General features: G+C 64.7%; 54 protein-coding genes (1 of these 54 cut by a window edge). 19 read left to right on the top strand and 35 right to left on the bottom strand.

Annotation, left to right across the window (positions count from 1 at the left end; translation table 11 throughout):
• The first annotated feature begins 1,030 nt into the window (after nt 1–1,030).
• Nucleotides 1,031–1,801, top strand: coding sequence for a LuxR C-terminal-related transcriptional regulator (locus NHF53_RS13395; protein ID WP_374591103.1), 771 nt, complete (start codon nt 1,031–1,033; stop codon nt 1,799–1,801).
• Between the two features lie 18 nt (nt 1,802–1,819).
• Here NHF53_RS13395 and NHF53_RS13400 read toward each other — a convergent pair whose 3' ends face one another.
• Nucleotides 1,820–2,161: a hypothetical protein gene (locus tag NHF53_RS13400; protein ID WP_252834596.1), complete on the bottom strand. Its 342-nt coding sequence runs from the start codon at nt 2,159–2,161 to the stop codon at nt 1,820–1,822.
• A gap of 409 nt (nt 2,162–2,570) precedes the next feature.
• Here NHF53_RS13400 and NHF53_RS13405 point away from each other — a divergent pair, with 409 nt between their 5' ends.
• From NHF53_RS13405 to NHF53_RS13435, 7 genes are all read left to right on the top strand, one after another.
• A complete protein-coding gene (locus tag NHF53_RS13405) occupies nt 2,571–3,563 on the top strand; it encodes a UDP-glucuronic acid decarboxylase family protein (protein ID WP_252834976.1) in 993 nt (330 codons plus the stop codon).
• Between the two features lies 1 nt (nt 3,564).
• Nucleotides 3,565–4,548, top strand: a complete 984-nt coding sequence (gene galE, locus NHF53_RS13410; protein WP_252834597.1) for a UDP-glucose 4-epimerase GalE — start codon at nt 3,565–3,567, stop codon at nt 4,546–4,548.
• Nucleotides 4,545–6,410 carry a glycosyltransferase family 2 protein gene (locus tag NHF53_RS13415; RefSeq protein ID WP_374591106.1) on the top strand — a complete coding sequence of 622 codons (1,866 nt, stop codon included), beginning with the start codon at nt 4,545–4,547 and terminating at the stop codon, nt 6,408–6,410. Before galE ends, NHF53_RS13415 begins: the two co-directional genes overlap by 4 nt.
• A 46-nt stretch (nt 6,411–6,456) precedes the next feature.
• Nucleotides 6,457–6,963, top strand: a complete 507-nt coding sequence (locus NHF53_RS13420) for a DUF995 domain-containing protein (RefSeq protein WP_114364617.1) — start codon at nt 6,457–6,459, stop codon at nt 6,961–6,963.
• Nucleotides 6,964–6,981: 18 nt separating this feature from the next.
• The gene (locus NHF53_RS13425; protein WP_252834598.1) at nt 6,982–7,941 is read left to right on the top strand and encodes a glycoside hydrolase family 26 protein; all 960 of its coding nucleotides are present in this window, start codon (nt 6,982–6,984) and stop codon (nt 7,939–7,941) included.
• Between the two features lie 363 nt (nt 7,942–8,304).
• Nucleotides 8,305–8,589 carry a hypothetical protein gene (locus NHF53_RS13430; protein WP_252834599.1) on the top strand — a complete coding sequence of 95 codons (285 nt, stop codon included), beginning with the start codon at nt 8,305–8,307 and terminating at the stop codon, nt 8,587–8,589.
• A gap of 126 nt (nt 8,590–8,715) precedes the next feature.
• Complete coding sequence (locus NHF53_RS13435; RefSeq protein ID WP_114364614.1) at nt 8,716–9,183, top strand: YbhB/YbcL family Raf kinase inhibitor-like protein; 468 nt, start codon at nt 8,716–8,718, stop codon at nt 9,181–9,183.
• A gap of 19 nt (nt 9,184–9,202) precedes the next feature.
• Here NHF53_RS13435 and NHF53_RS13440 read toward each other — a convergent pair whose 3' ends face one another.
• The 4 genes from NHF53_RS13440 to NHF53_RS13455 form a co-directional block, all read right to left on the bottom strand.
• On the bottom strand, nt 9,203–10,171 hold the full coding sequence (locus NHF53_RS13440) for an FAD:protein FMN transferase (RefSeq protein ID WP_252834600.1): 969 nt from the start codon (nt 10,169–10,171) through the stop codon (nt 9,203–9,205).
• Nucleotides 10,152–12,368, bottom strand: coding sequence for a PepSY domain-containing protein (locus NHF53_RS13445; RefSeq protein WP_252834601.1), 2,217 nt, complete (start codon nt 12,366–12,368; stop codon nt 10,152–10,154). Before NHF53_RS13445 ends, NHF53_RS13440 begins: the two co-directional genes overlap by 20 nt.
• 19 nt (nt 12,369–12,387) lie before the next feature.
• Nucleotides 12,388–12,858 carry a DUF2271 domain-containing protein gene (locus tag NHF53_RS13450; protein ID WP_114364612.1) on the bottom strand — a complete coding sequence of 157 codons (471 nt, stop codon included), beginning with the start codon at nt 12,856–12,858 and terminating at the stop codon, nt 12,388–12,390.
• A gap of 125 nt (nt 12,859–12,983) precedes the next feature.
• Complete coding sequence (locus NHF53_RS13455; protein WP_114364611.1) at nt 12,984–13,430, bottom strand: PepSY domain-containing protein; 447 nt, start codon at nt 13,428–13,430, stop codon at nt 12,984–12,986.
• Nucleotides 13,431–13,580: 150 nt separating this feature from the next.
• Between NHF53_RS13455 and NHF53_RS13460 the strand changes: the two genes are divergently transcribed.
• The 3 genes from NHF53_RS13460 (at nt 13,581) to NHF53_RS13470 (ending at nt 16,126) form a co-directional block, all read left to right on the top strand.
• Nucleotides 13,581–14,240, top strand: coding sequence for a response regulator transcription factor (locus NHF53_RS13460; protein WP_252834602.1), 660 nt, complete (start codon nt 13,581–13,583; stop codon nt 14,238–14,240).
• Nucleotides 14,237–15,568 carry an ATP-binding protein gene (locus NHF53_RS13465; protein ID WP_114364609.1) on the top strand — a complete coding sequence of 444 codons (1,332 nt, stop codon included), beginning with the start codon at nt 14,237–14,239 and terminating at the stop codon, nt 15,566–15,568. The genes NHF53_RS13460 and NHF53_RS13465 overlap by 4 nt, the downstream gene beginning before the upstream one ends.
• A 366-nt stretch (nt 15,569–15,934) precedes the next feature.
• Entirely contained in the window at nt 15,935–16,126 is a 192-nt protein-coding gene (locus tag NHF53_RS13470) for a hypothetical protein (protein WP_114364608.1), read from the top strand.
• Between the two features lie 34 nt (nt 16,127–16,160).
• Here NHF53_RS13470 and NHF53_RS13475 read toward each other — a convergent pair whose 3' ends face one another.
• The 10 genes from NHF53_RS13475 to NHF53_RS13520 form a co-directional block, all read right to left on the bottom strand.
• A complete protein-coding gene (locus tag NHF53_RS13475) occupies nt 16,161–17,741 on the bottom strand; it encodes an FGGY-family carbohydrate kinase (RefSeq protein WP_252834603.1) in 1,581 nt (526 codons plus the stop codon).
• 18 nt (nt 17,742–17,759) lie between these two features.
• Nucleotides 17,760–18,437 (bottom strand): HAD family phosphatase, encoded by a 678-nt coding sequence (locus tag NHF53_RS13480; protein WP_252834604.1) that lies wholly within the window; start codon nt 18,435–18,437, stop codon nt 17,760–17,762.
• Nucleotides 18,438–18,455: 18 nt separating this feature from the next.
• Complete coding sequence (locus NHF53_RS13485; protein WP_252834605.1) at nt 18,456–19,937, bottom strand: mannitol dehydrogenase family protein; 1,482 nt, start codon at nt 19,935–19,937, stop codon at nt 18,456–18,458.
• Between the two features lie 35 nt (nt 19,938–19,972).
• Nucleotides 19,973–20,749: an L-iditol 2-dehydrogenase gene (locus NHF53_RS13490; RefSeq protein WP_252834606.1), complete on the bottom strand. Its 777-nt coding sequence runs from the start codon at nt 20,747–20,749 to the stop codon at nt 19,973–19,975.
• A complete protein-coding gene (locus tag NHF53_RS13495) occupies nt 20,746–21,744 on the bottom strand; it encodes an ABC transporter ATP-binding protein (protein WP_114364603.1) in 999 nt (332 codons plus the stop codon). Before NHF53_RS13495 ends, NHF53_RS13490 begins: the two co-directional genes overlap by 4 nt.
• Nucleotides 21,745–21,756: 12 nt before the next feature.
• Entirely contained in the window at nt 21,757–22,581 is an 825-nt protein-coding gene (locus NHF53_RS13500; RefSeq protein ID WP_252834607.1) for a carbohydrate ABC transporter permease, read from the bottom strand.
• 10 nt (nt 22,582–22,591) lie between these two features.
• The gene (locus NHF53_RS13505; RefSeq protein ID WP_252834608.1) at nt 22,592–23,464 is read right to left on the bottom strand and encodes a carbohydrate ABC transporter permease; all 873 of its coding nucleotides are present in this window, start codon (nt 23,462–23,464) and stop codon (nt 22,592–22,594) included.
• A gap of 158 nt (nt 23,465–23,622) precedes the next feature.
• Nucleotides 23,623–24,936, bottom strand: a complete 1,314-nt coding sequence (locus NHF53_RS13510) for a sugar ABC transporter substrate-binding protein (protein WP_252834609.1) — start codon at nt 24,934–24,936, stop codon at nt 23,623–23,625.
• A 193-nt stretch (nt 24,937–25,129) separates the two neighbouring features.
• Nucleotides 25,130–26,083: an AEC family transporter gene (locus NHF53_RS13515; RefSeq protein ID WP_114364700.1), complete on the bottom strand. Its 954-nt coding sequence runs from the start codon at nt 26,081–26,083 to the stop codon at nt 25,130–25,132.
• A 72-nt stretch (nt 26,084–26,155) separates the two neighbouring features.
• Nucleotides 26,156–27,406, bottom strand: a complete 1,251-nt coding sequence (locus NHF53_RS13520) for a hypothetical protein (RefSeq protein WP_252834610.1) — start codon at nt 27,404–27,406, stop codon at nt 26,156–26,158.
• A gap of 127 nt (nt 27,407–27,533) precedes the next feature.
• Between NHF53_RS13520 and NHF53_RS13525 the strand changes: the two genes are divergently transcribed.
• Nucleotides 27,534–28,502, top strand: a complete 969-nt coding sequence (locus NHF53_RS13525) for a LysR family transcriptional regulator (protein WP_252834611.1) — start codon at nt 27,534–27,536, stop codon at nt 28,500–28,502.
• Between the two features lie 116 nt (nt 28,503–28,618).
• Here NHF53_RS13525 and NHF53_RS13530 read toward each other — a convergent pair whose 3' ends face one another.
• The 6 genes from NHF53_RS13530 to NHF53_RS13555 form a co-directional block, all read right to left on the bottom strand.
• Nucleotides 28,619–29,671, bottom strand: a complete 1,053-nt coding sequence (locus tag NHF53_RS13530; protein ID WP_252834612.1) for a Gfo/Idh/MocA family protein — start codon at nt 29,669–29,671, stop codon at nt 28,619–28,621.
• Complete coding sequence (locus tag NHF53_RS13535) at nt 29,671–30,456, bottom strand: ThuA domain-containing protein (RefSeq protein WP_252834613.1); 786 nt, start codon at nt 30,454–30,456, stop codon at nt 29,671–29,673. The genes NHF53_RS13530 and NHF53_RS13535 overlap by 1 nt, the downstream gene beginning before the upstream one ends.
• A gap of 59 nt (nt 30,457–30,515) precedes the next feature.
• On the bottom strand, nt 30,516–31,541 hold the full coding sequence (locus NHF53_RS13540) for an ABC transporter ATP-binding protein (RefSeq protein ID WP_252834614.1): 1,026 nt from the start codon (nt 31,539–31,541) through the stop codon (nt 30,516–30,518).
• Nucleotides 31,542–31,552: 11 nt separating this feature from the next.
• Nucleotides 31,553–32,380 carry a carbohydrate ABC transporter permease gene (locus NHF53_RS13545; RefSeq protein WP_252834615.1) on the bottom strand — a complete coding sequence of 276 codons (828 nt, stop codon included), beginning with the start codon at nt 32,378–32,380 and terminating at the stop codon, nt 31,553–31,555.
• Nucleotides 32,380–33,366 (bottom strand): carbohydrate ABC transporter permease, encoded by a 987-nt coding sequence (locus NHF53_RS13550; protein WP_114364594.1) that lies wholly within the window; start codon nt 33,364–33,366, stop codon nt 32,380–32,382. Before NHF53_RS13550 ends, NHF53_RS13545 begins: the two co-directional genes overlap by 1 nt.
• 63 nt (nt 33,367–33,429) lie before the next feature.
• Nucleotides 33,430–34,689: an ABC transporter substrate-binding protein gene (locus NHF53_RS13555; RefSeq protein WP_252834616.1), complete on the bottom strand. Its 1,260-nt coding sequence runs from the start codon at nt 34,687–34,689 to the stop codon at nt 33,430–33,432.
• Between the two features lie 361 nt (nt 34,690–35,050).
• Here NHF53_RS13555 and NHF53_RS13560 point away from each other — a divergent pair, with 361 nt between their 5' ends.
• From NHF53_RS13560 to NHF53_RS13580, 5 genes are all read left to right on the top strand, one after another.
• Nucleotides 35,051–36,067, top strand: a complete 1,017-nt coding sequence (locus NHF53_RS13560) for a substrate-binding domain-containing protein (protein ID WP_252834617.1) — start codon at nt 35,051–35,053, stop codon at nt 36,065–36,067.
• Nucleotides 36,067–36,909: a PfkB family carbohydrate kinase gene (locus NHF53_RS13565; protein WP_252834618.1), complete on the top strand. Its 843-nt coding sequence runs from the start codon at nt 36,067–36,069 to the stop codon at nt 36,907–36,909. Before NHF53_RS13560 ends, NHF53_RS13565 begins: the two co-directional genes overlap by 1 nt.
• Nucleotides 36,910–37,011: 102 nt before the next feature.
• The gene (locus NHF53_RS13570; RefSeq protein ID WP_252834619.1) at nt 37,012–37,308 is read left to right on the top strand and encodes a DUF982 domain-containing protein; all 297 of its coding nucleotides are present in this window, start codon (nt 37,012–37,014) and stop codon (nt 37,306–37,308) included.
• A gap of 351 nt (nt 37,309–37,659) precedes the next feature.
• Nucleotides 37,660–38,295: a DUF1326 domain-containing protein gene (locus NHF53_RS13575; RefSeq protein WP_252834620.1), complete on the top strand. Its 636-nt coding sequence runs from the start codon at nt 37,660–37,662 to the stop codon at nt 38,293–38,295.
• The gene (locus tag NHF53_RS13580; protein ID WP_252834621.1) at nt 38,292–39,116 is read left to right on the top strand and encodes a DUF2182 domain-containing protein; all 825 of its coding nucleotides are present in this window, start codon (nt 38,292–38,294) and stop codon (nt 39,114–39,116) included. The genes NHF53_RS13575 and NHF53_RS13580 overlap by 4 nt, the downstream gene beginning before the upstream one ends.
• Before the next feature lie 31 nt (nt 39,117–39,147).
• Here the strand turns inward: NHF53_RS13580 and NHF53_RS13585 are convergent, their stop codons facing one another.
• The 5 genes from NHF53_RS13585 to NHF53_RS13605 all read right to left on the bottom strand — a co-directional run bounded on the left by NHF53_RS13585 (nt 39,148) and on the right by NHF53_RS13605 (nt 41,967).
• Complete coding sequence (locus NHF53_RS13585) at nt 39,148–39,645, bottom strand: DoxX family protein (protein WP_252834622.1); 498 nt, start codon at nt 39,643–39,645, stop codon at nt 39,148–39,150.
• On the bottom strand, nt 39,642–40,406 hold the full coding sequence (locus NHF53_RS13590) for a DNA-binding domain-containing protein (protein ID WP_252834623.1): 765 nt from the start codon (nt 40,404–40,406) through the stop codon (nt 39,642–39,644). Before NHF53_RS13590 ends, NHF53_RS13585 begins: the two co-directional genes overlap by 4 nt.
• Before the next feature lie 7 nt (nt 40,407–40,413).
• Nucleotides 40,414–41,268, bottom strand: a complete 855-nt coding sequence (locus NHF53_RS13595; protein WP_252834624.1) for a DUF692 domain-containing protein — start codon at nt 41,266–41,268, stop codon at nt 40,414–40,416.
• Nucleotides 41,269–41,372: 104 nt separating this feature from the next.
• On the bottom strand, nt 41,373–41,654 hold the full coding sequence (locus NHF53_RS13600; RefSeq protein ID WP_252834625.1) for a DUF2282 domain-containing protein: 282 nt from the start codon (nt 41,652–41,654) through the stop codon (nt 41,373–41,375).
• Between the two features lie 46 nt (nt 41,655–41,700).
• On the bottom strand, nt 41,701–41,967 hold the full coding sequence (locus NHF53_RS13605) for a DUF2282 domain-containing protein (protein WP_252834626.1): 267 nt from the start codon (nt 41,965–41,967) through the stop codon (nt 41,701–41,703).
• A 218-nt stretch (nt 41,968–42,185) separates the two neighbouring features.
• Between NHF53_RS13605 and NHF53_RS13610 the strand changes: the two genes are divergently transcribed.
• Together NHF53_RS13610 and NHF53_RS13615 are read left to right on the top strand one after the other, a co-directional pair.
• Nucleotides 42,186–42,752 (top strand): sigma-70 family RNA polymerase sigma factor, encoded by a 567-nt coding sequence (locus NHF53_RS13610; protein ID WP_114364583.1) that lies wholly within the window; start codon nt 42,186–42,188, stop codon nt 42,750–42,752.
• Nucleotides 42,739–43,374 (top strand): NrsF family protein, encoded by a 636-nt coding sequence (locus NHF53_RS13615; RefSeq protein WP_252834627.1) that lies wholly within the window; start codon nt 42,739–42,741, stop codon nt 43,372–43,374. Before NHF53_RS13610 ends, NHF53_RS13615 begins: the two co-directional genes overlap by 14 nt.
• 17 nt (nt 43,375–43,391) lie before the next feature.
• Here NHF53_RS13615 and NHF53_RS13620 read toward each other — a convergent pair whose 3' ends face one another.
• The 9 genes from NHF53_RS13620 to NHF53_RS13660 form a co-directional block, all read right to left on the bottom strand.
• Nucleotides 43,392–46,007, bottom strand: coding sequence for an EAL domain-containing protein (locus NHF53_RS13620; RefSeq protein ID WP_252834628.1), 2,616 nt, complete (start codon nt 46,005–46,007; stop codon nt 43,392–43,394).
• A 134-nt stretch (nt 46,008–46,141) separates the two neighbouring features.
• Nucleotides 46,142–47,905, bottom strand: a complete 1,764-nt coding sequence (locus NHF53_RS13625) for a methyl-accepting chemotaxis protein (RefSeq protein ID WP_252834629.1) — start codon at nt 47,903–47,905, stop codon at nt 46,142–46,144.
• Entirely contained in the window at nt 47,902–49,026 is a 1,125-nt protein-coding gene (locus tag NHF53_RS13630; protein WP_114364579.1) for a chemotaxis response regulator protein-glutamate methylesterase, read from the bottom strand. The genes NHF53_RS13625 and NHF53_RS13630 overlap by 4 nt, the downstream gene beginning before the upstream one ends.
• 6 nt (nt 49,027–49,032) lie before the next feature.
• Nucleotides 49,033–49,929 (bottom strand): protein-glutamate O-methyltransferase CheR, encoded by an 897-nt coding sequence (locus tag NHF53_RS13635; protein ID WP_252834630.1) that lies wholly within the window; start codon nt 49,927–49,929, stop codon nt 49,033–49,035.
• Nucleotides 49,930–50,011: 82 nt separating this feature from the next.
• Complete coding sequence (locus NHF53_RS13640) at nt 50,012–50,488, bottom strand: chemotaxis protein CheW (protein WP_252834631.1); 477 nt, start codon at nt 50,486–50,488, stop codon at nt 50,012–50,014.
• A gap of 123 nt (nt 50,489–50,611) precedes the next feature.
• Nucleotides 50,612–52,702, bottom strand: a complete 2,091-nt coding sequence (locus tag NHF53_RS13645; RefSeq protein ID WP_252834632.1) for a methyl-accepting chemotaxis protein — start codon at nt 52,700–52,702, stop codon at nt 50,612–50,614.
• Nucleotides 52,699–53,229 (bottom strand): chemotaxis protein CheW, encoded by a 531-nt coding sequence (locus NHF53_RS13650; RefSeq protein ID WP_252834633.1) that lies wholly within the window; start codon nt 53,227–53,229, stop codon nt 52,699–52,701. Before NHF53_RS13650 ends, NHF53_RS13645 begins: the two co-directional genes overlap by 4 nt.
• Entirely contained in the window at nt 53,226–55,253 is a 2,028-nt protein-coding gene (locus NHF53_RS13655; protein ID WP_252834634.1) for a chemotaxis protein CheA, read from the bottom strand. The genes NHF53_RS13650 and NHF53_RS13655 overlap by 4 nt, the downstream gene beginning before the upstream one ends.
• On the bottom strand, nt 55,253–55,265 hold the 3' portion of the coding sequence (locus NHF53_RS13660) for a response regulator (RefSeq protein ID WP_252834635.1). 353 nt of this gene lie beyond the right edge of the window; the window shows 13 of its 366 coding nt (coding positions 354–366); the start codon falls outside the window, past its right edge; its stop codon occupies nt 55,253–55,255. Before NHF53_RS13660 ends, NHF53_RS13655 begins: the two co-directional genes overlap by 1 nt.

Genomic DNA, 55,265 nt, shown 5'->3' on the forward strand with positions numbered 1-55,265 from the left:
CCGGTCCGGACCGTTTCGCCTTCCGCCTCCCGCGGAGGGAGACCGTTGCAGCGGCCGGAGCTTTCGACCTGCGACAGTCGTCCACCCCGGCGCCGGTCCCGCCTCGCCGGACTTCGCATGGCCCGGTGTATCCGATGGCGGAACGGCAGTGATTCTACGACAGGTCGGAAGGGGGTGAATGAAAATGGGGTGCGGGGATTGATTTTGTTGGGGAATTTTCGTCGAAGCGGGCAACGATGGCAAAAGTGAGGGAGGCATCTTTGCGCCAATACCGGCGCAGAGCCGCTCGACCGTATCAATCGATATGCTCTTCGCGTCTCTGCTTGATCTTGCCGCAAATTCGCGCCGTCAGAACGACTCCAAATTAGCCGGAAATGCTCTGACCGCTCCGGCCGCAGATTGTTCCCTCATGCCGCGTTGCGCGGCGTTTGCGGTCCCGTGCGGGTGTCAGGAGAGCACATCGCAGGTGTCGTTCCGGCGAATGTTACTTGCAAGCATAACTTGCAATATTTCGTTCTTTCATGACGGCCGTCGAGCCGCAGGAAGCACAATCGCGTCCTTACGGATTTTTGTCTCGATCTGAGGCAGTAAACATCTCAGTTCCAGCGCGCCGGAAACCATGTGCATGTTTACTCCGGCTGCGTCTTCGGTTAAAAATCCCCTAAGAATGTGGGGAACACTACTGAGTGAGCCCGGACTTATGCCGAGATTTTGCTTTCATGTGGCCGAGGGAAAATAGCCCGTTTTAGGTTGTTCCGCACGGTCGACCCGCCAAAGTAGGTATAAGTTGCCCCTGCGCATTTGGGGGGTTTTTGCGATATGCTGTTCCCGTCACAATGCTCGGGCCTTCCAGACGCAGTATTCGTCTCACCCATGAGGGTTAGCTCCATCGAATATATAACCCAATATAGTCGTTTTCTTTACGGACAATTCATATTATTGTCTGTTGCTAATATAAGAGAGCTGAGGGGGCGACGTGCGTGCCCAAAGGCCGAGAGTACCGAGTAATTGTGTGAAAAGGGAGCAGACCATGCAGATGATGGAGACGAGAGCGGCACACTCCGCGCATATCCCAAAGAGTGAACTTCGTCCGCAAACGATACTCATGATCGCCAAGAAGGACCTCCTCTCTGAATGCCTGGCGGAAGTTCTTTCAAAGAAATTTCCGGGCTATGACGTGGTCATTCACGGGCGTGACGACGCCGTCACGAAGGATGTCGAGGGTTTTGCGACGCTCGTCCTTCTCTATCGTCTTCCGTTCGAAGACATAATGGCGGTCTTGCAGCGGCTGAAGATCAAGAATTCCGACACCTCCGTCGGCATCGTGGTGGAATCGATCAGCAAACTCGAATGCCAGCTCGCGACACTGGCGGAGTCCCGCGAGATCGCGGGGGTTCTTCCGGCCAATCTGCGACTGGACGTGTTCGTTGCCGCGGTCGAACTGCTGGTCAAGGGGGGAGAGCATTTCCCTTCGGCCCTGCTGCACCTCCTGAGCAGCGAGCCACAATCTGCCGTCGACCCAGACTTCGACGGCCGGCTCGTCGCCACCACCAGACCCGTCCATGAGGCGTCTGCCACGGGTAGTACGTCTGCGCTCACCACCCGCGAGGTGCAGATCCTCGACCTCATCTGCGACGGCACGCAGAACAAGATCATCGCCGGCCGTCTCGGGCTCTCCGAAAACACCGTCAAGGTGCACGTCCGGAACATCTACAAGAAGATGAAGGTTCGGAACCGCACCGAGGCAGCCTCTTATTTCTTCGGCGCCGGCCGTATCGGCGGTGCCGTACGACAGAACTAGCCGGGAAATCCAGCGTCGCTAGCGCAAGAAACAGCGCGACTTCCGTCCGAAACCGCTCGCCGAACAGATATAGGGAGCGGATCCGAGATAGCTCGTCATCTGGGCCTTGGCCGGAGCCGGCTTTCTCGGCGCTTCGGCCGTGCGTCCCAGCGGAACGGTCTCACTATAGCCATAGCTGGCCTTTGCCACCGGCGTCGTGCCGGGGATTACTCCCCCGCGTTGTGCCAACGGCGCGCGTGGGGCGTCCTCACCCGCCACGAAGGCGCAGGATGTCGGTACGGTCACGCTCACACATACCGTAGCGATGAGCCCTGTGCCGCGGGCGCGGCTCTTCAGGATGGTCCAAAAGTTCGTCGTCACCTCATTCCTCCGACGCTGATGATGTCCCTTTCGGATTAACTATCCCACTCAAAGGTTACCGAATATCGCTATATTAGGAAATTCTGTGGATAACCCTCTGCGTCGACGGAGGGGCATGGGGGTTAGGCGGGTTAGCAACCAAGTGTAATCCTTAAGTAATACCTGTAATCAATTCGTACTTTATGCTTAAAAAAGATTGACGATTTATTAAAATTGACGCGTAATTGCTATGAAACGAGAGGCGGCCAAAGAGTTTTGCGTGGACGGTACAAGCTGATCGCGCAAGAATTCCGCCAGTTCCTTTCCTTTCCAAAGATGTTGTTTTCACGCTGCGCTCTCATCGATAGCGCAGGCGGAGGGAGTGTGTGCAATGCGCAAGTTGTTTCCGAGTATTTCCCCGTCGCTCGATATGGCCTCCCAGGCCGTTCCGCGCGTGGTCCTGGTCAATGGTGGGGCCGGTTTCCTGGGCTCTCACCTCTGCGAACGGCTGCTCGCCGCCGGCGACACCGTGATCTGTGCCGACAACTTCCTCACCGGCCGTCGCGAGAATGTCGCGCATCTGATGGCAGACAGCCGTTTTCGCGTCGTCGAACAGGACGTGCGTAATCCCTATGACTTCGATGTCTCGCTGATCTTCAATTTCGCGTCACCGGCTTCCCCGCCCGACTACCAGCGCGATCCGGTCGGGACGCTGCTCACCAGCGTCATCGGCGCGGTCAACGCCCTTGATCTCGCACGCCGCACCGGCGCGACCGTCGTGCAGTCGTCGACCTCCGAGGTCTATGGCGATCCGCTCCAGCATCCGCAGCGGGAGAGCTATCTCGGCAACGTCAATCCGATCGGCCCGCGCGCTTGCTACGACGAAGGCAAACGCTGCGCCGAGACGCTGTTCTTCGACTACAATCGCAAATACGGCGTCGACATCCGTGTCGCCCGCATCTTCAACACCTACGGCCCGCGCATGCGTCTCGACGACGGCCGCGTGGTGTCGAACTTCATCGTCCAGGCGCTGCAGAACAAGGACATGACCGTCTACGGCGACGGGCGGCAGACGCGCTCGCTCTGCTATGTCGACGATCTCGTCGAAGCCTTCATGCGGTTCGCCCGCGCCGACGGCCGCTCAACCGGCCCGATCAATCTCGGCAATCCGACGGAAATCCCGGTCATTCACCTGGCCGAGATGGTGCGCGAGCTCACCGGATCGCGGTCGCGGATCGTGCATCTGCCGGCCGTCGTCGACGATCCGAAGCAGCGGCGCCCCGACATCAGCCTCGCGGCGGAAGAACTCGGCTGGGCGCCACGCGTGCCGCTGACAGCCGGGCTCGCGAAGACGATCCGCTACTTCGACGCACTGCTCTCACGCACCGAAGCGGACGCCCGAAAGGCGATGGAGGCCGTCTGACATGTCACGCACCGTTCTCGTCACCGGAGGGGCTGGCTTCATCGGCAGCCACATCAGCAAGGCGCTCTTCAGGGCCGCCTACCAGCCCGTGGTCTACGACAATCTCTCCACCGGTCACGCCGATGCGGTCAGATGGGGGCCCCTGGTGGTCGGCGATGTCGCCGACGCCAGAACCCTTCGCCGGGCGATCGAGGAATTCGCCCCGGCCTGCATCGTCCATTGCGCGGCCGATGCCTATGTCGGCGAGTCCGTCGAGAACCCGCGCAAATACTACGCCAATAATGTCGGCGGCGGTCTCACCCTGCTCGAGACCGCCCTCGACATGGGGCTGACGAACATCGTCTTCTCGAGCAGCTGCGCGACCTACGGTGTGCCCGAGCGCCTGCCGATCGACGAGGAAAGCCCGCAGGTGCCGATCAACCCCTATGGCCGCACCAAGCTGGTCTTCGAGATGATGCTCGAGGATTTCGCCGCCGCGCACGGCGTCCGCTTCGTCGCGCTTCGCTACTTCAATGCCGCCGGCGCCGATCCGGACGGCGAGCTTCGCGAGCGTCACGATCCGGAGACCCACATCATTCCGCGGGCATTGCTCGCCGCCGTCGGGCACCTGCCGCACTTCGAGGTCTTCGGCCGGGACTATCCGACGTCGGACGGCACCTGTGTGCGCGACTTCATCCATGTGAGCGATCTCGCCGAGGCGCATGTCGCGGCGGTGGATCACCTTCTCTTCGGAGGAGAGACGCTGCGTCTCAATCTCGGCTCCGGTCGAGGGACGTCCGTCGGCGAGATCATCGAGGCGATCGGCCGCATCACCGGCCGCAACGTGCCCGTCGAATACGGGCCGCGCCGTCCGGGCGACCCGCCGATCCTCTTTGCCGAAACCGGCCGGGCGAGCGAACGCCTGGGCTTCCGGCCGCAGCTCTCCGACATCGACACGATCATACGGACCGCCTGCCCGACCTTCGGCCTGGAGGCACGGATATGAGCGAGGGCCTGACGAGAACCAAGAGGGAGGCGCCGGCGGCGCCCGCAATCATGGAGCCGATCTTCACCGGCCGACGCCGGTTCGGCTACTGGATGGGCATTCTCGCCTGGCTCGTCGCGCTCGGTTTCTTCTGGACGTGGTGGCTCGATCCCGCCCATGTGATCGGATGGGGCGCCTGGCTCATCGTCACGCTGGTCGTCGCCTGGGTGACGCTGCTGCCGGCCTATTTCATCTTCATCTTTCTCGGCGCCCGACGGGTGAGCAAGACGGCACCGCTACCGCAGGGGCGGGTGGCGATGGTCGCCACCAAGGCGCCCTCCGAACCCTTCGAGGTCGTCCAGAAGACCCTGCTCGCCATGCTGGCACAGGAGGGACTCTCCTTCGATGTGTGGCTGGCGGACGAAGATCCCGACGAGGAGACCCGGCGCTGGTGCGCGGAGCACGGCATCCGGATTTCGAGCCGCAAGGGCGTCGAGGCCTATCACCGCAGCGAATGGCCGCGCCGCACGCGCTGCAAGGAAGGCAATCTCGCCTATTTCTACGATCAGTACGGCTATGACGCCTACGAATTCGTCGCCCAGTTCGATGCCGATCACGTGCCCGATCCCACTTACCTGCGGGAGGTGATCCGACCTTTTTCCGACCCGCGGGTCGGCTATGTCTCGGCGCCGAGCATCTGCGACGCCAATGCTGCGCAAAGCTGGGCGGCGCGCGGGCGCCTCTATGCCGAAGCGAGCCTGCACGGCTCGCTGCAGGCCGGCTACAACAACGGCTGGGCGCCGCTCTGCATCGGCTCGCATTACGCGGTGCGCACGGAAGCGCTGAAGGAGATCGGCGGCCTCGGCCCGGAACTCGCCGAAGACCATTCGACCACGCTGATGATGAATGCCGCCGGCTGGCGTGGCGTGCACGCGCTCGACGCGATCGCCCACGGCGACGGGCCGGCAACCTTCGCCGACCTCGCCGTCCAGGAATTCCAGTGGTCGCGAAGCCTCGTCACCATCCTGTTGCAGTATTCCCGTCCGCTCGTCCGGCGCCTGCCGCTGCGGCTCAAGTTCCAGTTCCTGTTCTCGCAGCTCTGGTATCCGCTCTTTTCGGGCATGATGGCGCTGATGTTCCTGCTGCCGCTCGTCGCGCTCGTCGATGGACGCGTCTTCGTCAACGTCACCTATCCGGCCTTCCTCCTGCATTTCGCGCCGCTGTCGCTGGTGCTGATCGTGCTGGCCTTCTTCTGGAGACGGACCGAGACCTACCGCCCGCACGACGCCAAACTGTTCGGCTGGGAGGGGATTGCCTTCATCCTTCTGCGCTGGCCGTGGTCGCTGGCGGGCGTCATCGCCGCCGTCCGCGATGCGATCGCCAGGAGTTTCGTCGACTTCCGCATCACGCCGAAAGGAAGGCAGGAGCGCGCCCTGCTGCCGGTCCGTGTCATTACGCCGTATGCCGTGCTGACGGTGGCATCCGCAGCGGCGATCGCACTCGCGCCACAGCAGAATTCTGCCGCGGGCTTCTATCTCTTCGTCGGGATCAACGTCGCGCTCTACGCGCTGCTCGGACTGATGGTCGTGGTGCGCCACGCAATCGAGAACGGGCTTGCAGCCATTCCGGTTTCCCGCGGGCTTGCCGCGACACTCGCGAGCACCGTGTTCGCCGTCGTCGTCGGCGGTGCGGAACTCGGTCGGCACGGCGTCGGCTCGATCGAGGCGCTTGCCTCCGGGCAGGACGTCGTCAGCTTCACGGAAACCCGTTTCACCGTCGCCGGAGCCGGTTTCGCCGGCAAGACAACCGTAACGCGCTTGCGCATCCGCTGGCACGGCTTCGAAGCCGTGCGCGCTGCGGGAGCAGAGAAATCCGATGTGTAGCACCGGGCAATGCCGCTCCGTGTGTCGTGTTCAAAGGAGGGTGCAAATGAAAGGATTCTTCAAAACCGCAACGGCCGCGTGCCTGTTGCTCGGCCTCGTCTCGCCTTTCGCCGTGTCGGCGGGAGAGCGGGCGCCGAAGATGAAGGTCGAGCCGTTGACCGCGCGCGAGCTCACACAGATCTATGGTGACAAGACCTGGACCTGGAACACCGGCGGTGGCCGCTTCAACGGCAGGCAGCATGGTTTCGTCGCCTGGACGAACGAGAAGAACAAGCCGTCCTTCGGCGAGGGTCGCTGGGCCGTCGACGACAACGGCAAGCTCTGCATCTTCGCCAAGTGGACTGCCGCCGATGGCGCTGGCCGCGCCGCCACCTGCTTCGGCCACGCCAAGGTCGGCGCCACCATCTACCAGCGACGTCACCCGTTCGGCAACTGGTACGTCTTCCGTCATGCCAAGCCGCGCGCGAGCGACGAGTTCCGCAAGCTCGTCGATGCAGACACGGTCGGCCCAAAGGCCGCCCGCCTGAAGAAGACACTCGCCGCGACGAGATGAACGAGAAAGGACAACACGATGAAAACGCTGAAACAGAAAGCACTCGCAGCAACCGCCATGGTGCTGCTGCTGGCCGGCGCATCCGTTCCGATGAGCCAGGCGCAGAATGCCGGCGGGATGGCGGGCAGCGCCGTACAGTCCATCATGGACAAGCGGCCGGTCGTTCACCCCGGCGGGCTGACCTTCGGTGCCTATGATCCCCACGGCGACTTCGCCGAACAGAAGGACCTCGGCATCGAGGGTCTCTTCCTGCCCTGGGAAGACGTCGACCTGGAATCGTTGAGGGCGGCGGACGGATACGCACTGGCGAGAAACCGTACGCTGCTGATCACCATCGAACCGTGGTCGTGGGACGTCAATTGGCGGCTCACCGCAAATCAACTGCGGATGAAGGTGCTGAACGGCGATTATGACGTCAACATGCGCACGATCGCCGCGATCATCGGCCAGATGAAGAGCCCGGTGATCGTCCGCTGGGGGCAGGAGATGGAGGATACCTCCGGTCGCTTCTCCTGGGCCGGATGGGACCCGCAGTCCTATCTCACCGCCTATCACCGGATGATGGACATCGTCCGCAAGGAGGCTCCGCAGGCGAAGATCATGTGGTCGCCCAAGGGCTTGCCCAATCTCAAGAACTACTACCCCGGTGACGACTACGCCGACTATATCGGTCTTTCGGTCTTCGGGCTGGAGGGGTACGACGAGCGTGCCTACGGAGCGCCACGCACCGTCCCGGAAAGCGTGAAGCAGGGCTACGATCTCGTTCAGGGCTACGGCAAGCCGGTATGGATCGCCGAGTTCGGCTACGAGGGCGGAGACAACTATCTGCGCTCGTGGATGCAGGATGCGACCGTCAAGCGTCCGGAATTCCCGAGGCTCGAGGCTGTCGTCTACTTCAATGACAAGGAGGTCCACCCCTGGCCGTATGACCTCGGCCGTCCGAACTGGCGCGTCGTCCGGGAGCCGGCTGTCAACTAACCCGTTGCGTCGCTTTGCGGGCGCAACGCAAGGCGGCGTGTGCTGGAAGCTTGCGGTCCTTCCCCCACCTTTGGCCCTCGCTTCCTCCCGGCGGCTGGAGGCCGCAGTGTTTCGAGAGAACGCCCCGTCCTCGGAACACAGGTTGCCTCCAGTCGCTGCCTTTCGGCGCCTCCACGCCTGTAACGTCGTTCCCGGACAAAGACCCCGGCAGCAAGGGAGAGTGCGAGGATCAACTCGCGCGTTTTCATGGTATACGTATCATTCCGGCGACCGAAACGGGCCAACCCCGGCGTTGTCGTGATGCGGGCGGCGACATGCCGCCCGGGCCCGCTGCCCGGCCCGGAGACGAAAAGGGGAAACAGGATGAACACCGCCAATCCGCAGCTCGAAGGCCTCTACCTCGCCTTGTCGGCTCTTTGCGACCTACTGGTCGACAAGGGCGTGGTCGACCGCGAGGAATTGCACGACGCCTTGCAGAAGGCGGAACGAACCGCAGTCGCCGAGAGCCATGTCGACGGAGATACCGAATCCCGCCGCAAGGCAATCGCCTTTCCGATCCATTTTCTGCTTCTCGCAAGCAAGTGCACGGCGCGCGGTGAGGTTCCGAGCTTCCACGAGCTCACGCGGCAGATCGGCCGGGGCGGCTGACGAAGCCTGGCCTCGGATACGCGAACATGGCCGGGCGGCACGTTGTTCTGCCCGGTGAGCACCGGCGGCTCGGTGGTGTCTGGCGGACCGGCGGAACCCTGCAAACGGATGAAAAGGAGTGTTCACATGCCTCTCACCCTGATCAGCCCTGCCTTCGCCGACGGCGAGAAAATCCCCGACAAGCATGCGCGCCGCGGCGAAAACATCATGCCGCCGCTGAAGTGGAGCGGGGTGCCGCAAGGAACCCGCAGCTTCGTGCTGGTCATCGAAGACCCCGATGCGCCGAACGGCACGTTCCATCATCTCGGCATGTTCAACATTCCGGCCGACTGGGTCTCCCTGCAGGAGAGCGCCGATACCGCGCCCGGCGGGCGGCCGCGTTTTGTCGCCAACGACTTCGGCCACGCCCGCTATGACGGGCCGCAGCCGCCGGCGGGCCACGGCGTCCACCGCTATTTCTTCCGGCTTGCGGCGCTCGACGTGCCGACGCTGTCGCCGATGAGTTCGGCGAAGGTGGGCGAGCTCTGGCGGGAGGCGAAGAAGCACGCGCTCGCCGAGGCGAGCGTGATGGGCACCTACGAGACGCGGGGGTGAGGGCGGAGGTCTCCGCTCCTCAGGCACCGCCGAAGCGGCCGAGGCCGATCTCGGAGAGCTTGCCGTCCTTCCGCAGGACGAAGAGCGCGTCGAGCTGACGGGAAAGCGCGAATGCGACGCCCTTCTTCTCGCCGAGCACCATCAGCGCGGTTGCGAGTGCGTCGGCCTCCATGCAGGTGCGGGCAAGCACGGTGACGGAGGCGACCGGGTTCTTCACCGGCCGGCCTTCCGACGGATCGATGGTGTGCGAGACCATCTCGCCGTTCACCTCGGCGAAGTGCCGGTAATCCCCGGAGGTTGCAATCGCGCCGTCCTCCAGTGTCATGACGCCGAGGACGTCGCGGTGCTCCCGGTCGGGTCGTTCGACGGCGACCGCCCAGGGCTCGCGCCCCGGCTTTTCGCCACGCGCCCGCATCTCGCCGTCGATGCCGACGAGGTAGGAGGTGATGCCGAAGCGGTCGAGGCAGCGCGCCATCTCGTCGACGCCGAAGCCCTTGGCGATGCCGCACAGATCGAGCGTGAGCGGTGCGTGCTTGCGCACACGCGAGGCGGCGACATCGAGTTCCAGCACTTCGCCGGAACCCGGCCGTTCGCCGGAGGCCGGTGCCAGGCCCGCATCGGTCGCCTGCCGTCCGCCGGGGCCGAAACCCCAGGCGTTGACGGCATCGCCGACGCCGATGTCGAAGGCGCCACCGGAGAGCTTGCCGATGTGCAGCGCCGTCTTCAGGACCTCGAACATTTCCTGCGGCACCTCGACCCATTCGTCGACGGGTGCGCGGTTGAGGCGGGAGAGGTCGGACTCCGACTTCCAGTTCGACATCTGCCGGTCCACGGTGTCGACGGCGGCAAACAGCGCCGCGGGCAGGGCGGGATCGACGCGATCCGGGCCGTAGAAGATCGCCGAATAGCGCGTGCCCATCGTCGTGCCGTTCAGTACGTGGCGGCGGGGGGCGTCCGCCGCGGTCGCGTCAGTAGACGTCTTCGACATAGAGGCCTTGCTCCTTGAGGGTTCCGACATCGAGGCCGAGGGGGTGGAGAACCTTTTCCAGTGCCGCGACGACGCCCTGGGCCATGTCGCGACCGCCGCAGACCATGACCTGCGCACCGCGGGAGATCATGTGGCGCAGCACGTCGGCATCGGCCGCGAGCTTGTGCTGGACATAGGCGCGTTCCTCGCTGCGGGAGAAGGCTGTCCGAACACCGGAGAGGCGGCGGTCGGTGAGCCACATCCTGAGATCCTCGCGGTAGAGGAAGTCGGAATTCGGGCTGCGTCCGCCGAAGTAGAGGTGGATCGGACGCCGGCCGCTGTTGTTGCGGATGAAGCCGGTGAGCGGGCCGATGCCGGTGCCGGCACCGATCAGGATCAGCGGCTCCTTGCCGCGGCGCGGACGGAAGGCGGGATTCGGCTTGACGAAGGCCTCGATCGCATCGCCGGGCCGCAGGCCGTGAAGGTAGCCGGAGCAGAGGCCGCCGGGCTGCTTGCGCACGCAGATTTCCAGAACGCCGTCGCGCGAGGAACTGGCGAGCGAATAAAAGCGCGGCAGGTCGCTTCCGGGCGGCAGGATGCCGACCAGGTCGCCGGCATGAAAGCGCGGCAGGGACCGGCGGAAGAGGCGGGCGAGAAGGCCCTTTCTCTCTCCTTGGGCCGCGGCAAAGCGGAGCACCGAGGTCGGAGCCTGCACTTTAGTGCCGTAGTCGATGCGCTCGACGAGGACCATGCGGGCCGTCTTCGGGCGGGCGGCGACGTGGACGAGCGAAAGCGGCGTACCGATGCGCTGGCCGATTTCATCGCCCCAGCGGGCGAACTCCTGCGCCGACTGGCGGTCGATCGTGGCGATCGGGGCGAACTGACGCCAGCCTTTGGCGACGAGGGCTTCCTCGACGTCGCGGGCGAAGCCGCAGAAACGGGGGAACTGGCGGTCGCCGAAGCCGAGCACGGCGACGGGAAACGCCGGAGCCGTCGTAATCGCCTCGAGCTTGTCGAGGAACTGGCGGGCCGAGGCGGGAGCGGCGCCGTCGCCATAGGTGGCGGCCAGCACGAACATCCGTTCGGCATGCTTGTAGGACTTGGCAAGGTCGTTCATGGCGCCGGTGTGGACCTTGTGACCGGCGGCGGTGAGCGCCTCGTGCAGGGTCTTGGCGAAGCCCCAGGTCGTGTTGCCCTCGCTGCCGACCAGGATCACCGTGTCGGCGGACTGCGCGCCGTGATTATCGGCGATCTTCGGGGTTGCGGCACGCCGCCGCCACCAGATCAGCACGCCCGTCGCGGCAAAGAAGGGAACTGCGAGCGCCGACGGACCGAGGAGGAGGGCGAACCACCACAGGCCCTGGCCCGTATGCAGCATGAAGATGGTCTCGTAGACCGTCTTCACCATGCCGTTCGGCATGTAGTTCAGAAGTTCGCCGGTCGCCTGGTCGACATAGCCCATGCCGTCGGCCGTCGTCAGCGTGAAGGCGTCGTTGAGGTCGCCCTGATAGGGAAAGCGCAGCTCCCGGAGATTGTCGATGCTCGTCGCCTTGAGCGGAGCGATGTCGCTGATCGCCATGGCTTCCGTGCCGGCGACGGCGTCGGGAAAGTCGGGTTCCGCGTCCGAACCGTCGGAGATCATGCCGAAGGTCGCGAGCGACATGTAGAGGCCGGTCAGGGCGGACACGGTGAGGCCGGGGAGCGCGAGGCGCCCGAGTTCGGCGTGCCAGCGCCTGATGCCGTCGCCGCGGATCGGCGAGAAGAGCTTGCGCCAGCCGCCGAGCCGGCTCGCAAGCAGCATGATGCCGGTGATGCTGAGCAGCAGCATCGCCGCGGCACCGACGCCGGCGGTCACGCGGCCGGCATTGCCCGCGAAGAAGCTGCGGTGCAGCTGCGTCACGGTCCGGGCGAAGCCCGAGGGCTCGTAAGGCTCGATCTTGTCGCCCGTCCGGGGATCGACGACATCGGCACCCGGAACGTCGCCTTCGAAATAGTAGACCACGACGGCGCCGGAGGGCTTGCGCTCGATGCGCTCGACGCCCGGATATTTCTCCGCCACCGCCTCGGCCAGACCGGCGACGCTGATCGCGGACGAGGACCCGGCCGACCGGGCATGTTCCCATGCGGGAAGGACGGCCAGCATTGCGCCCGTCGCTGCGATGACGGTGACGACGAGGGCGACGATCAGGCCCGGAATGGAATGGAGGTGACGGAGCATTGCGAGAGGTCCCGGTCTGTTACATGTTGTAGGTGAAGGCTTTCACGTAGCCGCGGCCCTTGACGGGCTTGCCGGCCCCGGCGGAGGTCAGCGGCACGGTCACGTCGGAGGGGTTCTCGCGCATGTCCTCGACGGCGGTATCGATGTGGATCTCGTAGCCGGCGTCGATCAGCGTGTCGGCGAGGTCGAGCGTGATCCCGAGCGTCTGCCCGCTGCCGACGCTGGCACCGGTGATGCCGTCGATCTCGGAGCGGTTGCCGCCGCTCAGCCGGCGCCAGTCGGTCAGGTGGCGGTAGTACTTGGACTTGCCGCCGGCCATCCACAGCGTGCCGGCATACTTTCCGGAGGCGTCGGTCACGTAGATGACGACATAGGCGCCGTTGCCGCCATAGCTCTTGAGCTGCGTCTTGAAGGTGACCTGGCGGGCCTCCGCCATGGCGGGGGTCGCGACGACGGCGGCGAGGGCAAGCGCGGATGCAATCTTGTTCATGTCTTGTCTCCAGTGATGGATCGTGAAGGGATGATGGCGTGTGATGGCCGCGGGCAGGGGGTGCCCATTCCGCGGACCACCGAGGTGGTCCGCCGGCCGAAGAGGTAGAAAAGGGGAGCGGCTCGTTACTGGATGATCACTTTCGGCGTGGCCCCGGTCTTGAAGAGGCCGTTTGCCGGGGGCGTTGCCTTGATCGGGGTCGGAACCGCCTCGCTGGCGGCAGCGCCGCGGAGGCCGACGTGATCTTCGTCCTCCTCCTCTTCGCGATCGCCGTCATGGCTCTCACGCTTGTGGTCGCGGAGGCTTTCGTTTTCCATTTCCACGATCTCGAGGCTCGAAGGATTGACCTTCACCTCGATCTGCCTGCCGGAGGCGTCGGTTGCGAAGATCTGGTAGCAACCGTCGTCGGTGCGGATCTTGCGGACGGTCCAGCCGCGCTCTTCCGCCATCTTCTGGATGACGTTTCGCGGCTGCCAGTCTGCCATGGGCACGTCGCAGTCTTCTTCGGCAAACGCGATGCCGCCGCCGAGACCGGCACAAAACAGGACGGCTGCAAGGGCGTGATATTTCATTCTCGGTGTCCTCTGACTATTGTCTGGCTGGAACATGCATCGTCATCCTGACAGCGACCTGAAAGGCGGAAACTTTTTCTTTCAGCTTGCTGTCAGCTTTGGCTGATAGCGCGTTCATGTAAATGCCAAGGTGGAAGAGGGCCGGGAATCGTGCGCGTGCTGCTGATAGAGGATGACGGTGGGCTGGGTGCGGCGGTGCGCGACCAGATTGCTGCCGACGGACATGTCGTCGACTGGGCGCGGCGTCTCGATCTTGCGGAGGACTACATGCGCACGACCGGCTACGACCTCGTCCTGCTCGACCTGATGCTGCCGGACGGCCGGGGCATTCCCTTCCTGCGCATGCGGCGGGGTGGCGGCGATACGACGCCGGTCATCATCCTGACTGCGCTCGACCAGATCTCCGATCGTATCGAGGGACTTGACGCCGGCGCTGACGACTATCTCGTGAAACCCTTCGACCTCAGCGAGCTCTCCGCCCGCGTGAAGGCGGTTGCCCGCCGCTATACCGGCAACCCCAATCCGCTCGTCGCCGTCGGCGAGCTGCAGGTCGACCTCGCCGCCCGCAGCGTGACCCGCAAGGGCAAGCCCGTGCCGCTGACGGCCCGCGAATGGGTGCTCTTCGAGGCCTTCCTCCAGCATCCGGGCATGCTGCTGTCCAAGCCGCAGCTCGAGGAGCGGCTCTATTCCTTCGACGACGAGATCGAAAGCAATGCCATCGAGGTTTATGTGAGCCGGCTTCGCCGCAAGCTCGGGCATGACGTGGTCGAGACCGTGCGCGGCATGGGCTACCGGTTGCGCCAGTCATGAGGAAGCGGGCGAGCCTTCAACGACATCTCTCGCTCGGGCTCGCGATCGGCGTGAGCGTGATGTGGATCGCCGCGACAGCCGCCGCGGCGCTCATCGTGCGTGCGGAACTCGACGAGGTCTTCGACAGCGCCATGCAGGAGACCGCCCAGCGGCTCCTGCCGCTCGCGGTGATCGACATCATCGGCCAGGGCGACGAACGCCCGCCGCAGCGGATACTCTCGATCCGCCATCACGACGAGCACCTGAACTATGTCGTGCGCGACGAGAACGGCAATGTCCTGATGCGATCGCACGATGCCGAGCTCAACATCTTCCCGCCCTTCGAAAAGACCGGCTTCTCGACCACCGAAACGCACCGGCTGTACTCGGAAGCGGCCGTGCGCGGCACCGTCACCATCACCATCGCCGAACCGCTCGGCGACCGGCTCAAGGCAACGCTCGATGCGGCGATGGCGCTCGCCCTGCCGCTCGGCGCGCTGATCCCGGCAAGCTTCGTCGGTGTATGGTGGCTGGTCAGGCGCAACATGCGGCCCGTCCATGTCTTCGGCGACCAGATCGAGCGGCGCGGCAGCGGCGATCTGACCCCCGTCGACACGGCCTCGCTGCCGCGCGAGATCACCCCGATCGCGGACGGCGTCAACCGGCTGATGGAACGGCTGAGGCGGGCGCTCGAGGCGGAACGGACCTTCACCGCCAACAGCGCGCACGAGTTGCGCACGCCGATCGCCGCAGCCCTTGCGCAGACCCAGCGGCTGGTCGCCGAGGCGCCGCGGGGCCCGCTGCAGGACCGGGCCAGGGACATCGAGGGGGCACTGCATTCGCTCGCGCGTCTCGGGGAGAAGCTGATGCAGCTCGCCAAGGCGGAGGGCGGCGGGCTCATCGCCGCCAAGCCTCACAATCTGGTGCCCATTCTCTCGCTCGTCGCCAACGATTTCACCCGTGCCGCGGCGACGGCGGACCGGCTCGACCTTCATCTGCCGAAGGAGCCGGTGATGTCGCGCATGGATGCGGATGTCTTCGCGATCCTTGCACGCAACCTCATCGAGAACGGCCTGAAGCACGCCCCCGCAGACACCCGGGTCGAGGTTTCCCTGACGTCCGGACGGGTGTTTTCCGTCAGCAATGCCGGGCCGTCGGTCGCGCCCGAGGTGCTGAAGACCCTGACGCGGCGCTTTGCGCGCGGTGAGACCTCGGCCGACGGAACCGGGCTCGGCCTGGCGATAGCGGAATCCATCGCCGCCGGCGCCGGCGCCCGGCTCGAACTGCTGTCGCCGGCAAGCGGCCGGGAAGACGGGTTCGAGGCGAGGGTCTATCTCGAGGAATCCTGACAGACCAGACTCCGCGTAGCGAGTCCCGAGGGCCAGTCTCCAGAGCATTTCCGACTAATTCGGGGTCGGTTCTGTTTCTCGATTGGTGCGTGCGATCCGGTGGTGAGCCGGTCGCGGCGCGATGCCCGCCATCGGGCAAGACCGGATCGCTGGATATGCTCTTCGCGTCTTCGCTTGGTCCTGCCGCAAAATCGCTCCGTCAGAACGACTCCGAATTGGCCGGAAATGATCCAGCGCCCGGGTTGTCCCGCCGGCCCGGGTGATCGCTTTCGGCGATTGTACCATTCTGAATTTCAGGCTACGCTAAAATACGTTCAGGTTTTCGAGATGGTGAGCGTCGTCTGTCCGGTATTGCGGGAGGAGAAAATGGCCTATCACGTCGACAATCGCCAGGTACGCGTACCCGGCAAGAAGCCAGTCTATGACGTCTCCGAATATTGCCGGCGCAACGGCATCGACAAGGCCGAAGCCCGCAAGCTTGTGAAGGCGCTCGGCCAGTTCGCGACCCACCAGGAGCTGACGATGAACGCCGTGGCTCGCCCGCCGAAATATCGGTGAGCCCGGAGCGTCTCGCGCCCGCGGAGGGTGCTTCTCAGAGCGCGTCGAGTTCGGCGCGGTGCCTTTGCATTGCCAGGAAGCGGGCGAAGTCGCGATCGTAAAGCGATCTCGTCGCCGGATTGGGACGCATGACAGTGACGGGTCGCGCCATGGCCACACCCGCTTCCGCCAGCGCGGAAAAAAGACCGGCGGCGGTCGCGGCATTCATCGCCGTGCCGAGAAGGACGGCGTCCTCGCTGCGGGTAACCGCGATCTCGAGCCGGGTGACATCGGCATAAAGTTCGATGAGAAGCGGATTCCGGACATGCCCGCCGGTCAGGTGCAGCCGTTCCGGCCTGAAGCCGCTCGTTTCCAGCGTCTCCAGGATCTGGCGCAGGCCGAGCGCGATCGACACGCATGCCCGCCAGTAGATCCGGCACAAACCGTCGAACGAGGCATCGAGGGTCAGCCCGGCGATCGTTCCCGTCAGCCTGTCATCTGCAAACGGCGACCGGTTTCCGTGAAAATCTGGAAGAATGTTGATCCGCTCGCCGAAGCTTGCACCTTCTTCCGCGCGCATCTCCATGATGCGCGCGATCACCCGCTGGTGCGCGGCCGTCGTCGCACCGCCGCCCTCGGCATGGGCGAGCAACAGATGGCCGAGGAGCCCGCCCGTCGCCGATTGCCCCGCCTCGACCAGCCACTGGCCCGGAAAGATCGCCTCGAAGAAAGGCCCCCAAATGCTACGCCCGAACCGTGGCTCGGGTGCAAAGGCGACGAGGCAGCTCGACGTGCCGGCAATCAGCGCGGCCTGCCGCGACAGATCGCCGGGGTCAGCTGCCACCGGGCCGAGGACACCCAAGGCGCCGGCATAGGCGTCCACCATGCCGGCGGCGACCGCGATGCCGGGATCGAGACCCATTTCAGCCGCCGCCCAGGGCGACAGCACGCCGACCGGGCGGCCGACGGCAACGCCTTGCTCCGGCAACCCTCCGCGGGCGACGAGATCATCAAGGCCGATCGCCGAGAAAAAGTCCGGCTTCCAACCCTTTCCCTCGTGGGCGAGATAGTTCCATTTGGCCGTCAGCGTACACAGCGAGCGGGCAGGGGAGCCGGTCGCGCGCCAGGTGAGGAAGTCCGCGAGGTCGAAGAAGAGCCCGGCGCTCGCCCAGAGATCCGGCCTCTGCCGTTTCAGCCACATGAGCTTCGGCACCTGCATTTCCGGCGACATGACCTCGCCGCAATGGGCAAGCGCCGGATGGCTGGTCCGGGTGCATTCCTCCGCCTCCGCCGAGGCACGGTGATCGAGCCAGGACATGGTATCAAAAACGATGCCGTCTTCCTCGGCCAGCGCAATCTTCGAACCGTTTTCCGCGCGCAGCACCAGCGAACAGGTGGCGTCGAAGCCGACGGCCGCAACCTGCCCGGCCGTTATGCCGGAGGCTGCGAGCGCCTCGGCCACGGCCTTGCAGCTCGCCCGCCAGATGTCTTCGGAATCGTGTTCCCCGCGCTCGGCACCCGGCCGGCGGAGCAGGATCGGGCATTCGCGCCGCGCCAGCAGGTTTCCAGCCGCATCGAAGACGCCGGCTCGCGCGCTGGCGGTCCCCACATCGACCGCAATCACGTGATCGCGCATTCTGGCCTGTTTCCGTCCCTATTCTTTTGCGACAAGGTGGATCAAATCGGCCATGGCGTCAAACGTGGCGTCGGGTGCCAGTGCTTCGAGCGCCCCCCGATGGGACGCGAAATGCGCGTGCGAGCCGCCGGTGAAGGCGAAGACCGTCATGCCGGCCGCCTTGGCAGCCTCGATGCCCGCTGGGCTGTCCTCGATCACGATGCAGTCGGACGGTCGGCGCCCCATCTGTCCGGCGGCATAGAGGAAGAGGTCGGGCGCGGGCTTGCCACGGGCGACCATCGCCGCGCTGAAGATGTTCGGGGCGAAGCGGTCGAGGAGCCCGGTGACCATGAGCGACAGGCGGATGCGTTCCATGTGGCTCGACGAGGCGACGCACCAGCCGATGCCATGGGCCTCCAGCGCCTCTAACGTTTCTGCGATGCCGGGGATCGGGCGAAGGTCCGCCCTGAAGCGGGCGAAAAGGTCCTGGCGCAGGCGTTCGAGGAAGGCCTCGTCCATGTCGAGGCCGAACTCCTGACGGGCGGCGGCGATCACGGTGGAGAGGCTCCGTCCGAGAAAGCGGCGATAGGCGCCGGCTTCGTCGATCAGTACGCCGGCGCGGGCGAAGGAGGCGACGAGCACCTCGATCGAAATCGGCTCGCTGTCGACGAGAACGCCGTCGCAATCGAAGATGACGAGCCTCGTTGCCTGAGCCATCGGACCTCCCCTTTTGTCTCAGGCAAGCTTACCGTCGATATATTGCTGCAGGGTTGCCGCCGTTCCGTTCTGCCGCAGGCTCGCCAGCGCTTCGGTGAAGCGCGTGACGAAGCGCGGATTTGTGCCGACGCCGCCGAAGATGTCGCCCAGCGCGAGAAAGGCCTTCGGGTCCTGCCGGGAGGCAAGTGCGGCCTTCTGAAGCCGGTCGGCGTTGACGTCGTTGAAGACGATCGCCTTGCCACTGTCCGACACGCCCTCGAAATACCGGCACCAGAGCGCGGAGACGAGGGCGAGACCGACGACGTCGAGCCCCTTGGCCAGGCGGTCGGCGGTCGAGGGAAGGATGAATTTCGGCTGGCGGTTCGATCCGTCCTGGGCGAGCCGCGGGATCGTGTCGCCGATCTTCGGATTGGCGAAGCGGCGTTCGATCAGGGAATAGTAGTCGGCGAGGCTGGTATCGGGAACCGGTGGTACGACGGGGATGATCTCCTCGTTTTCGAGCTTGGCGAGGAAGCCGCGGATCAGCGGGGTCTCCATCGCCTCGTGGACGTAGTGGATATCCATCAGCGCCGCCGGGTAGGCGATGGCCGCGTGCCCCCCGTTCAGGATGCGAAGCTTCATCAGCTCGTAGGGCGCGACGTCGGGCACGAAGGTGACGCCCACCTCTTCGAGCGCCGGGCGGCCGAGCGGGAACCTGTCCTCCAGCACCCACTGCGTGAACTCCTCGCAGAAGACCGGCCAGCCGTCCTCGATGCCGTAGGTGTCGCGGGCGATCGCAATCTCCCGTTCGCCGGTCGCCGGCGTGATCCGGTCGACCATCGCATTCGGGAAGGCGACGTTTTGATGGATCCAGTGGGCAAAGTCGGCGTCGGAGAGCCTGGCGAGTCCGCAGACGGTCGCCTCCGTCACCTCGCCATTGCCGGGGATGTTGTCGCAGCACATGACGGTGAACGGCGGAAGACCCGCGGCGCGGCGGGCTTTCAGCCCCGCGATGATGAGGCCGAACACGGTCTTCGGATGGTCGGGATCGGCCGCATCGGCGGTGATCGCCGGATGGGTGGGGTCGAACTTGCCGGTCGCCGGGTCGATGAAGTAGCCGCCCTCGGTGATCGTCATGGAGACGATGCGGATTGCCGGGTCGGCCAGCGTCGCGACGATCCGGTCGAAATCGGGCGCCGTGATGATGTCCACCATCGGGCCGGTGACGGTCGCGGCGGAGCGGGCGACATCCTGTTCAACGACGGTGGTCAGGAAATCCTGCGCCTTCAACGTATCCCGCATCTTCCGGTCCGACGGCATTACGCCGGCGCCGATGATCGCCCAGTCGAGATCGCGCCCGCGATTGAAGAGCTCGTGAAGGTAGACGGCCATGTGGGCACGGTGGAAGTTGCCCACGCCGAAATGCACGATGCCGGCCTTCAGGCTCGCCCTGTCATAGGCGGGAACGGAGGCCCTCGCTGAAATGGCGGACAGGTTGGCGAGCGAGAGTTTGAAGGTCATGGGGAAGTCCTCGAATTGACGTGCCGGCCAAGCGTTCAGCTCATCCAGTTGCCGCCGTCGACATTGTAGGTCTGGGCGACGATGTAGTCGGCCTCGGGAGTGGCGAGGAAGATCGCCATGCCGGTCAGGTCTTCGGCCCTCCCCATCCGCCCGAAGGGGACGGCCTCTCCGACCAGCTTCTTCTTCTCGCCCCGCGAGCGGTTCTCGTATTTCGCAAAGAGGGCGTCGACGCCGTCCCAGTGCTCGCCGTCGACGACGCCGGGGGCGATCGCGTTGACGTTGATGCCGTGCTTGATGAGGTCGAGCCCGGCCGACTGCGTCAGCGAGATGACCGCGGCCTTGGTGGCACAGTAGACGGCGACGAGCGCCTCGCCACGGCGGCCCGCCTGGCTTGCCATGTTGATGATCTTGCCGCCCTTTCCTCTGGCGATCATCGACTTCGCCGCCGCCTGCAGCATGAAGAGCGTGCCGGCGACGTTGATCGAGAAGAGCCTGTCGAAGCTTTCGCGGCTGATCTCGACGATCGGCGCAAGGTCGAAAAGGGCGGCGTTGTTGACGAGAATGTCGAGTCCGCCGGCGCGATCCTCGACGGCCTTCACCGCGGCATCGATGGAGGCCTGGTCGGTCACATCGAGGCGGACGGCATAGGCGGCAGGGCCGATCTCTTCGGCGGTGCGTGTCGCACGATCGAGGTCGATGTCGGCGATTGCGACCGTTGCCCCTTCGCGGACATAGGCCTCTGCGAAGGCACGGCCGATGCCGCGGGCCGAGCCGGTGATCAGGGCCGACTTGCCTTGAAGTCGTCCCGTCATAGGGCAAGCCCCTTCGCGTCGAACTTGTGGAGATGGCCGGGCTCGGGGGTGACGAAGACCTCGTCGCCATGGCGGACCGGCACGTCGCCGCCGGTGCGCGTCGTGAGTGTGCCGATGCCCGGAACGTCGACGTGCAGGAAGGTGTCGGAGCCGAGATGTTCGGCCACCGTGACCTTGCCCTTCCAGCGGCCCGTCTCGGTCGAAAGGGTGAGGTGCTCCGGGCGGATGCCGACCGTATGTGCGCCTTCGTCGGTCGCCGTCCGGCCGGAGATCAGGTTCATCTTCGGAGAGCCGATGAAGCCGGCGACGAAGATATTGGCAGGCCGGCGATAGAGGTCGAGCGGAGAGCCGACCTGTTCGATGCGGCCCTTGTTGAGCACGACGATCTTGTCGGCCATGGTCATCGCCTCGACCTGGTCGTGGGTGACGTAGATCGAGGTGGCGCCAAGCTTGTGGTGGAGTTCGGTGATTTCGAGGCGCATGGCGACGCGCAGCGCCGCATCGAGGTTGGAGAGCGGCTCGTCGAAGAGGAAGCAGCGGGGCGAGCGGACGATCGCCCGGCCGATCGCGACACGCTGGCGCTGGCCGCCGGAAAGGGCGCGGGGCTTCCGGTCGAGATAGTCCCCGAGGTTGAGGATGCGGGCGGCTTCCTCGACCTTGCGGTCGATTTCGGCCTTGTCGACGTTCGCCATCTTCAGCGGGAAGCCGATATTGGAGCGCACGCTCATATGCGGGTAGAGGGCGTAGGACTGGAAGACCATGGCGAGCCCGCGCCGTGCCGGCGCTGTTGCCGTCTCGTCCTTGCCGTCGATGATGATCCTGCCGCCGCTCGCATCCTCGAGCCCCGCGATCAGCCGCAGCAGCGTGGACTTGCCGCAGCCCGAGGGGCCCACGAAGACGACGAACTCGCCGTCGTTGATTTCGAGATCGATCGAGGGGATGACCGCGTGCTCGCCGAAGGATTTGGAGAGCTGTTCCAGTCTGATGCTTCCCATGATGGTCGTTCCTTACTTGACGGCGCCGAAGGTCAGCCCGCGTACCAGTTGCCTTTGACTGAACCAGCCGAGAATGACGATCGGCGCGATGGCGAGCGTCGACGCGGCCGAGAGCTTGGCCCAGAACAGGCCTTGCGGGCTCGAGAAGGAGGCGATGAAGGCGGTGAGCGGCGCGGCGTTGGTGGTGGTCAGCCGGATGGTCCAGAAGGACTCGTTCCAGGCGAGAATGATGTTGAGGAGCAGCGTCGAGGCGATACCGGGAACCGCCATCGGCGTCAGCACGTAGACGATCTCGCCGAAGAGCGTCGCCCCGTCCATGCGGGCGGCCTCGAGGATCTCGCCGGGGATCTCCCGGAAATAGGTGTAGAGCATCCAGACGACGATCGGCAGGTTGATGAGCATCAGCATGACGGTGAGCCCGATCCGGGTGTCGAGCAGGCCGAAATCCCGGAAGAGGAGATAGATCGGGACGAGGACGGCGACGGCTGGCATCATCTTGGTGGAGAGCATCCACATCAGGATGTCCTTGGTCCGCTTCGTCGGCGAGAAGGCCATCGCCCAGGCGGCGGGAATGCCGACGAGAAGGGCAAGCAGCGTCGAGCCGACCGAGAGCACGACCGAGTTCATGAACGGCTTCAGGTAGTCGCGCTGGGTCTGGACCGTCACGTAGCTTTCGAGCGTGAAGGAGGGCACGAGGTTGAAACCCTGGATCGCCTCGGTCTCGGTCTTCAGGCTGGTGATGATCGTGTAGAGGATCGGAAAGAAGATCAGCAGCGCGACGACCCAGGCGAGGGCAGTGACGGCGATCTTGCGGCGAGTGGTGATACTGCGTGCCATGGTCGTCTCCTCAGCGGTCGAGATTCTTGCCCACGGCGCGCATCAGGAAGAAGGCGACGACGTTGGCGAGCACGACGGCGATGATGCCCCCCGCCGAGGCGCCGCCAACGTCGTAGCCGAGGAGCGCCGTGCGGTAGATCAGGAAGGCGAGATTGGTGGAAGCGTAGCCCGGCCCGCCGTTCGTCGTGACCAGGATTTCCGCGTAGACCCCGAGCAGGAAGATCGTCTGGATCAGGATGACCACGGTGATCGCGCGGGCGAGATGCGGCAGTGTCAGATAGATGAACTGGTTCAGCGCATTCGCGCCGTCCATTTCGGCGGCCTCCTTCTGCTCGACATCCATCGACTGGAGCGCGGTGAGCAGGATGAGGGTGGCGAAGGGCAGCCACTGCCAGGCGACGATGATGACGATCGACACCAGCGGATACTGCGCGAACCAGTCGACCGGCGTGAGCCCGAGCGCTCGGCTCATGTCGGCGAGCACGCCGTAGCCCGGATGCATGATCATGTTCTTCCAGACGAGGGCGGCGACCGGCGGCATCACGAAGAACGGCGAAATGACCATGATCCGCACCAGTCCCTGGCCGAAGATCGGCTGGTCGAGGAGCAGTGCCACCGCGATGCCGCCGACGACGGTGACGAGGAGCACACCGCCGACGATCAGAAGCGTGTTCCATAGTGACTGGAAGAAGGCCGGGTCGGTGTAGAAATAGCGGTAGTTGAAGAGACCCGCGAAGCTGACATTGGCCGGGTTCAGGAGATTGTAGTTCTGGAACGAGAACCAGAGCGTCATCGCCAGCGGCACGATCATCCAGATCAGCAGGAGCCCGACCGACGGCGCCATCATCATGCGCGCCAATCCTCGTGTGTTTTCCGTTGCCATGGCGCAGCCACCCTGAATTCCGAGGGAGAGGGCAGTCCCTGTCCGTCGGTTCGTTGATCCTCGATCGGGCTGTTCTCCCCCGCGAGCGGGGGAGAACAGTGCCGATGTCCGCACCGCCCGGACCGCAATCCGGGCGGCGTTGCTTTCGGGAGGTCGAATTACTTGATGTAACCGGCGCGGGTCATTTCGCGCTCGGTGAGGCTCTGCGCCTGGGCAAGCGCATCATCCACCGACATCTGGCCGGCGAGTGCTGCCGAGAAGAGCTGGCCGACCGAGGTGCCGAGGCTCTGGAACTCGGGGATCGCCACGAACTGGACGCCGACATAGGGCACCGGCTTGACGCTCGGGTTCTTCGGGTCGGCCGCGTTGATGGAGTCGAGCGTCATCTTCGCGAAGGGCGCCGCCTTCTGGTATTCCGGGTTCTCGTAGAGCGAGGTGCGGGTGCCGGGAGGAACGTTCGCCCAGCCTTCCTTGGAAGCGACGAGATCGAGATAGCCTTTGCCGGTCGCCCAGGCGATGAACTTTTCCGCGGCTTCCGCCTTCTGCGAGCCTGCCGGGATCGCGAGGTTCCAGGCCCAAAGCCAGTTGCCGCGCTTGCCGAGACCGGTATCCGGGGCGAGGGCGAAGCCGACCTTGTCGGCGACGGTCGAATCCTTCGGATTGGTGACGAAGGACGCAGCCACCGTGGCGTCGATCCACATGCCGCACTTGCCCTGCTGGAAGAGGGCGAGGTTCTCGTTGAAGCCGTTCGAGGAGGCGCCCTGCGGGCCGGCGTCGTTCATCAGCTTGACGTAGAAGTCGAGCGTGTTCTTCCATTCCGGCTGGTCGAACTGCGGCTTCCAGTTTTCGTCGAACCAGCGGGCGCCGAAGGCGTTGGCGGTCGCCGTCAGGAAAGCCATGTTCTCGCCCCAGCCGGCCTTGCCGCGCAGGCAGATGCCGTTGATGCCGTTCTCACGGTCGGTCATCTTGCGCGCCGCATCGGCCACGAAGTCCCAGGTCGGGGCGTCCGGCATGGTGAGCCCGGCCTTCTCCATCAGGTCCTTGCGGTACATGACCATCGAGCTTTCGCCGTAGAAGGGTGCAGCATAGAGCTTGCCGTCGTCGCCGGTGAGACCCGAGCGGATCGCCGGCAGCAGGTCGTTGACGTCATAGTCGGCGCCGAGATTGTCGAGCGGCAGCAGCCAGCCCTGCTTGGCCCAGATCGGAACCTCGTAGGTGCCGATGGTCATGATGTCGTACTGGCCGCCCTTGGTGGCGATGTCGGTCGTCACGCGCTCGCGTAGCACGTTTTCCTCGAGCGTGACCCACTCGACCTTAATGTCGGGGTTCTTGCTGGTGAAATCGTCCGTCAGCCCCTGCATGCGGATCATGTCGCCGTTGTTCACGGTCGCGATCGTCAGCGTCTCGGCCGAGGCGATCCCGGCGAGAGCAAGGGCCGAGCAGGCGCCCAGCAACAAGGTCTTCAATGTCATGTCTTCCTCCCAAATTGAGCATTTGCGCTGTTGATGGGCAAATACTCACTTTGGTGACGAAAAATGTCAATGCAGATTCCATGCTGCAGTGCCGCACGGATCGGTCAACCCGTTGCCGGGACATGAGGATTTTTCCCGGCAGGCATGGGTGGAGGGTGCCCGGAAAAGAGGCTCCTCACCTGCCCGGCGTGGGTCAGGTGCCGAGTTGAGTCCCGAAGATCTGCAGGATGACGGTCAGCGTCAGCACGGTTACCAGCAGCGAAAGGATGATCGCGACGGAGGTCTCCTCGCCGAAATAGCCGTAGCGGCTGGCGAACACATAGGCGCCCGCGCCGATCGGCTGGGCGGCCATGACGACGGCGGTCGCAAACCAGATATCGACGCCGGTTCCGACCAGTGCAAGCAGGACCGCCAGCGTGACAACCGGCTGCAGGACGATCTTGATCAGGGCGGTCGGGCCGACCCATCCGAATTTGGCGGAAAGCGCCTTCCTGGAGATCGGGATGCGGGCGAGCCCGAGACCGAGGGCGAAAAGCGCGGTCGACCCGGCGGCATTCGCGAGGAACTGGGTGAACGACACGGCGACACCCGGCAGGGGAATGCGCAGGAGCGCGAAGGCCGCGCCCGCGAGCACCGCCAGCGTGAGCGGATTCTTGAGCGTCGTCGTCAGGGCGCGCTTCAGGCTGGAGAGCAGCCCTACATTCGTGCGGCCGGCGATGTCGTGGGTGACGATGACCGTCATGATCGCCGGAATGTTGTGGAGGATGGTGGCGATCGCCGCCGGCACCGCCGCCTGCGGGCCGAAGGCAGCGACGAGGATCGGAATGCCCATGTAGCCGGTCGTTCCGTAGCACGACGCCATGCCGACGAGCGAGGATTGCGGCGAGCGGACACCGCGCGTCCAGGCAAGCACGTTGCCGGCGACATAGGCCGCGGCGATGCCAGCGAGGGTGGCGAGCACGAAGCGCCACTGCGCGAGGTCGTTCGGATCGGCACGCGCGACCGCGAGGAAGAGCAGCGCCGGAAGGGCGATGTAGAGGACGTACTCGTTGATCAGCTTTTCGGCTTCCGCGCTGAACTGGTTCCGGCGGCCGAAGAGATAGCCGACCAGGATGACGAGGAAGACCGGGATGACGATCTCAATCATGCAACTCATGCCTTTTTTGGTTCGTCGGAAACCGGCCGCCGCGATGACGCGACGGCCGGATGAAGCGGGCGGTCAGGCGGCGACCGGCCGGGCGCCGCGGCCGTCGAGGAACTGCCGGGCCATGTCGTAGACCCGGTCGGAGAACAACACGTCGTCGTCATAGAAGGTCTCGACCATCCGGCGCAGCGCGCGGTACTCGAAGGCCTTCCTCACGGTGACCTCGTGCATCAGCCCTTCGAGATGGTCGCGGAAACCGGTGGCCATCTCCGAAATGCTGCCCTGGTCGTTGACGCCGAGGTCATGGAAGAGCCGCTCGAGCGTCGGCATGTGCAGGCCGATCCGGTTCAGGAAGTAGCGCGACGCGCTGCTCGCGCCGAGATAGTCGGGAATATTGGTGACCCCCATGTTTTCGCAGTCGACGATATGGCCGCTCGCCGGACGGAAGAGGCTCGGCACCAGGAGGAAGGTCTCCTCGGCGAGCCGGGCCGTTTCCGAAACGGTCTCGTCGTTCAGGTCGCCGCCGGTGATGTGGATGTTCTTCTCGGCGAAGATCTTGCACAGAAGTTCGATGGCCGGCAGGCCGGAGCGGTTGCCGAACTCGGCGAACCCGCCCTCGATCAGGTTGAAGCCGTGATAGATCGAGGCGAGCGCGTTCTGGAGGCCGAAACCGCGGTCGTTGTGGGCGTGCAGGCAGAAATTGGTTTCCGGGTAGTCGTGGCGCAGGTTCGCCGCGAGCACCGCCATCGCCTCGGGATAGATCGTCCCGAGGGAATCGTTGATCCGGACGGTCTCGATCCCCAGTGCCCGCGACCGGTCGATCTGCCGCGTGATGTTGGCGTATGCCGCTTCGCCGATCTCGCCGCCGAAATTGTTGAGGAGGGAGACGCGGAGGCTGTCGAAGCCGAGGCTGCGGAACCGGTCGACCGTTTTCTCGAACAGGCTATGCTCGCTGTCATGGGTGATCATGCCGAAGCTGATGGTGACGTGCCGGCGGAGCGCCTCGGGAAAACGCTCGAACTGTACCATCAGCGGCTCGAAGCAGTTGAGCAGCAGGATGAAGGAGAACTTCTGCCCGTCGATCGCATGCTCTCCTTCGAGCCTTGCCAACACGGCGGCGAGATCGTCCGGATCGTCGGGACCGCTCCCGAAGACCAGATCCCGCACGCCGGACTTCATGATGCTGCGGATCAACGGCAGCTTGTCGATGGTCGGGATGGAAAACATGCAGCGTTCAGCCCCTTCGCGCAGGGTCTCGTCGAGCACGCCGTCAATGCTGAAGTTCGAAAAACGCGGCTTGTGACCAGCCGGAAATGTCATTCCCATGATGGGCTCCTTGGCTATGTAACGTTCGGTGGTACGATCGAAACCATCCTCCCGCATGAAGGGTATTGCGCATTGCAGCATGACGAAAATGAATTATGCTGTGCCAATATGCGAAGGAGGCATTACGATGATCGATTTGCGCAGGCTGACGCTCGAACAGATAAGGGCTTTCGTCGCGGTGGCCGAACACCAAAGCTTCACGAATGCCGCACGATCGCGGATGCGCACGCAGACGGCGCTCACGCGGCAGATCAGGAGCATGGAGGACGCGCTCGGCGAGCGCCTGCTCAAGCGTTCGCGTGGCCATGTCGAAGGGCTGACCGACGCCGGCCAGCGGCTTCTGCCCTTCGCGCTGAAGATCCTTGCCACCGTGGACGACGCCTGGACGAGCCTGCAGCGACCCTCCGTCTCCGGCAGCATCCGGGTCGGCATCATGGATGATATCGACGTCGGCTGGCTGAACGAGCTCGTCAGCCGGTTCAAGGCGAGCCATCCCGACTGCGACGTCCGCGCGATCTCGGACTTCTCCGCCCGGCTGGAACGGCGTCTCGAAAACGGTGAGGTCGACATCGCGATCGTAAAGCAGCTTGTCCCGCCCGAAGCCGCGCCTTCCGCAGGCGTTCTGCGGCGGGAAGCGCTGGTCTGGGCCGCCGGTCCCGGGTTCCGCCCCGACCCGGAACAGCTCCTGCCGCTCGTCGTCTTCCACGAGGGATGCGCCTACCGGCGCCACCTTTTGGAGAGCCTCGAGGACAAGGGCATCCGTTCGCAGGTGGTCTACGAAGGCCAGAGCTATGCGAATGTGCTCGCCGCCGTCCGGGCCGGCTTCGGCATCACCGCACTCGCGGAGAGCCAGGTCGAGGGGGGAGGGCTTCTGCGACTGCAGAGGCTCGACGAGGTGGAACTGGCCGAACTCGGCATGGTCGAGATCGTGCTTCGCCAGGCCTCCGGCCGGTCGAACGCGGCCTTGAAGGCCTTCGCGCGGGCGATCGAGCATCACATGCCGGAAGGCGCAGCCTCCACCGTCTCCGGTTTCCCGCCTTCGGTTTCACAGTTCATCGGCCGTCCGGCTCCGGGCGGGCAGAGCCTCGCGCCGTAGCCGGCGCCGACCGCCTCCGCGGCACAGACGAAAAGACCCCGCGGCAGGAGAGCGCCGCGGGGTCTCACCCCGGAGGTCTGCGGCAGGGGGTGTGCCGCGCGCTCGGGAGGGAGGTTTCAGACGGTCAGTTCGCGCCGTTCGAGCTCGGTGACCATGGCGAGATCGAGGATCTTCTGCAGGTTGGCGGCGTGGCGGAAATTCGGCTCCTGACCACGCCCCTCCTGGATCGCCGCGATGAACTTCTGGTAGTTGGTGGCGACCGGATCGACCGCGATCTCCTTCCACACCGCGAGTTCGACATCCTCCTGCAGACAGGCCCGCAGAACCGAACGATCCGGCCGGTGGATGACCTCGAGCGCGCCTTTGTCGCCGTGAATGCGCAGCCTCAATTCGTTGAGATGGCCCGTCGCCCAGCGGCTTGCGTGGATCACGCCCATCGCACCATTGGTGAACTCGGCCGTCATCGTGAAGCTGTCATTGGCATCGAGATCGTACTCGCCGATCCTGTTGCCGGGCGCCTTCTCGAAGGTCTTCAGCCGCGCGAAGATGTGGTCGATATCGGTCGCTGCACCGTAACCGGCGAAATCGAGGATGTGGATGCCGACATCGCCGAGCACGCCGTTGGAACCGTGCTTCGTCGAGAGACGCCAGAGCCACTGGCTCTCCGTCGACCAGTCGCCCCAGGCCTTGGAGACGAGCCAGCTCTGGAGATAGGAAGCCTCGATGTGGCGTACCTTGCCGATCTCGCCGGCAAGCACCATCTGGCGTGCCTTCTGGACCTGCGCGACGTTGCGGTAGGTGAGGTTCACCATGTTGACGAGGCCGGCGCGTTCGGCGGCCGTCGCCATCTCGTCGGCCTTGCCGTAGGTCTCGGCGAGCGGCTTTTCGCACATCACGTGCTTGCCGGCGGCAATCAGGGGAAGCGTCGTCGGATAGTGGGCGCAATCCGGCGTGACGTTGGTCACGGCATCGAACTCGCCCCAGGCAAGGGCTTCCTCCAGCGAGGTGAAGGTGTTCGGGATGTCGTGGCGGGCGGCGAAGGCACGCGCCTTCGCGAGATCGACGTCAACCGCGGCGACGAGCTGGACATCCGGGATCGTCGCGAAGTTCATGGCATGGGTATTGGCCATGCCGCCGGTTCCGAGGACGAGAAGACGAACGGGCGCCATCAGCGGTATCCTTCCTCGCCGGCCTTGTGGAGTCTCGGGCCGCGTTCGGTGATCGGTTCGAGCGCCTTGTCGACCGGCACGTTCGGCGCCTCGTGGATACCGGCGAACGCCGGCTGCGGATTGTAGGCCCAGCGGACGGCGTTCCCAATCACCTTCTGCACCGTCGCGTCGTGATAGGTGGGGTAGGTTTCGTGACCGGGACGGAAGTAAAAGATATTGCCGGCGCCGCGCCGCCAGGTGAGACCGGAGCGAAAGACCTCGCCGCCGGCGAACCAGGAGATGAAGACCGTTTCCAGCGGCTCCGGCACGGAGAAGAACTCGCCGTACATCTCCTCGTTCTCCAGCACGAAGTTTTCCGGGACGCCGGCGGCGATCGGATGGCCCGGATTGACCGTCCAGATGCGCTCGCGCTCGCCGGCTTCGCGCCATTTCAGGGCGCAGGGCGTGCCCATCAGCCGCTTGAAGGGTTTCGAGAAATGGGCGGAATGCAGGACGATGAGCCCCATGCCTTCCCATACGCGCCTGGCAACGCGCTCGACCACTTCGTCCGCCACCGCGCCGTGATCCTTGTGCCCCCACCAGACGAGCACGTCCGTCTCCTTGAGCCGCGCCTCGGTCAACCCGTGCTCTGGTTCCTGCAGGGTCGCCGTCGACGCGGTGATCGCGTCGTCCGCGTTCAGTGCGGCGGCGATGGTCGTATGCATTCCGTCCGGGTAGATGGCGCGTACCACCTCGTTGACGCGCTCATGGATATTCTCTCCCCAGACAACTGTCCTGATCGTCACGTGACTTCTCCTTGTTCCCGGAACGCCGCCACGGCGCCCCGCATTGCTCTATCTGCCGTTCAGGCGGCACCCTTCATCAGGTTGCGGTGAAGGGCGCGACCGTTGCTGTCGAACCGGTGCAACTCGCTCTCCTGCGGCGATACCGCGACGGTCTCTCCCGGTTTCGGGGTGACGGTGCCCTCCTGCCGGACAACCAGCGGCTCGGCGGCGCCAATGTCGACATAGACATAGCTGTCGGAACCGAGCATCTCCGAATGGACGACCGATCCCCGCCAGCGACCCTCCTCACCGAGCGACAGGTGCTCCGCGCGGATGCCGATCGTGTGGACGCCGAAGTCCTCCGAAAGGCCCCCCGAAAGGAAGTTCATCTTCGGCGAGCCGATGAAGCCGGCGACGAAGAGCGAGTTCGGCCTCTCGTAGAGTTCGAGCGGCGTGCCGATCTGTTCGACCACGCCGTCGCGCAGCACGCAGATGCGGTCGGCGAGCGTCATCGCTTCCACCTGGTCGTGGGTGACGTAGATCATCGTCGTGCCGTGCATGCTGCGATGGAGCTTGGCGATTTCGAGGCGGGTTGCGACCCGCAACGCCGCATCGAGATTGGAGAGCGGCTCGTCGAACAGAAAGACGCGGGGATCGCGCACGATCGCCCGGCCGATCGCCACGCGCTGGCGCCGACCGCCGGAAAGCTGGCGCGGCAGCCGCTCGAGATAGGGCGTCAGCTGCAGCATCTCGGCGGCGTCGCGCACCCTCCGGTCCCGCTCGGCCTTGTCCTGGCCGGCGAGCTTCATGCCGAATGCCATGTTGTCGAACACGGTCATGTGCGGATAGAGCGCGTAGGACTGGAAGACCATGGCGATGCCGCGTCTGGCCGGCGGCAGGCGGTTCATCTCCTCGCCGTCGAAGGCGAGCGTGCCCGAGCTGATATCCTCGAGCCCGGCGATCAGGCGCAGCAGGGTGGACTTGCCGCAGCCAGAGGGGCCGACGAAGACCATGAATTCGCCGGAGCGGACCTCCAGGTCGACACCTTTGATGACTTCGAGCGCGCCGAAGGACTTGCGGACATCGGCAAGCTGGATGTGGGCCATGGGTTCTCCTCCTATCCCTTGACGCCGCCGGCGGTGAGGCCGGAAATGATCCGCCGCTGGAAGATCAGCACGAGAACGACCAGCGGCAGGGTGACGATGACCGAGGCGGCCATGATGCTGCCCCAGGGAATTTCGAACTGGCTGTCGCCCGACAGCATCGCGATGGCGACCGGGACGGTGCGCTGGCTGTCGGACGAGGTGAAGGTCAAAGCGAACAGGAATTCGTTCCAGGCGGCGATGAAGGCGAGAAGGCCGGTGGTAACAAGGGCCGGCCACATCAGCGGCATGAAGACCTGTGTGACGATCACCCACGACGAGGCGCCGTCGACGATCGCCGCCTCCTCGATCTCGATCGGCAGTTCTCGCATGAAGGTGGTGAGCACCCAGACCGTGAAGGGCAGGGTGAAGATCATGTAGGAGAAGACGAGCGCGATCGGCGTGTTGAACACCCCGAACCAGCGGACGAGCTCGAAGAGACCGGCGAGTACGGCGATCTGCGGGAACATCGAAACGCCGAGGATGGTCAGCAGAAGCAGGCCGCGCCCACGGAACCGCACCCTCGCAAGCGCGTAGGCCGCGGTGATGGCGAGCAGCAGCGAGATCATCACCACCAGTGTCGAGATCAGCAGCGAATTGCCGAGATTGCGCAGGAAGCTGCCGCGCGACAGCACGGCGACATAGTTGGACAACGTGATGGACCGCGGCCAGTAGCTGACGTCGAAGAGGGAACTGCCGGGTTTGAGGCTGGTGATGACGGCATAGTAGAACGGAAAGACCGAGACCACGACGATGACAGTGACGAGAAGGTAGAAGGCGGATTGCCGGACGATGGTGGGCATCAGCGTTCACCTCCCGACAGATTGACGCGACCGAAACGGATGTAGAGCACGGTGATCGTCGCGATGATCAGGAAGAGCATGGTCGAGGCGGCCGCGCCGTAGGCGAACTTGTCGAACTCGAAGAGGTTCTCGCGCGCCATGACCGACATGGTCTTGGTGCGGGCGTTGTTCGGCGTCAGCACGTAGATGAGGTCGAAGATCCGCATCGCGTCGAGCATGCGGAAGATGACGGCGACCATCAGCGCGGGGCGGATGAGCGGCAGCGTGATGCGCCAGAAGACTTTGACCGGATGGACGCCGTCGATCTTCGCGGCCTCGTAGATGTCCTGCGGCACCATCTGCAGGCCGGCGAGGATGAGGAGCGCCATGAACGGTGTCGTCTTCCAGACGTCGACGATCAGCACGGCGACCATGGCCGTCTGCGGATCGGCGGTCCAGGCGATCTTCTGGCTGATCAGGCCGAGGCTCAGGAAGATCTCGTTGAGAATGCCGAACTGGTCGTTGAGCATCCAGGCCCACATCTTCGCCGAGACGATCGTCGGGATGGCCCAGGGAATGAGGATGGCCGCGCGGACGATCCCGCGTCCGGGAAAGCGCGCGTTGAGGACGAGGGCGACGACGAGGCCGAGCATCGTTTCGACGGTGACGGAGATCAGCGTGAAGCGCAACGTGTTCCAGACGGCACCCCACCAAGCGGGATCGACGAGCAGTCCGCGATAGATGGTGCGGCCGCTCTTCAGGGTGGTCCAGCTCAGGTAATTGTCGAAGCCGACGAATTCCGCCGCGCCGAGATTGGTGAGGGTGGCGTTGGTGAAGCTGAAGGAAATGGTCCGGATCAGCGGCCAGCCAGCGACGAGGGCAAGCACCAGAAGCGTCGGCGCCAGAAAGGTCCATGCGGAACGGATGCGCTGGGCGCTGAGATCGGAACCGGCGGCAGCCCTGGCGGGCCGATGCAGCGCGGGGCGGTCGAGCGTGAGATTGGTCATGAGCGATCCTCGGGAACAGCCAAAGTCAGGCCGGGCGGCGGGGACGGCCGCCCGGCCCGCGGATCACCAGGAACTGCCCTTCAGTTCCGTCAGTTCGACCTCGAGCAATTCGAGATTTTCAGCCGCCGAGCCCGATCCCGACAACGTGTTGTGGACCGCGCTCCAGAACCGCGAGGAGACTTCGTTGTACTTCATCTTGGTGGCCGCCGACGGCCGCGGCACGGCATCCTGGAAGATCGGCTTCCAGTTCGGCATGAAGGGCTGGGCCGCGGCGATGTCCGGGTCGTCGTAAAGGGCCTTCAAGGTCGGAAGCAACGAATTCTCGACCGCGCGGCGCTTCTGCACCTCCGCCGAGGTCAGAAACTTGACGAGAGCAATCGCCGCCTCCTGCTCGTGGGAATATTTCGAGACGGCGAGGTTCCAGCCGCCGAGGGTGGAGGAGGGCTTGTCGCCGATGGCTGCCACCGGCAGCGGGGCAACGTCGAACTTGCCCTTCACCGCGCTGTCGTCGCCGTTGCCGAGGGCGTAGGCGTAGGGCCAGTTGCGCATGAAGACCGCATTGCCGGTCTGCCAGACGCCACGGGCCTCCTCCTCCTGGTAGGAGAGGACGCCGGGCGGCGAAATGGTGCCGATCCAAGATTTCGCCTGTTCGAGCGCGGCCGCCGCCTTCTCGTTGTTGACGGAAATTGTACCGTCCGGCTCGACGATCTGGCCGCCGCCGGAGGACTTGATCCATTCGAGCGCATCGCAGGTGAGACCTTCATAGGCATTCGCCTGGAAGACGAAGCCCCACATGTCCTTCCGGCCCGCCGCGCGTTCCTTGTCCTGGACTTCCTGCGCGGTGGCGGCGAGTTCCTCCCAGGTCTTCGGAACGGCCTTGCCGTATTTCTCCAGCAGGTCCTTGCGGTAGTAGAGCGCCGGCGCGTCGGTGAACATCGGCATGGCGACGAGCCGGCCGTCGACGGTCTGCGAGGCGATGATCGAGGGGAAGAACTGGTCGGCAATGTCGCTCGCCGCCGGCTTGAGGTCGATGAACTGGTCAGCGAGCTGTGGCGCCCAGACGACGTCGATCTGGTAGACGTCGACGTCGGAATTGCCGGCGGCGAGCCACAGGCGGAACTGCGCGAACTGTTCCGAACTCGAGGGCGGCATGGTCACCAGCGTGACCTTGTGGCCGGTCTGCTGCTCGAACTCCCCGAAGAGCTTCTGCAGGAAATCGAGATTCTTGCCGGTGGAATGGGCCGCAACCGTGACGTCGGCGGCCTGCGCGGCACCGCATAGTGCCATGGCTGCAACCACGGCGGCACTCAACAGCTTTTTCATGCGTTTCTCCTCCCAGAAAAACCAGATGCCAAGGCTGCATCTCAGCAAAATTGAAAGCGCTTTGGTCTCGCGACTGTGGCAAAAATCATGACTGGAGTCAAATGAGGGGAGCGCCGTCGCTGCATGGGAATGCCAAACAATTGATTTTAGGCGGATTTACTCGCTCAGAGAAGTATGGCGTCGTCCGTGGGCGATGCGATGCAAAAGTCCCTCCCCTTCTATTTGTATGGGTTTTTGTAACCGCTTTCGATTCCTTGCTGCCGCCATCTTGCGTGGGGCCGCGGGAGCGTGGGATAAGCCCTTTGACGGACGCCGATGCGAGCGGCGCCGACGCGATGTCTCCGGAGGAACCTGCCGCGGAATGAAGCTCAAGGAATTTGCCGAACACATAGGGCTTTCGCCGACCACCGTCAGCCGGGCGCTCGGCGGCTATCCGGAGGTGAACGCGGAAACCCGCGCCCGCGTCGTCGAGGAGGCGGCCCGGCTCGGCTACCGCCCCAACATCAACGCCGTCAGGCTTGCGACCGGCCGGGTGGGCGCGATCGGCGTCGTCATGAGCAAGACAGGCGAATACCAGTTCACGGAATTCATGAGCGGGATTGCGGAACGGCTGAGCGACGAGGATATCGACATCCTGGTGACGCCGATGGCGGAGCAGGACCTGCAGAGCGAGCTGCAGGTCTTCCGGCGGCTGGCGGAAAGCCGGCGTGTCGACGCGGTGATCGTCCACGCGCCGCGGCCAAAGGACGAGCGCATCGCCCTGCTGCACAAGATGCAGATGCCCTTCATCGTGCATGGCCGGTCGGAAACGACCGTGCCGCACGCCTGGCTCGACATCGACAACGAGGGCGCCGTCCGCCGGGCAACCGAGCACCTGCTCGACCTCGGGCACCGGCGGATCGCCATGATCAACGGACGCGAGGGCCTCACCTTCACGCTCCACCGCGACGCCGGCTACCGCAAGGCGCTCGAGGCGCGGGGGATCGCCTTCGATCCCAAGCTCGTGTCGCACGGCATCTTCACCGACGAAGTGGGCTTCCGCTTCGCCCGCTCCGCGCTCGAGCAGACACCGCGCCCGACCGCCTTCGTCGCCGGCTCGATGATGACGGCGCTCGGCGTCTATCGTGCCGCACGCTCGCTGAACCTGAGGGTCGGCGAGGACATCTCCGTCATCGCCCACGACGACGTCTTTCCCTATCTCACCGCCGACAATATGGCGCCGTCGCTGTCGACCACCCGCTCATCGATCCGGGCAGCGGGCACGCGGGTCGCCGATCTCCTGCTCCAGATGCTCGGCGGGCGCGACCCGACCGATATCCACGAGCTCTGGCCGGTCGAGCTCATCCTGCGGGAATCGACAAGACCGAGGAACGCCTGATGGACATCGTCGTCGTCGGCAACGTGAACCACGACCACATCTGGCGGATCACCGAGCCGCTGCGCCCCGGCGGGCGGATTTCCTTCAGCGACCGCAGCCTGCGCCTCGGGGGCGGCGGCTATTATACCGGACGGCGGCTGATCGACTTCGGGCACCGGGTGACGCTGGTCGCCTCGCTTGCGCATGACGCGCACGGCCTCGATGCGTTGCGGGAACTTGCGGCACTCGGCTTCGTCACCGATCACGTGACGTTGACGGAAGGCAGGACCGAGTTCGCCGAAATCCTCCTCGATCCGGCGGGCGAGCGCACGATCCTCGGAAGCATCCACAAGGCGGCGCGGACCGTCGAGCTCTCCGAACCACTCCCGGGGGATGCCTTCTACGTCAACGGGACGCAATTGCCGGACACCCTGATCACCGCGCTCAGGCAGGCGCCGCTCGTCGTGTCGCAGTTTCCGCTGCGCTCAGTGACGCCGCGTCCTGCGGACGTCATCGTCGGCTCGATCGCCGATTTCCCGGGCGAGCGCCTCGACGAAGTCTGGGAGCGGGCGCGGGGAATTGCCGGCGAACGGCTGAAAAATCTGCTGCTGACCGACGGCCCGAACAGCATCACCATTCACGATGGGCGGCAGACGACCGAAGTCCGCCTGACGGACGCGGTGACGACGGCCGATACCATCGGCGCCGGCGACAGCTTCAGCGGCGCGCTCCTGCACTATCTGCTGCTCGGTCGATCGATTTACGAGGCGGCCTCCGAGGCGGGCCGCGCGACTGCCGACTGGTTGCGGCGGCGTGACGCAGAGCGTGCCAAAATCCCCGGAATGCCGGCCTTCGAGTCCTGACAGGCCACCCGACGTCTCTTGCAGGGGCGCTTGCGTTTGATCGCGGTCAAAGCGACGACTCGTCTTTGCCTCCACGACAGTCCTCGCGAACCGGAGGACAAGATGAGCATCTACGATCTCTACTGGACGAAGCCCGTCGAAATCAGAATGCAGTGCGGGCTGAAACGAAGCTTCCGTCACCCCTACGACGCTCTCGACTTCCTCGAATCCGAATGGCCGACACGGCATGGCGCTGCCTATCGCCGCGCCGTGCTCTGGTGCGGCCAATCGCTCGAAACGGAGCAACTGGCGGGCCTCGCGCGCTGCTCCTTCATGACGGCGGCCCGTGAGGCCGGAATGCTGGTTCCCGGCAAGCCCGAGCGGCGGTGCGGCACGGTCGCAGCACCGCATCACTGGTGACGTTCGACGCTTCCGGTGCGGGAGGGTGGATGCAGTCAGGATTGTGCGCACACTGATCAAGAGCAGGTACGGCGGCTTGCCGGCAGCATGACGTCAATTGCAGCATATATTAGCTAATGCTTTCGGGCGACTTCTGCGACCACCGCGAAAGGTGTAGACTTCTCCTTTACGGCAAAAACCTGCCAACCGGCATGGGAGCGTGTTGCGCGTCCTGTCGAGCACGATCCACGAACCAGCGTCCGATCCGATCCCATTGGATCTGAAGGACACATATGGCCAGTTCAACGCCATACATCATACCGGCAGGGGAGCGGTCCGCCAGAACATGTAAATCAAGAAAGGGAGGCGACAATGACCGAGACAAAATGGGCCATCAAAGGCCGCGAATTCATCCACTGCAACTGTGATTACGGGTGTCCGTGCCAGTTCAATTCTCGTCCCACCAAAGGCGGCTGTGACGCTGTCGGCTTTGTCGATATCGAAGAGGGATATCATGGGGATACGAAGCTCGGCGGACTGACGATCGGCATCATCGCCTCGTGGCCCGGCGCCATTCATGAGGGCAGGGGGCAGGTCGTGCCCATCGTCGACGAGCGTGCATCGCCCGAACAGCGAGAAGCGCTGTTGCGCATCATGAGCGGTCTGGACACCGAGCCCGGCGCCACCTTTTTCCAGGTCTTTTCGGCGACGTTTGAAAAGGTCCACGAACCGGTTTTCGCAAAAATCGATTTCGAGATCGACGTCGACGGTCGCACCGCGAGAGTGGCCGTTCCGGGTTGGGTCGAGGCGCGCGGCGAACCGATCCGCAATCCCGTGACCGGCGATGCGCATCGTGCGCGGATCAACCTGCCGCAGGGCTTCGAGTACGATGTGTGCGAGGTCGGGCGAGGCTGGGGCGAGACAAAGGGACCTCTGGCGCTTTCGCTGAATGACTCGCACGCACACTTCTCGCGGTTGAACATGACCGAAAGCGGTGTTGTCCATTGAGTACGACGACGGATACGCCGCTCGAGGCTGTGCTACGGCGCGATGGACTGATCATCGCAACGTCCATCGCCGCCCTTACCGTGCTCGCATGGGCCTATATCCTGCGGCTTGCCGCGGGCATGACCATGGGCGGCATGGACATGATGGGCTATCGCATGATCTCGAACGGCTTCGAGATGGCGATGGCGCCGGCGCAGCAGGCGTGGACGGCCGGCGATTTCGCTTTGATGTTCGCCATGTGGACGGTGATGATGATCGGCATGATGACGCCGTCGGCGGCGCCGATGATCCTCATCTACGCACGCACGGGCAGGATGGCCGCCGCGTCTGCCAAGCCCTTTGCCGCAACCGGTTGGTTCGTGACCGGATACCTGGCTGTGTGGAGCGGGTTTGCTCTCGCGGCAACGACGGCCCAATGGGCGCTTGAACGGCTGGCTCTGCTCAGTCCGGACATGGCGAGCACGAACAACGTTCTGGGCGGCGTGATCCTGATCGCAGCCGGGCTTTACCAGTGGCTGCCGCTGAAGCAGGCCTGCCTGTCGCAATGCCAGTCGCCCCTGCTGTTCATTCAGCGTTTCGGCGGATTTCGCCGCGGCGCGACCGGAGCCTTCAAGATGGGCGCCACGCACGGGGTCTATTGCCTCGGCTGCTGCTGGGCGCTGATGGCTCTCCTCTTCGTCGGCGGCGTGATGAATCTCGTGTGGATCGCGGCGCTCGCCGTCTTCGCCCTCGCGGAGAAGCTCATGCCGGCGGGGCGGCTGCTCTCGCGGGTGGCGGGGATCGGCCTGCTGGCGGCCGGTCTGCGCCTGCTCGTCATGTGAGCTTGCGATCCATTTCTCGTGTCCCTGGCTCTCAGCGCATGTGAGGCCGATTGCCTGCCATCGCCGGCGGCACGGCACTTCCGTGCCACCATCGCCCGAGCAAGTGGTCCAGCGAAACGACGCCCGGGCCGCGGAGGACGATCACCAGCAGGCAGACCGCCCATGTTCCATGCGTCGGCCAAGCGCCGGGATAGACGAAGATCTGGATGACCGTCGTCATCGCGAGAAGCGCGAGTGCCGAGAGCCGGCTCAAGAAGCCGACGACCAGCAGCAGGGGAAAGAAATGCTCCGCCGCCGCTGCAAGATGGGCGGCAAGCCAGGGGTCGATCAGCGGCAGCCGGTATTCGTTCTCGAAGAGGTAGACGGCGCTGTCGGTGACCGTCCAGCCGTCGACCTTGGTCTGGCCCGATTGCCAGAAGACCGCAGCGATCGAGACCCGGGCGAGGAGAGCAAGGAACGAGTGGGGGATCATCTCGGCGAGAGAGACCGCCCGCGCATGGAGCGCGACGGCAGATGCGACGAATGTCATGGCAATTCCTCCGGGGCCTCTATGGCCGTGAAAAGACCGGCTTCGAAGAGGCCGGCGAGATTGGCAGGAAGATCGAAATCAGCGCTTGCTTCCAGGGCCCGGACCGCCGCTTCGCCGAGCGGGGCGCCGTCGGCAAGGCTCTGCAGGAAGACGGCGCCGCCGGGGGGCAGCCGCCGTACTTCGACGAGCATTTCCGGCCGGACGACGACGGCATCCTCGCCAATCCAGACGGTGATCGGCGCAGGTTCGGCCTCTCCCACGTTCATCGTCCAGATGGTGACGACCGGATGGGACGAGCGCAGGATCGCGAGCGACGGGTGAGGCCGGAAACGCAGTGACACCAGCCTTTCCGGCGGGACTGCGGCCAGTGTGGCCGGATCGAGAGGCTCGGCATCCGCCGCGTGATAGGCGCGGGAGCGGGCGATCTCCAGCCGCGCGACATCGGCGAGATAGGGCAGCGATGCCGCCGGTTCGAAATCTTCGATGAAGGCCGGCAGGTCGTCGCCGTAGGCGAGCAGAAGCGGGCTCAGGGGTGGATGAGCGGCGATGAACGCGCGCGCCATGGCAGCGAAGAAGTCCGCGCCGACAAGCTTCTCCACGACCGGGAAACGGCTCTGCAGGGCCGCGGTCAATCCGACCATGACATTGTTGCGGTAGACGCCGAAGCGGCGGTCCGGCGCGCCGTTCCAGGACGTCAGCCCGTCGGGAGCGGAGGGATCGGTCGAGACCAGCGCGGCCGAGAAGATGGCTTGTGACGTCATGGCAGCCTCACGACGCTCTGGCGAGCGCGGCGTGATCGAGGATGCACCCCGCCGCTTCCGCCTCGGCGCGCAGGGTTGCCCAGTCCGGCACGTCGTTGTCCCATTCGATGAGGGTCGCGACGGGTCCGGTGCGGGCGATCGTCCGCGCGTAGAGGGCCCAGACCGGGTCATGGACCGGCGTGTCGTGGCTGTCGATCAACAGCGGGGCGCCATGGTCGTCGACGGTCGCGGAATGGCCGCTCAGATGAATCTCGCGCACATGGGCGAGCGGAAAGCGGTCGAGGTAGTCCCGCGCATCGAGATTGTGGTTGGTCGCGGCGACGAAGACGTTGTTGATGTCGAGCAGGAGACCGCAACCGGTGCGGCGCACGACCTCGGCGAGGAACGCCGTCTCCTCGATCGTGCTCTCCTCGAACAGAAGATAGGTCGCCGGGTTTTCGAGCAGCATCTGGCGCCCGAGTGCTTCCTGTACCTGCGAGACGTGTTCGGCGGCGGTCGCGAGCGTCGCTTCCGTGTAGGGGAGGGGAAGGAGATCGTTGTAGAAATTCTCGCCGTGGCTCGACCAGGCGAGATGTTCGGAGAAACTCTCCGGTTCGTAGCGGTCGCAGAGCGTCCTGAGCCGCGCGAGGTGATCGCGGTCGAGCGGCTGCGTTGCACCGATCGACAGGCCCACGCCGTGGATCGACAGGGCGTAATCGGCCCTGAGCTTGCCGAGGCGGGCATGCGGCGGCCCGCCGGCGCCCATGTAGTTCTCGGCATGGACCTCGAAGAAGCCCAGAGGCTGCCGGGCGGTGTCGATGTCGTGAAAGTGCTCCGGCTTGAAGCCGACGCCGGGGCGGGGCGGTAGTCGTGAGGCTCGCATCGGTCAGACTCCTTTGATATCGACGAAACCTGCCCCTCACCGGTGCTTTCGGATCGTGTCCGTCGGAGGACGGGCGGCAACCGGCGAGGGGCGGGATGCAAGGCTTAGACGGGGGCAGGGCCCTGGGTCAGCGTGCCGTGACCGCCGGGCGTCTTGATCGTCTCGCAGGTTCCGGCAGGCACCAGCTTCCAGGCATTCTGCTGGTAATCGATCTTGGACGTGCCGGCACAGGTGGTGCCGGGGCCGGCGGCGCAGTCGTTCTGGCCCTTGAGGGCGACGCCGTAGCATTTCTCCTTCGCGTCGGCGGCCGCGGCCGGTGCAGCGGACGCGGCAGCAATGGCGGCGGCGACGGAGGCTGCAAGAAGCGTGGGGGTAAGCAGATTCATGTCGGGACTTCCTTGTCGTAGATTGTTGGAGACGTCGGGACGCTCATCAGGCCGGGGTGACGGAACCCATGCCGGCGGGCGTCTTGATCGTCGTGCAGGTGCCGGCCGGCACGAGCTTGAAGGATGCCTTGTCGTAGTCGATCGACTGCTGACCGGCGCAGTCGTGCTTGCCGGCGGCGCAGTCGTTCTGGCCCTTGAGCGCGATGCCGTAGCACTTCTCCGTGGTCTCGGCGGCGGACGCCGGTACGGCAATCGATGCGAGAGCCGAAGCAATCGCGCCGGTCAGTGCAAGTGTTGCGATAGACTTTTTCATCGTTCTGTCTCCTTTGAGGGTGCTGGCCGAGGATCGGCTGCAAAAGGGACTACGGTGCGGTTCGTCGCATTGTTACAGGAGGGTGCCGTTTTTTCGTGAGGGAGGGAAATTTTCCGGCGACGCACGGGAAGTTGACCGGGACGAGAGGAAATTTGACGAATTTTCTCTTCCGATCTGTAATAAAGGCGCTGGCCGCTGCGTAGGGGGAATGAGAAGGCTTGTCGACCAGAGCAAGAGAAGAGCAATGGGCCGAATGGATGCGGGCAGCGATCGCCGGCGACGGCCGTGCCTATCAGGCGTTCCTGACGGGCGTGACCCCGCATCTCAGGGCGCTGGCGCTCAACGGATGCGACCGGTTCGGTGCGCCGAAGGGCGAGGCGGAGGATGTGGTGCAGGAAGTGTTGCTCGCCGTGCATCTGAAGCGCGGCACATGGGATCCGGACCGGCCGATCGGTCCGTGGCTTTCGGCGATCGTCCGCAACAAGCTGATCGACGCCCTGAGGCGGCGGGGCAGGCGAACGAATGTGCCGATCGAGCACGTGGTGGACATTCTGACCGCAAACGAGACTGCCGACGCAACGACCGACCTCGGCGATGCGGAACGGCTGATTGCCAGGTTGCGGCCGCCCCAGGACGAAATCGTGCGCCTGTCGCTCCAGGGGAAGGATGCCCGCGAGATGGCAGGCCGGCTCGATATGTCGGAAGGGGCCGTGCGCGTCGCCCTCCACCGGGCGCTCAAGACGCTGGCGAAGCTATACCGGAGTGGTGTCGATGAAGACGAGTGAACTCATCTCCCTGATTGCGGCGGACGCGCCGAGCGTCCGGCCACTCGGCCGCGCCGTGTGGCTGGCCGTTGCCGCGGGGATCTGCGCCTCGCTTCTGCTGATGCTCGCCACGATCGGTCTTCGCGACGATATCGCAACCGCGATCGAGACCGCGCGGGTCGCCTTCAAGATCGGCATGACCTTGCTGCTCGCTGCCCTTTCGACCGCGCTCGTCTTCCGCGTCGGCCGGCCGGGCGCCTCGCTCGGCGTGCAGCTGTCGGCGTTGCTTCTGCCTCTCTTCCTGCTCGCCGGCGCCGTCGGCGCCGAACTCTACGTGTCTCCGGCAAGCACCTGGGGCCGGAAGCTGGTCGGCGAAAACGCCGCCTTCTGCATCTTCTTCATCCCGGTGCTTTCTGCCGCTCCGCTGGTCGGCCTGATGGCCGCACTCAAGCGGGGAGCCCCTGACAATCCGACCTTCGCAGGCGCGGCGGCGGGCCTCGCCTCCGGCTCGATCGCGGCGGCGATCTATGCCTGGCACTGCCCGGACGACAGCCCGCTCTTCGGCGCCACCTGGTACATGCTGGCAATCGCGATCGTCGTCCTTGCCGGGGCATTCCTAGGCCGGCGGCTTCTTCGCTGGTAGGACTGAGACCGTATCGGCTATTTCGCAAGCGGGAAGCTGCCGGGGAGCGTTTCGAGCGCATCCTTCGATACAGGACGGCTGAACAGGTAACCTTGCGCCAGCCGGCAGTGGAAGTTCCTGAGGATCGCAGCCTGCTCAGAGGTTTCGACGCCTTCGGCCACGACCTCGAGATCGAGACTGTGGGCGAGGGAGAGAATGGCTTTCAACAGGTTCATCGAACGCCCGTCGCTCGTCATGCGGGAGACGAACGAACGGTCGATCTTCAGGACGTCGATCGGGAACCGGGTGAGATAGCTGAGCGCCGAGTAGCCCGTACCGAAATCGTCGATGGCGATGGTGAAGCCCATTTTCCTGAGTGCGGTCAGCGTTTCCAGAACGTGCTCATGCTCCTCCAGCAGAAGGCTTTCGGTGATCTCCAGTTCGATCCATTCCGCGCGGCAACGCGTCTCCTCGAGAACGCTTTCGGCCAGTGCCAGCAGCCCGCGGGTCTGGAATTGCCGCACTGACAGATTGACCGCCACCTTCTGGACCGGCCTGTCGGGTCCGTTCCATTCCGCCGCGGCGAAGCAGGCCTCGCGGAGCACCCAGGCGCCGATGTCGACGATGAGGCCTGTGTCTTCCGCCACTGCCATGAACCGGTCCGGTGAGATCATGCCGAGGCGGGGATGGTTCCACCGCAACAGAGCCTCGGCGCCGGAGCGCCGGCCGTTCTTCAGGCACACCTTCGGCTGATAGTGCAGGCACATCTCGCCTCTCCGCACGGCATGACGGAGATCCAGTTCCAGCATCAGGCGCTCGCGCGCGTGGGCGGTCAGTTCCTTCGTATAGAAACGGAAGGCGTTTCGGCCGTTGCCCTTCGCCGAATAGAGGGCGGTATCCGCGTACTGCACCAGCTCGTCCGGTTCGGTGCCGTGGTCGGGCGACATCGCGATGCCGACGCTGCACGATACGAAGACTTCCTTCCCCTGCACGACGAAACGCTTGTCGCATTTGCGCAGGATGCGCTCGGCAATCTGTTCGAGATCGTCCCTGCAGCGGATATCCGGCACGAGGACGGCGAACTCGTCTCCTCCCAGCCGGGCTACCGTGTCGACGGCGCGCACACAGGAGGAGAGCCTTTGTGCCACCTCGTGCAGCAGGGCGTCACCCGCGGGATGCCCCATGGTGTCGTTGACCGCCTTGAAGCGGTCGAGATCGATCACCATCACACCGGCCATCTGCCCGGAGATCGCCGCATCCGAGATCATTCGGCGCAAGCGTTCGTTGAACAGTGCCCGATTGGGCAATCGCGTGAGCTGATCGTAATAGGCGATCTGCCGGATCTTCTGGCGGGAGGTGTGAAGCTCGCTGATGTCGCGGCCGACGGCGAGCACGCTCGTCACCTTGCCCTCCGTGCTGAATTCGGGGGTCAGTTTGACGAGATGGCAGAAACGGTTGCCCGCGTCGTCCTTCCAGACGGCCTCGAATTCCTGCTCGCCGCCGGTCGTCAGCACATCCGAAAGGAACCGTTCGAAGATTTCCCCGTTCTCGCGGACGAGCAGTTGCGAAGGCCGGAGACCAAGGAGGCCGTCCGCCTGATTTCGGAGCAAGGCGCCGGCCGCGGGATTGGCGTACCGGCAGCGCAGGTCGGGCCCGTAGCGCAGGATCGGGTCCGAAGAGTGTTCGACGAGCGTGCGGAATTCCTGCTCACGCTTGGCGAGCATCTCCTCGATACGCTTGCGTTCAGTAACGTCGCGGGCAAGGCCGAGCACGCCAATCGCCGCTCCGACCGAGTCGAGGATCGGCACCTTGCGGGTCTCGATGAGCCTCTCCTCGCCGGTTTCTGGATAGGTCACCCACTCTTCATTTATGCACACCTTGCCGGCTTCGGTCGCCTCCCGATCCTTCTGCACGAAGGAAGCCGCGAGCTCCGGTTCGTAGAGATCGAAGTCACTCCTGCCGATGATTTCCGCCTCGGTCTTGCAGCTTCGTCGCTCGAAGGCGTGATTGCACATCTTGTACATCCCGGACTTGTCCTTCAGCCAGACCATATCGGGAATGGTGCGCAGTACGCTCAGGAGCCGGGCGTTTGTCTCATCCAGCTCCCGTGTGATCTTCCGGGTTTCAGTCAGGTCACGCATCATGCCGATCCAGAGAACGGTGCCGTCGGGCTGGCGTTGGGGGACAGCCTTGATTTCGAGCTGTCTCTCGCCCTTGCCGGGATGCAGGATGCGTATTTCCGTGCTGCAGGGATCGAGGGTGCGGGCGGATGCCGTCAGGCAGGCCCGCATCGCCGCCTGATCGTCCGGATGGCACCGGGCGAACAAGAGCTCGGCAACCCGCCCCACATCCTTCGGCAAGGGACCGATGGCGTCCGCGATCTTCTCGCTTGCGTAGACGCAGGAGAGCTCTCCGTCGTCCCCTATGCGGGCGGCGAAAAGGGCGGCCGACATCATATCGGCCAACGAGGCAAGCTGCTCCTGGAATGGAAGGCCCGGACAGGATGCCGCGTCCAGCTCCAGCGTCCGCTCGCCCAGAAGGCGCGCGTAGTCGCCGAGGCATCTGGCGAGACCGCTGACGTCCCTGCACGTCGGCGGGGCGGCCGCTGCGTCGCACCCACAGGCATTCGCGGACATGGTTTGGCATTTGATCATGACGCTTGCTCCCCCCGGCACCGGACCGTCAATTTCCGGCTATCGTCGTCAGTAATCTCGAAGAGATCGCGCCAGAGCCGCTCCTGCCGCTTCGGCCTTGCGATCCGCCTTCGGGATGGATGACTGGTGCCGCTTCAAAACAGGATGTCATCGAGTTCACCCGCCGCTTCCGCCTGTGCCGGTTCGCAACGCTCTTTTTCGGCAATATGGCCGAAGAGCCCGTCATAGATCCGGCGTTCCGCCTCCATCGTGTAGCTCGCGCGCAATCGGCAAAGGAAATCGGCGTCCAGGTCCTGTCCCCCATCCTGTGCGACTGCCGAGGACGCAAGCACCGCCAGTTCCTTGCGTGCGCTGCTCCAGCGGTCGGCGAAGTCCTGGCGTTCGACGGCGCTTTCGGCGGCGGCACCGAGTTCATAGAGTGCTCGCGGACCGCTTGCCGCCATGCCGGTTGCCCGCTCGCTCAAGCGCTCGATGACGGCTTCGAAGAGGCCGATCGCCGCGTTGGCGTCCTGCTCGATCGCCGCGATGCCCTCGGCCGGGCCCGTTGAGCGGGCCGTCATCAGGGCCCGCGCGATATCACCGGCGCCGTCGAGTGCGGTGACAATCGTTCCCGCGGCGGTCGCCGTCTGTCCGGCCAGTTCACGGAGATCGTGGGTGATGACGCGGAGCGCGTGGCCTTCCGCTCCGAGCTTGCCGCACTGGATGGCAGTGTTGAGACTGAGAAGATGGATCTGGTGTTCGATGTCCGTGATCGCGCGGACGCGGTCGAGCATGGCCTCGAGAGCCTCGGCGACGTGGTTGACGGCCGCCTCGGTCTTGTCGCGGGTGTCCCGGAAATCCCTGAACAGGGAAGAGATTTCCCGCAGGTCTTCGACCATGCCGTGCAACGCCGTTCCGCCGGACGACAGAAGTATCTCCGCTTCCTCGCTGCCGGAGTGGAGCACCGACGAGGCATCGAGGGAAAGCTGCCGGAGCGAATGGATGATGTCGCCGATCTTCTGGGCGAAATCCGCCATGGTCTCGTCAAGCTGGCTCACCTGCAAATTGCAGACCGCCGCGAAGGTTGCGTCCGCAACAGGAACATCGGGCAGGCGCCCGCCAAGGAGGTCCAGCGCTTGTTCGATATGCTCGATGCGCTGGCGAGTGACGTCGCCCGTCTGCAGGCCGGCGATCGCCGCGCCGATCCGGCTTCTGATCTGCAGCGTCAGCGACGCATGTTCCTGTGCCCGCGCCTGTGCGCTCGTGCGGTGTTCGACGATGGTTGCCAGATGCTCGCGAATGCGGCCGGAGATGGTGCTCGTTGTGGCGCCGTGGCGCCGCGCGAGTGCGGCGTTCGCGAGATGGGCTTCCGATAGCGTCTCGGCAAATCTCCGGTGCGCCTGGCCGAGCGTCGTGATCGCGTTTTCCACGCTCTGCGCGAGTTCGACCATGTCGATCGTGAAGGCGCCGAGATCCACCTGGTCGCTCAAGATGCCGGCGGCGGCGATGCGCGCGTTCACGGCAACGAAGCGGATCGCGCGAACGGCATTGCGAAGTCCCGCGACAGGCGTGTCCAGGCTGGTCGCCATGGCCGTGAGCTGCGCGATTTGCTCCTGTTCGTCCGCATGTGAGGCGGTGAGTTCGCCCAGCTGCTCCCGTACCGTTTCGAGGCTCGCTGCCGCGGCAAGAAAATCGGCGCTTTCGAGTTCGGCCGGCATCGCCTGGTGGAGGTTCGAAATTTCGTTCAGCAGGCCGGCGCAGGTGCCGAGATGCTCGCCCATTTCGAGGAAGGTCTTTTCGATCGCCTTTCTCGGCTCGGCGAGCTCACGCGCGAGGTCGATGAGCCGGCCCGCCAGGTGGTCCGCACCCGGTTCGTCCGGCGTCGGCCGGAGTGCGATGGCGGTATTGTGGTGTCTCATGCTGCGCCTGCCGCGGATCTGGGACGCGTCCCGTTGATGATGTCGTCGGCAATGCGGTCGAGCGGCAAGACCCGCTGGACGCCGCCGAGTGCGATTGCTTCCTTGGGCATGCCGAAGACGACACAGCTCGCCTCGTCCTGGGCGATGGTCAGGGCACCTGCGGTCCGCATCTCCAGGAGCCCGTGAGCGCCGTCGTCCCCCATGCCCGTCAGAAGGACACCGGTCGCGTTCGCCCCGGCGCTCTGGGCGGCGGAGCGGAAAAGGACGTCGACGGAGGGACGGTGGCGGGAGACGTGCGGGCCATCCTTGATCGTCACGCGATAGTGCTTGCCGACGCGCTCGAGCAGCATGTGGCGATTACCGGGCGCTATGAGCGCCTGGCCGGCGACGACGGCGTCGCCATGGGCGGCCTCCTTGACGGAGATGGCGCAAAGGCTGTCGAGGCGTCGCGCGAAGGCTGCCGTGAACTTTTCCGGCATGTGCTGGACGATGACGATCCCCGGGGAATCGGCAGGGAGCTCGCCAAGCAGTTGCCGCAACGCCTCGGTCCCGCCGGTCGAGGCACCGATGCAGATGATCCTGTCGGTCAGCACGCCGTTCGCGCGCACCGGAGCCATGGCGGGCAGAATGGCGTCGGCGCTGAGCTTCGCCTCGGCCTTCACGGGCGGGGCAGGACGGCGTCGATTGCCGATGCGGGAGTGCGCCGCCGCACGCGCGACGTCGCAGATCCGCATCTGCGACTCGGCAAGGGCATGGGCGGTGTCGTATCGCGGCTTGGTGATGACATCGACGGCCCCGGCCTCGAGCGCCTGCACGAGGGTGTCCGAGCCCTCCTCCGTCAGTGACGAACAGATGACGACGGGGATCGGCCGCTGGCTCATGATCTTGCGCAGGAAAGTGAGCCCGTCCATGCGCGGCATCTCGACGTCAAGGAAAATGACGTCGGGAACCTGATGGCGCATGCGCTCGACCGCCACGTAGGGATCGGATGCGGTTGCCATCACCTCGAGATCGGGCGTGCTGCTGATGATGTCGGCAAGGGCTTGGCGTACCGCGGCGGAGTCGTCCACGATCAGCACGCGGATCTTTGCCGCCGGGTTGCTGGGGGATAAGCCGGGCACGGAATGTTACCTCAGTCCTGACGTGTTTTCGAAGACACCCGGCGCCCATTGCTTGAGCTGCAGGTTCGTGCCGATCATCGATTCCGAGTGGCCGAGGATCAGGAAACCGCCGGGGCGCAGATGGCCCACAAGCCGCGACACCACCGCTTCTTGCGTTGGTTTATCGAAATAGATCAAAACGTTACGCAGGAATATCACATCGACGTCGCGGTCGACGGGATAGGTTTCTTCCATGAGGTTGAGGCGCTGGAAGCGCACGAGCCGCCGGAGCTCGGGAACGATGCGGACCTCCCCATGCCAGGAGGTGGTACGCCCGCGCATGAGATAGCGCTCCTGCATGTCGAGCGGCACGGGCGCGATCATCTCTGAAGGGTAGGTGGCCTGCTTACCCGCCGCGAGCATTTCCGTCGAGATGTCCGTTCCGAGAATGGCGAACTGGAAATCGTCGCCGCGTTCGACCATGTCGGCCAGTACCATGGCGATGGTATAGGCTTCCGCGCCGTTTGAACTTGCGGCGCTCCACAGCTTCAGCCGCGGCTTCGCGCCCGCGGGGCGTCGTGCCGTCAGCGACGGTATCAGCTTCTGCCGCAGCAAGACGAAATGCTCGTTTTCGCGAAAGAAGTCGGTCTTGTTCGTCGTGACGGCGTCGATGACGTGAACCAGTTCGTTTTCGAGGCCGTTCTCGTGGAACAGGTACCGGCAGTAGTCGGTGAGCGATGCGCAATTGAGGCTGCGCATGCGCTTGCGCAGGCGACCCTCCACCATCAGCCGTTTGGCCGGCGGCAGCTTGATTCCGACATGGCCGCCGATCAGCGTCGCGATACGGCTGAAATCGGCGTCGCTGAGGCGGTCCTGTCCTGTCCGGGCCGGTGTTTCTGTAACGCGAAGTAAGGCTTGAGACATCAGGAGGTCCGATTTCGTGGGTGTGGGATGGGATCGGCGGCGGCCGCAAGCAGCTCGCGGCCAGTGGTGCGGGAAACCGCCCTCAGGCGGCGTGCGCGGGCGATGAAATCAGCATCGCCTCGCCCGAGCTGAAAAGGCGCCCGAGGTCCAGAACCGTGACGAAATTGCCGTTTCGGCGGCCAATCCCGGCGATGAATTCGGAGCGCCATTTGACGCCGATCTCCGGCGGGGCGTCGAGCTGCTCCTCATCGAGAACGCTGACCTCGAAGACCCGGTCCGTCTTGAGGCCGAAGGTAAGTTCGCGCTCGCCGACCGGAACGTTGAGCACGATGATGCGGGTGTCGGGTGTGTCGTCGCTCTTCTCAAAGCCCAGCTTCAGGCGCAGGTCGACGACCGGCACACCCTGGCCGCGCACATCGATCATTCCGAGAAGATGAGGCGGAGCGTGGGGAAGTCGCGAAATCGGATGAACTTCGAGTATCTCTCTGACCCGCTCCACCGGCACACCGAGAAGTTCGCCGGCGATGCCGAGGGTCACGTATTGCCGTATGTCAGCCATGGGGCACGCTTCTTTCGTGTAAGTCGTTCGTCGGTCCGGCCTCTCCCCCCAAAGACTGGCAAAGAAGGGGGGAGAGGCGGCCGCCCGTGCCGTCGGCATCGGGCGGAAAGGTGGCGGAGCGGATCAGGCCGAGCGCTTGAATTCCGCGTCGAGCTTGTCTCCGGCGTCCCCGAGATCGAAGGCGAAGCCGCCGTTCGATTTCGACGGCCGGGTCGCGGCGAGCTGCGGGGCGGCTGCCTTCACCTTCTTCTGCAGACCGGCAACCGAATGTTCCGGAGCCGCATGCTGCGTCTGGCGCACGGCGCGGGCGGAGGAGCCTGCCGTCTCATCGAGGCGGAAGTAGCTGATCGAGGACTGCAGCTGCTCGGCCTGGGTGGCGAGCTCTTCCGAAGTCGAGGACATTTCCTCGGCGGCGGAGGTGTTCTGCTGGGTCACCTTGTCGAGCTGCTGGATCGCTGCGTTGATCTGGCTGGCGCCGGCGTTCTGTTCGTTGGAGGCCGCCGAGATTTCTGCGACGAGTTCCGCGGTCTTCTGGATGTCGGGGACCAGCTTCGAGAGCATTTCGCCTGCCGACTGGGCCGCCTTGACGGTATCGCCGGAAAGGCCGGAGATTTCCTGGGCGGCAGCCTGGCTGCGTTCGGCGAGCTTGCGTACTTCGGACGCGACGACTGCAAAGCCGCGGCCGTGTTCGCCGGCCCGGGCCGCCTCGACGGCAGCGTTGAGGGCGAGCAGGTCGGTCTGGCGAGCGATTTCCTGAACGATCAGGATCTTCTCGGCGATCGTTTCCATGGCCTTGACGGCTTCGCCCACGGCCTTGCCGGAGGTCTCGGCGTCGACGGCAGCCTGGCGGGCGATCGCCTGCGTCTGGCCCGCATTGTCGGCGTTCTGCTTGATGTTGGCGGCCATCTGTTCGACGGATGCCGAAGCTTCCTCCGTCGAGGACGACTGTTCGACCGCGCCTTGGCTCAACTGCTCGGCCGCAGCCGACAGTTCCTGGCTGCCGGCAGCCACGTTGCGAGTGGCGGAGACCACTTCGCCGACCACTTCCTTGAGCTTGCCGACCATCTGGTTGAGGGCGTCGACCAGGTCCTTGATCTCGTCGTTCGACTTGACGGTGGCCGTCGCGTTCAGATCACCGTCGGCGACCGCACGGGCAAGGTTGACTGCACTGGTGACCCCGCGGGAAATGTTGAGCACGATCCAGGTTGCTGAAGCCGCTGCGATCAGGGTGATGAGAGCAAGCGCCCCGATCAGCGTCATGCGCGCCGTTTCATAGGCTGCCGCGGAATCGGCCTGGCCCTGATTGACGTCATCGCGTAGCCGGGTGGTCATGTCGTTGAGGATGGCCATGGCCGCACGCCGGGAGTCAGCTCCCTGCGCACTCGCCACAGCGGCCTGATAGCCCCCGTTTTCGAGGCCCTTCGATACGGCTTCCTTGACCAGGGGCAACCAGGCTCCAACGCTCGTCTTGATATCCTGGAACGCCGCGTAGTCCGCACCGACCAGCAAGCCATCGGCCTTGGCGATCTGCGCCTCGAGGTCACCGATGCGGGTGTCCACTTTAGCGGCGTCGTTTTTCTGGGCCTCAGGATCGGTCCGGTCGGTCAGGACTTTCAGAGTGTTGGCACGAATGCGCAAGATCAGGTCAGACATGTCGGTCAAAGCGATGTACCGGTTCATCGCGATGTTGTCCGTCGACACAGCCGCGGCGCTCTCAAGGCTTTGCCTCAGCTCATCCACCTGGCTAACCATGTTATTGTAGGCCTTGAGGGCTTCGTCCTGCAAGAGATCGTTTGCCTGCTCGATGGACTGAAGCGCGGCAAATTCCTGCACCTTGACATCAGCCTCGAGGAACTTGGCCCATGGCTCCTTGAAGGAGTCGATATTGGACCTGCCCTCGGCGCCAGACAGATCGTAGATCTTGGCAACGAGCTCATCGAGCGTCTTCTTGTTCTGCTCGATGGACGCCGACAGCTTTGCCACTTCGCTCTTGTCGGATGCGAGAACGAGCTGCTTTTCGTCCCTGTCGATACGCACTGCGGTCGCATCGATCTGGTTGGCAAATCTGATGCGCGCGATTTGGTTGTCGATCAATCCGTCATAGGTGCCACGAAGGGTTGCGAGGTTGTTGATGCCCAGGAACATACCCCCGGCCGACAACAAGACGACGGTAGTAAATACCGCACCCAATTTAACTTTCAGTGTCAATCTCATAGAGTTTTTCCTTCTTCCAATTCGAGTTCGAGGACCTTGCGACCCTCGGATCCAAAAATTCTTTCCATATCGGGGATGATGATGAACTCGTCCTCGCGCTTGCCGATGCCCCGAACGTATTCGGGACGCCACCGCATGCCGACCTTCGGCGCTTCCTCGATCGAGGCCGACTCGATGTCGGTGACGTCATGCACCCTGTCGGCCAGGATGGCGGCGATGGTCGGTTCGCCGTCGAGATTGATCTCGATGACGACGATGCGGGTATCGAGGTCCGGCGGCGGCCGGTCCATGCCGAACATGACGCGGAGGTCGGCGAGCGGGACCACGCGGCCGCGGACGTTGATCAGTCCACTGACGAAGGGTCGTGCGTTCGGCACTTCGGTGATCGGCACGACATCGAGGATCTCGCGCACGCTTTCGGCTTCGATGGCGAAGAGCTCGCCCTGCAGTCCGAGCGTCAGTGCCTGCATCGAGGTGGCGGGTATCCGCGAACGTTCGCCGCTGGCGTTTGCAGCTGCACTCTTCATGCCGCTCTCCCCGCTTGCGCTGCCCTGAGGCGGTTCTCGAAGCTCTGGCCGAACCGCACGAGATGGGTGACGTCGAGGATCAGGGCCACCGTGCCGTCTCCGAGGATCGTGGCGCCGGAGAAGGTTTCGACGTCGGCGTGCAGCTTCGACAGCGACTTGATGACCGTCTGGTTGTTGCCGAGGATCTGGTCGACGACGAGACCGACCCGCTGTTCTCCGACGGCGACGATGACGACCTTCTGGTGAAGATCCGGCGGAGCCTCGGTCCTGAACAGCTCGCGCAGTCTGAGGAACGGAACCAGCGAGCCGCGGATATTGAGAAGGCTTCGGCCCTTTCCGACGGTTTCCGCCGTGATCGGCAGTTCGACGCATTCCTCGACCGCAGAGAGGGGAATGCAGTAGCGGCCGTTGCCGACACGCACCAGCATGCCTTCGATGATGGCGAGCGTGAGCGGCAGCCTCAACGTGACCGTCGTTCCCTCGCCCGGCTTCGAGGCGACGTCAATCGATCCGCGGAGCATGTCGATCGTCCGCTTCACCACGTCCATGCCGACGCCGCGGCCGGACACGGAGGTGATCTCCCTCGCCGTCGAAAAGCCGGGATGGAAGATGAACCGGAAGAGATCCTGTTCGGGAAGTTTCGCGTCCGGCGCAAGGAGACCCGCTTCCTCGGCCTTGGCGCGGATGCGTTCCGCATTCAGGCCCGCGCCGTCGTCGGTGATCGAAATCGCGACCTCCGCTCCGGTGTGGCTCGCGGCGAGGCGAACCCGCCCGACAGCCGGCTTGCCAGACGCACTGCGGCGGTCGGGCCTTTCCAGGCCGTGGTCGACCGCATTGCGGATGATGTGAACCAGCGGGTCGGCAAGCCGTTCGATCATCGTCTTGTCGAGTTCGGTCTCCTCGCCCGTGGTGAGGAATTCCACCTCCTTGCCAAGGTCGCGTGAAAGATCGTGGACGAGCCGCCGGAAGCGGCCGAACAGCGTTCCGATCGGCACCATCCGGATTCCCATCGTCGTGTCGCGCAGGCCGGACGAGAGCCGTTCCAGTTCCTCGGCGATGGTCTTCAGGTTGACGTCGTTACTGGCGTCGGCGAGCTGCGACAGCCGCGCCTGGGCGATCACCAGTTCGCCGACACGGTCCATCAACTCGTCGAGACGTTCGGCGGGCACGCGCAGCGAGGAGCTTGCTTTTTCGCGAGCCTCCGTCGTGCGTGCCGACTTCGCAGCAGCAGGTGCGACAACCTCGTTCGTGTCTGAGGGTATCGCGGTCGCTTCGGACAGCGGAGCAAGTCCCCGGTTGTCGATCGTCTTTTCCGTATCGGCCCCAAGGGCCTCGATCGACAAATCCATTCCATCCTTCAGGAAAATGAAGACGTCGTCGATGGCGTCCCGCGGGGCGGCGGTGGTCAGTTTCACATCCCAGGCGAGGTAACAGACCTCCGGGTCGATCACCTCGACCGGCGGAACGGCGTCGGCGTTGGCGGTTACCACGCATTCACCGAGACCACGCAGTTCGTCGAGCAGCAGGAGGGGATTGGCGCCGAGCGCAAGCGCATCCTCGGGCAGCCGGAAGCGGATGTGCCAGAGGCGAAGGGAGGCAGAGGGTTCCGTCACCATCGGAGCCGTTTGTGCGGCATTGCGGTTCGCCGCCGGGACGTTGCTGACGATCTCTTCCAGCCGTGCGAGGATCGGGGAGCCCTTGGCTGCGTGGCGGCCCGGTTCGGCAATGAGCTCGCTGACGTGGTCCTTTGCGGCGAGCGCGACGGCGATCAGCGGGGCCGTGATGGCGGTCTCGCCCTTGCGGACGCGATCGAAGGCGGTTTCGAAGGCGTGGACGAAGCCTGCGACCTCGGTGAACCCGAACATGGCGCCCGAGCCTTTGAGCGTGTGCAGGGCGCGGAAGGCGCTGTTGACCAGGTCGGTATCCTGCGGCGACTGGCCGAGGTCGAGCAGGGACTGCTCGAGCTGCTCGAGCAGGTCGCGCGCCTCCTGGCGGAATGTTTCGACGGGATCGTTGGACAGCATCAGCCGGCAACC

The sequence above is a fragment of the Ciceribacter sp. RN22 genome, assembly GCF_024054295.1.
Classification (GTDB): Bacteria; Pseudomonadota; Alphaproteobacteria; order Rhizobiales; family Rhizobiaceae; genus Allorhizobium; species Allorhizobium lividum.

What these genes read in the sequence shown, in the direction of transcription:
- NHF53_RS13395 (WP_374591103.1), top strand. Translation starts at nt 1,031, where the DNA reads ATGCAGATGATGGAGACGAGAGCGGCACACTCCGCGCATATCCCAAAG.
- NHF53_RS13405 (WP_252834976.1), top strand. Translation starts at nt 2,571, where the DNA reads ATGGCCTCCCAGGCCGTTCCGCGCGTGGTCCTGGTCAATGGTGGGGCC.
- galE (WP_252834597.1), top strand. Translation starts at nt 3,565, where the DNA reads ATGTCACGCACCGTTCTCGTCACCGGAGGGGCTGGCTTCATCGGCAGC.
- NHF53_RS13415 (WP_374591106.1), top strand. Translation starts at nt 4,545, where the DNA reads ATGAGCGAGGGCCTGACGAGAACCAAGAGGGAGGCGCCGGCGGCGCCC.
- NHF53_RS13420 (WP_114364617.1), top strand. Translation starts at nt 6,457, where the DNA reads ATGAAAGGATTCTTCAAAACCGCAACGGCCGCGTGCCTGTTGCTCGGC.
- NHF53_RS13425 (WP_252834598.1), top strand. Translation starts at nt 6,982, where the DNA reads ATGAAAACGCTGAAACAGAAAGCACTCGCAGCAACCGCCATGGTGCTG.
- NHF53_RS13430 (WP_252834599.1), top strand. Translation starts at nt 8,305, where the DNA reads ATGAACACCGCCAATCCGCAGCTCGAAGGCCTCTACCTCGCCTTGTCG.
- NHF53_RS13435 (WP_114364614.1), top strand. Translation starts at nt 8,716, where the DNA reads ATGCCTCTCACCCTGATCAGCCCTGCCTTCGCCGACGGCGAGAAAATC.
- NHF53_RS13440 (WP_252834600.1), bottom strand. Translation starts at nt 10,171, where the DNA reads ATGTCGAAGACGTCTACTGACGCGACCGCGGCGGACGCCCCCCGCCGC.
- NHF53_RS13445 (WP_252834601.1), bottom strand. Translation starts at nt 12,368, where the DNA reads ATGCTCCGTCACCTCCATTCCATTCCGGGCCTGATCGTCGCCCTCGTC.
- NHF53_RS13450 (WP_114364612.1), bottom strand. Translation starts at nt 12,858, where the DNA reads ATGAACAAGATTGCATCCGCGCTTGCCCTCGCCGCCGTCGTCGCGACC.
- NHF53_RS13455 (WP_114364611.1), bottom strand. Translation starts at nt 13,430, where the DNA reads ATGAAATATCACGCCCTTGCAGCCGTCCTGTTTTGTGCCGGTCTCGGC.
- NHF53_RS13465 (WP_114364609.1), top strand. Translation starts at nt 14,237, where the DNA reads ATGAGGAAGCGGGCGAGCCTTCAACGACATCTCTCGCTCGGGCTCGCG.
- NHF53_RS13470 (WP_114364608.1), top strand. Translation starts at nt 15,935, where the DNA reads ATGGCCTATCACGTCGACAATCGCCAGGTACGCGTACCCGGCAAGAAG.
- NHF53_RS13475 (WP_252834603.1), bottom strand. Translation starts at nt 17,741, where the DNA reads ATGCGCGATCACGTGATTGCGGTCGATGTGGGGACCGCCAGCGCGCGA.
- NHF53_RS13480 (WP_252834604.1), bottom strand. Translation starts at nt 18,437, where the DNA reads ATGGCTCAGGCAACGAGGCTCGTCATCTTCGATTGCGACGGCGTTCTC.
- NHF53_RS13485 (WP_252834605.1), bottom strand. Translation starts at nt 19,937, where the DNA reads ATGACCTTCAAACTCTCGCTCGCCAACCTGTCCGCCATTTCAGCGAGG.
- NHF53_RS13490 (WP_252834606.1), bottom strand. Translation starts at nt 20,749, where the DNA reads ATGACGGGACGACTTCAAGGCAAGTCGGCCCTGATCACCGGCTCGGCC.
- NHF53_RS13495 (WP_114364603.1), bottom strand. Translation starts at nt 21,744, where the DNA reads ATGGGAAGCATCAGACTGGAACAGCTCTCCAAATCCTTCGGCGAGCAC.
- NHF53_RS13500 (WP_252834607.1), bottom strand. Translation starts at nt 22,581, where the DNA reads ATGGCACGCAGTATCACCACTCGCCGCAAGATCGCCGTCACTGCCCTC.
- NHF53_RS13505 (WP_252834608.1), bottom strand. Translation starts at nt 23,464, where the DNA reads ATGGCAACGGAAAACACACGAGGATTGGCGCGCATGATGATGGCGCCG.
- NHF53_RS13510 (WP_252834609.1), bottom strand. Translation starts at nt 24,936, where the DNA reads ATGACATTGAAGACCTTGTTGCTGGGCGCCTGCTCGGCCCTTGCTCTC.
- NHF53_RS13515 (WP_114364700.1), bottom strand. Translation starts at nt 26,083, where the DNA reads ATGATTGAGATCGTCATCCCGGTCTTCCTCGTCATCCTGGTCGGCTAT.
- NHF53_RS13520 (WP_252834610.1), bottom strand. Translation starts at nt 27,406, where the DNA reads ATGGGAATGACATTTCCGGCTGGTCACAAGCCGCGTTTTTCGAACTTC.
- NHF53_RS13525 (WP_252834611.1), top strand. Translation starts at nt 27,534, where the DNA reads ATGATCGATTTGCGCAGGCTGACGCTCGAACAGATAAGGGCTTTCGTC.
- NHF53_RS13530 (WP_252834612.1), bottom strand. Translation starts at nt 29,671, where the DNA reads ATGGCGCCCGTTCGTCTTCTCGTCCTCGGAACCGGCGGCATGGCCAAT.
- NHF53_RS13540 (WP_252834614.1), bottom strand. Translation starts at nt 31,541, where the DNA reads ATGGCCCACATCCAGCTTGCCGATGTCCGCAAGTCCTTCGGCGCGCTC.
- NHF53_RS13545 (WP_252834615.1), bottom strand. Translation starts at nt 32,380, where the DNA reads ATGCCCACCATCGTCCGGCAATCCGCCTTCTACCTTCTCGTCACTGTC.
- NHF53_RS13550 (WP_114364594.1), bottom strand. Translation starts at nt 33,366, where the DNA reads ATGACCAATCTCACGCTCGACCGCCCCGCGCTGCATCGGCCCGCCAGG.
- NHF53_RS13555 (WP_252834616.1), bottom strand. Translation starts at nt 34,689, where the DNA reads ATGAAAAAGCTGTTGAGTGCCGCCGTGGTTGCAGCCATGGCACTATGC.
- NHF53_RS13560 (WP_252834617.1), top strand. Translation starts at nt 35,051, where the DNA reads ATGAAGCTCAAGGAATTTGCCGAACACATAGGGCTTTCGCCGACCACC.
- NHF53_RS13565 (WP_252834618.1), top strand. Translation starts at nt 36,067, where the DNA reads ATGGACATCGTCGTCGTCGGCAACGTGAACCACGACCACATCTGGCGG.
- NHF53_RS13570 (WP_252834619.1), top strand. Translation starts at nt 37,012, where the DNA reads ATGAGCATCTACGATCTCTACTGGACGAAGCCCGTCGAAATCAGAATG.
- NHF53_RS13575 (WP_252834620.1), top strand. Translation starts at nt 37,660, where the DNA reads ATGACCGAGACAAAATGGGCCATCAAAGGCCGCGAATTCATCCACTGC.
- NHF53_RS13585 (WP_252834622.1), bottom strand. Translation starts at nt 39,645, where the DNA reads ATGACATTCGTCGCATCTGCCGTCGCGCTCCATGCGCGGGCGGTCTCT.
- NHF53_RS13590 (WP_252834623.1), bottom strand. Translation starts at nt 40,406, where the DNA reads ATGACGTCACAAGCCATCTTCTCGGCCGCGCTGGTCTCGACCGATCCC.
- NHF53_RS13595 (WP_252834624.1), bottom strand. Translation starts at nt 41,268, where the DNA reads ATGCGAGCCTCACGACTACCGCCCCGCCCCGGCGTCGGCTTCAAGCCG.
- NHF53_RS13600 (WP_252834625.1), bottom strand. Translation starts at nt 41,654, where the DNA reads ATGAATCTGCTTACCCCCACGCTTCTTGCAGCCTCCGTCGCCGCCGCC.
- NHF53_RS13605 (WP_252834626.1), bottom strand. Translation starts at nt 41,967, where the DNA reads ATGAAAAAGTCTATCGCAACACTTGCACTGACCGGCGCGATTGCTTCG.
- NHF53_RS13615 (WP_252834627.1), top strand. Translation starts at nt 42,739, where the DNA reads ATGAAGACGAGTGAACTCATCTCCCTGATTGCGGCGGACGCGCCGAGC.
- NHF53_RS13620 (WP_252834628.1), bottom strand. Translation starts at nt 46,007, where the DNA reads ATGATCAAATGCCAAACCATGTCCGCGAATGCCTGTGGGTGCGACGCA.
- NHF53_RS13625 (WP_252834629.1), bottom strand. Translation starts at nt 47,905, where the DNA reads ATGAGACACCACAATACCGCCATCGCACTCCGGCCGACGCCGGACGAA.
- NHF53_RS13635 (WP_252834630.1), bottom strand. Translation starts at nt 49,929, where the DNA reads ATGTCTCAAGCCTTACTTCGCGTTACAGAAACACCGGCCCGGACAGGA.
- NHF53_RS13640 (WP_252834631.1), bottom strand. Translation starts at nt 50,488, where the DNA reads ATGGCTGACATACGGCAATACGTGACCCTCGGCATCGCCGGCGAACTT.
- NHF53_RS13645 (WP_252834632.1), bottom strand. Translation starts at nt 52,702, where the DNA reads ATGAGATTGACACTGAAAGTTAAATTGGGTGCGGTATTTACTACCGTC.
- NHF53_RS13650 (WP_252834633.1), bottom strand. Translation starts at nt 53,229, where the DNA reads ATGAAGAGTGCAGCTGCAAACGCCAGCGGCGAACGTTCGCGGATACCC.
- NHF53_RS13655 (WP_252834634.1), bottom strand. Translation starts at nt 55,253, where the DNA reads ATGCTGTCCAACGATCCCGTCGAAACATTCCGCCAGGAGGCGCGCGAC.